At 69.5% G+C, this 53,776-nt stretch carries 58 protein-coding genes and 1 pseudogene (1 of these 59 only partly in view); 25 read left to right on the top strand and 34 right to left on the bottom strand.

Going from position 1 to position 53,776, the window contains the following annotated elements; all coding sequences use genetic code 11:
- The 3 genes from Q0599_RS08995 to Q0599_RS09005 all read right to left on the bottom strand — a co-directional run.
- On the bottom strand, nucleotides 1–1,597 hold the 5' portion of the coding sequence (locus tag Q0599_RS08995) for a molybdopterin cofactor-binding domain-containing protein (RefSeq protein ID WP_298828550.1). It extends 590 nt beyond the left edge of the window; 1,597 of the gene's 2,187 nt are visible here — the first part of the coding sequence; it begins with the start codon at nucleotides 1,595–1,597; its stop codon lies beyond the left edge, outside the window.
- A 16-nt stretch (nucleotides 1,598–1,613) separates the two neighbouring features.
- A complete protein-coding gene (locus Q0599_RS09000) occupies nucleotides 1,614–2,063 on the bottom strand; it encodes a (2Fe-2S)-binding protein (protein ID WP_298828552.1) in 450 nt (149 codons plus the stop codon).
- Between the two features lie 137 nt (nucleotides 2,064–2,200).
- Nucleotides 2,201–3,826, bottom strand: coding sequence for an alpha-amylase family glycosyl hydrolase (locus Q0599_RS09005; RefSeq protein ID WP_298828554.1), 1,626 nt, complete (start codon nucleotides 3,824–3,826; stop codon nucleotides 2,201–2,203).
- A gap of 137 nt (nucleotides 3,827–3,963) precedes the next feature.
- Here Q0599_RS09005 and Q0599_RS09010 point away from each other — a divergent pair, with 137 nt between their 5' ends.
- The 5 genes and pseudogenes from Q0599_RS09010 (at nucleotide 3,964) to htpG (ending at nucleotide 7,286) form a co-directional block, all read left to right on the top strand.
- Nucleotides 3,964–4,578 carry a hypothetical protein gene (locus Q0599_RS09010; RefSeq protein WP_298828555.1) on the top strand — a complete coding sequence of 205 codons (615 nt, stop codon included), beginning with the start codon at nucleotides 3,964–3,966 and terminating at the stop codon, nucleotides 4,576–4,578.
- Between the two features lie 60 nt (nucleotides 4,579–4,638).
- Nucleotides 4,639–4,872, top strand: coding sequence for a hypothetical protein (locus tag Q0599_RS09015; protein WP_298828557.1), 234 nt, complete (start codon nucleotides 4,639–4,641; stop codon nucleotides 4,870–4,872).
- A gap of 49 nt (nucleotides 4,873–4,921) precedes the next feature.
- Nucleotides 4,922–5,182, top strand: a pseudogene (locus Q0599_RS09020) (hypothetical protein); the annotation flags it as partial.
- Nucleotides 5,183–5,305, top strand: a complete 123-nt coding sequence (locus Q0599_RS09025; protein WP_298828559.1) for a hypothetical protein — start codon at nucleotides 5,183–5,185, stop codon at nucleotides 5,303–5,305.
- Nucleotides 5,306–5,405: 100 nt separating this feature from the next.
- Nucleotides 5,406–7,286 carry a molecular chaperone HtpG gene (gene htpG / locus Q0599_RS09030; RefSeq protein WP_298828562.1) on the top strand — a complete coding sequence of 627 codons (1,881 nt, stop codon included), beginning with the start codon at nucleotides 5,406–5,408 and terminating at the stop codon, nucleotides 7,284–7,286.
- 13 nt (nucleotides 7,287–7,299) lie between these two features.
- Here the strand turns inward: htpG and Q0599_RS09035 are convergent, their stop codons facing one another.
- From Q0599_RS09035 to Q0599_RS09045, 3 genes are all read right to left on the bottom strand, one after another.
- On the bottom strand, nucleotides 7,300–8,349 hold the full coding sequence (locus Q0599_RS09035) for a serine/threonine protein kinase (RefSeq protein WP_298828563.1): 1,050 nt from the start codon (nucleotides 8,347–8,349) through the stop codon (nucleotides 7,300–7,302).
- A 33-nt stretch (nucleotides 8,350–8,382) separates the two neighbouring features.
- Nucleotides 8,383–9,186, bottom strand: a complete 804-nt coding sequence (locus Q0599_RS09040; protein WP_298828564.1) for a DUF2726 domain-containing protein — start codon at nucleotides 9,184–9,186, stop codon at nucleotides 8,383–8,385.
- Between the two features lie 139 nt (nucleotides 9,187–9,325).
- A complete protein-coding gene (locus Q0599_RS09045; protein ID WP_298828565.1) occupies nucleotides 9,326–10,033 on the bottom strand; it encodes a GNAT family N-acetyltransferase in 708 nt (235 codons plus the stop codon).
- 290 nt (nucleotides 10,034–10,323) lie between these two features.
- Between Q0599_RS09045 and rplM the strand changes: the two genes are divergently transcribed.
- From rplM to erpA, 5 genes are all read left to right on the top strand, one after another.
- The gene (gene rplM / locus Q0599_RS09050; RefSeq protein ID WP_298828567.1) at nucleotides 10,324–10,752 is read left to right on the top strand and encodes a 50S ribosomal protein L13; all 429 of its coding nucleotides are present in this window, start codon (nucleotides 10,324–10,326) and stop codon (nucleotides 10,750–10,752) included.
- Between the two features lie 9 nt (nucleotides 10,753–10,761).
- Nucleotides 10,762–11,154: a 30S ribosomal protein S9 gene (rpsI, locus tag Q0599_RS09055; RefSeq protein WP_298828568.1), complete on the top strand. Its 393-nt coding sequence runs from the start codon at nucleotides 10,762–10,764 to the stop codon at nucleotides 11,152–11,154.
- Nucleotides 11,155–11,295: 141 nt separating this feature from the next.
- Nucleotides 11,296–11,961, top strand: coding sequence for a DUF6776 family protein (locus Q0599_RS09060; RefSeq protein WP_367180919.1), 666 nt, complete (start codon nucleotides 11,296–11,298; stop codon nucleotides 11,959–11,961).
- Between the two features lie 41 nt (nucleotides 11,962–12,002).
- Entirely contained in the window at nucleotides 12,003–12,395 is a 393-nt protein-coding gene (locus Q0599_RS09065) for a polymer-forming cytoskeletal protein (RefSeq protein WP_298828570.1), read from the top strand.
- A 37-nt stretch (nucleotides 12,396–12,432) separates the two neighbouring features.
- Nucleotides 12,433–12,813, top strand: a complete 381-nt coding sequence (erpA, locus tag Q0599_RS09070; RefSeq protein ID WP_298828572.1) for an iron-sulfur cluster insertion protein ErpA — start codon at nucleotides 12,433–12,435, stop codon at nucleotides 12,811–12,813.
- A gap of 48 nt (nucleotides 12,814–12,861) precedes the next feature.
- On the opposite strand, the gene Q0599_RS09075 is transcribed toward erpA, so the two are convergent.
- The gene (locus tag Q0599_RS09075; protein ID WP_298828575.1) at nucleotides 12,862–13,980 is read right to left on the bottom strand and encodes an anhydro-N-acetylmuramic acid kinase; all 1,119 of its coding nucleotides are present in this window, start codon (nucleotides 13,978–13,980) and stop codon (nucleotides 12,862–12,864) included.
- A 33-nt stretch (nucleotides 13,981–14,013) separates the two neighbouring features.
- Nucleotides 14,014–15,333 carry a M23 family metallopeptidase gene (locus tag Q0599_RS09080; protein ID WP_298828577.1) on the bottom strand — a complete coding sequence of 440 codons (1,320 nt, stop codon included), beginning with the start codon at nucleotides 15,331–15,333 and terminating at the stop codon, nucleotides 14,014–14,016.
- Nucleotides 15,334–15,573: 240 nt separating this feature from the next.
- Between Q0599_RS09080 and tyrS the strand changes: the two genes are divergently transcribed.
- Genes tyrS through dtd form a run of 3 tightly spaced genes read left to right on the top strand, consistent with a single transcriptional unit; the run spans nucleotide 15,574 to nucleotide 18,154 of the window.
- Nucleotides 15,574–16,809, top strand: a complete 1,236-nt coding sequence (tyrS, locus tag Q0599_RS09085) for a tyrosine--tRNA ligase (protein ID WP_298828579.1) — start codon at nucleotides 15,574–15,576, stop codon at nucleotides 16,807–16,809.
- Between the two features lie 14 nt (nucleotides 16,810–16,823).
- Nucleotides 16,824–17,714 (top strand): cation diffusion facilitator family transporter, encoded by an 891-nt coding sequence (locus tag Q0599_RS09090; protein WP_298828582.1) that lies wholly within the window; start codon nucleotides 16,824–16,826, stop codon nucleotides 17,712–17,714.
- Complete coding sequence (gene dtd, locus Q0599_RS09095; RefSeq protein WP_298828583.1) at nucleotides 17,711–18,154, top strand: D-aminoacyl-tRNA deacylase; 444 nt, start codon at nucleotides 17,711–17,713, stop codon at nucleotides 18,152–18,154. Before Q0599_RS09090 ends, dtd begins: the two co-directional genes overlap by 4 nt.
- 59 nt (nucleotides 18,155–18,213) lie before the next feature.
- Here dtd and Q0599_RS09100 read toward each other — a convergent pair whose 3' ends face one another.
- From Q0599_RS09100 to Q0599_RS09110, 3 genes are all read right to left on the bottom strand, one after another.
- Nucleotides 18,214–19,182 carry a tripartite tricarboxylate transporter substrate-binding protein gene (locus Q0599_RS09100; RefSeq protein WP_298828585.1) on the bottom strand — a complete coding sequence of 323 codons (969 nt, stop codon included), beginning with the start codon at nucleotides 19,180–19,182 and terminating at the stop codon, nucleotides 18,214–18,216.
- Nucleotides 19,183–19,300: 118 nt separating this feature from the next.
- Nucleotides 19,301–22,294, bottom strand: a complete 2,994-nt coding sequence (locus Q0599_RS09105; protein WP_298828587.1) for an FAD-binding and (Fe-S)-binding domain-containing protein — start codon at nucleotides 22,292–22,294, stop codon at nucleotides 19,301–19,303.
- The gene (locus Q0599_RS09110; protein ID WP_298828590.1) at nucleotides 22,291–22,983 is read right to left on the bottom strand and encodes a GntR family transcriptional regulator; all 693 of its coding nucleotides are present in this window, start codon (nucleotides 22,981–22,983) and stop codon (nucleotides 22,291–22,293) included. Before Q0599_RS09110 ends, Q0599_RS09105 begins: the two co-directional genes overlap by 4 nt.
- Before the next feature lie 104 nt (nucleotides 22,984–23,087).
- Here Q0599_RS09110 and Q0599_RS09115 point away from each other — a divergent pair, with 104 nt between their 5' ends.
- From Q0599_RS09115 to Q0599_RS09140, 6 genes are read left to right on the top strand one after another with little or no spacing between them, the layout of a single operon-like run.
- Nucleotides 23,088–24,329 (top strand): aminotransferase class V-fold PLP-dependent enzyme, encoded by a 1,242-nt coding sequence (locus tag Q0599_RS09115; RefSeq protein ID WP_298828592.1) that lies wholly within the window; start codon nucleotides 23,088–23,090, stop codon nucleotides 24,327–24,329.
- Nucleotides 24,330–24,378: 49 nt separating this feature from the next.
- Nucleotides 24,379–25,359 (top strand): TRAP transporter substrate-binding protein, encoded by a 981-nt coding sequence (locus Q0599_RS09120; protein ID WP_298828594.1) that lies wholly within the window; start codon nucleotides 24,379–24,381, stop codon nucleotides 25,357–25,359.
- Nucleotides 25,360–25,361: 2 nt separating this feature from the next.
- The gene (locus Q0599_RS09125) at nucleotides 25,362–25,889 is read left to right on the top strand and encodes a TRAP transporter small permease (protein ID WP_298828597.1); all 528 of its coding nucleotides are present in this window, start codon (nucleotides 25,362–25,364) and stop codon (nucleotides 25,887–25,889) included.
- Nucleotides 25,886–27,169: a TRAP transporter large permease gene (locus Q0599_RS09130; RefSeq protein ID WP_298828599.1), complete on the top strand. Its 1,284-nt coding sequence runs from the start codon at nucleotides 25,886–25,888 to the stop codon at nucleotides 27,167–27,169. Before Q0599_RS09125 ends, Q0599_RS09130 begins: the two co-directional genes overlap by 4 nt.
- Complete coding sequence (locus Q0599_RS09135; protein ID WP_298828601.1) at nucleotides 27,162–27,965, top strand: enoyl-CoA hydratase-related protein; 804 nt, start codon at nucleotides 27,162–27,164, stop codon at nucleotides 27,963–27,965. Before Q0599_RS09130 ends, Q0599_RS09135 begins: the two co-directional genes overlap by 8 nt.
- Nucleotides 27,962–29,173, top strand: coding sequence for a CoA transferase (locus Q0599_RS09140; protein WP_298828604.1), 1,212 nt, complete (start codon nucleotides 27,962–27,964; stop codon nucleotides 29,171–29,173). Before Q0599_RS09135 ends, Q0599_RS09140 begins: the two co-directional genes overlap by 4 nt.
- A gap of 9 nt (nucleotides 29,174–29,182) precedes the next feature.
- Here Q0599_RS09140 and Q0599_RS09145 read toward each other — a convergent pair whose 3' ends face one another.
- The 22 genes from Q0599_RS09145 to Q0599_RS09250 form a co-directional block, all read right to left on the bottom strand.
- On the bottom strand, nucleotides 29,183–30,553 hold the full coding sequence (locus tag Q0599_RS09145) for an ATP-binding protein (RefSeq protein ID WP_298828608.1): 1,371 nt from the start codon (nucleotides 30,551–30,553) through the stop codon (nucleotides 29,183–29,185).
- A gap of 11 nt (nucleotides 30,554–30,564) precedes the next feature.
- Nucleotides 30,565–32,019, bottom strand: coding sequence for a nickel-dependent hydrogenase large subunit (locus Q0599_RS09150; protein WP_298828611.1), 1,455 nt, complete (start codon nucleotides 32,017–32,019; stop codon nucleotides 30,565–30,567).
- Nucleotides 32,016–33,011, bottom strand: coding sequence for a HupU protein (locus Q0599_RS09155; protein WP_298828614.1), 996 nt, complete (start codon nucleotides 33,009–33,011; stop codon nucleotides 32,016–32,018). The genes Q0599_RS09150 and Q0599_RS09155 overlap by 4 nt, the downstream gene beginning before the upstream one ends.
- Complete coding sequence (locus tag Q0599_RS09160; protein ID WP_298828616.1) at nucleotides 33,008–34,450, bottom strand: sigma-54 dependent transcriptional regulator; 1,443 nt, start codon at nucleotides 34,448–34,450, stop codon at nucleotides 33,008–33,010. The genes Q0599_RS09155 and Q0599_RS09160 overlap by 4 nt, the downstream gene beginning before the upstream one ends.
- The gene (locus Q0599_RS09165; RefSeq protein ID WP_298828618.1) at nucleotides 34,447–36,207 is read right to left on the bottom strand and encodes an enoyl-CoA hydratase-related protein; all 1,761 of its coding nucleotides are present in this window, start codon (nucleotides 36,205–36,207) and stop codon (nucleotides 34,447–34,449) included. The genes Q0599_RS09160 and Q0599_RS09165 overlap by 4 nt, the downstream gene beginning before the upstream one ends.
- A gap of 151 nt (nucleotides 36,208–36,358) precedes the next feature.
- Nucleotides 36,359–37,408 (bottom strand): hydrogenase expression/formation protein HypE, encoded by a 1,050-nt coding sequence (hypE, locus tag Q0599_RS09170; protein ID WP_298828620.1) that lies wholly within the window; start codon nucleotides 37,406–37,408, stop codon nucleotides 36,359–36,361.
- Nucleotides 37,409–37,412: 4 nt separating this feature from the next.
- Complete coding sequence (hypD, locus tag Q0599_RS09175) at nucleotides 37,413–38,552, bottom strand: hydrogenase formation protein HypD (protein ID WP_298828622.1); 1,140 nt, start codon at nucleotides 38,550–38,552, stop codon at nucleotides 37,413–37,415.
- Entirely contained in the window at nucleotides 38,549–38,779 is a 231-nt protein-coding gene (locus tag Q0599_RS09180) for a HypC/HybG/HupF family hydrogenase formation chaperone (RefSeq protein ID WP_298828624.1), read from the bottom strand. Before Q0599_RS09180 ends, hypD begins: the two co-directional genes overlap by 4 nt.
- Nucleotides 38,780–38,781: 2 nt before the next feature.
- Nucleotides 38,782–39,945 (bottom strand): carbamoyltransferase HypF, encoded by a 1,164-nt coding sequence (locus tag Q0599_RS09185; protein WP_298828627.1) that lies wholly within the window; start codon nucleotides 39,943–39,945, stop codon nucleotides 38,782–38,784.
- The gene (gene hypB, locus Q0599_RS09190) at nucleotides 39,945–40,787 is read right to left on the bottom strand and encodes a hydrogenase nickel incorporation protein HypB (protein WP_298828629.1); all 843 of its coding nucleotides are present in this window, start codon (nucleotides 40,785–40,787) and stop codon (nucleotides 39,945–39,947) included. Before hypB ends, Q0599_RS09185 begins: the two co-directional genes overlap by 1 nt.
- A gap of 13 nt (nucleotides 40,788–40,800) precedes the next feature.
- Nucleotides 40,801–41,148, bottom strand: a complete 348-nt coding sequence (gene hypA, locus Q0599_RS09195; RefSeq protein ID WP_298828631.1) for a hydrogenase maturation nickel metallochaperone HypA — start codon at nucleotides 41,146–41,148, stop codon at nucleotides 40,801–40,803.
- Nucleotides 41,141–42,232, bottom strand: a complete 1,092-nt coding sequence (locus tag Q0599_RS09200) for a hypothetical protein (RefSeq protein WP_298828633.1) — start codon at nucleotides 42,230–42,232, stop codon at nucleotides 41,141–41,143. The genes hypA and Q0599_RS09200 overlap by 8 nt, the downstream gene beginning before the upstream one ends.
- Nucleotides 42,229–42,693, bottom strand: coding sequence for a [NiFe]-hydrogenase assembly chaperone HybE (hybE, locus tag Q0599_RS09205; RefSeq protein ID WP_298828635.1), 465 nt, complete (start codon nucleotides 42,691–42,693; stop codon nucleotides 42,229–42,231). Before hybE ends, Q0599_RS09200 begins: the two co-directional genes overlap by 4 nt.
- Entirely contained in the window at nucleotides 42,690–42,920 is a 231-nt protein-coding gene (locus Q0599_RS09210; protein WP_298828637.1) for a rubredoxin, read from the bottom strand. Before Q0599_RS09210 ends, hybE begins: the two co-directional genes overlap by 4 nt.
- Entirely contained in the window at nucleotides 42,917–43,813 is an 897-nt protein-coding gene (locus Q0599_RS09215; RefSeq protein WP_298828640.1) for a hydrogenase expression/formation protein, read from the bottom strand. Before Q0599_RS09215 ends, Q0599_RS09210 begins: the two co-directional genes overlap by 4 nt.
- A gap of 13 nt (nucleotides 43,814–43,826) precedes the next feature.
- Nucleotides 43,827–44,270: a hydrogenase gene (locus Q0599_RS09220; protein ID WP_298828642.1), complete on the bottom strand. Its 444-nt coding sequence runs from the start codon at nucleotides 44,268–44,270 to the stop codon at nucleotides 43,827–43,829.
- 9 nt (nucleotides 44,271–44,279) lie between these two features.
- Nucleotides 44,280–44,591 carry a HypC/HybG/HupF family hydrogenase formation chaperone gene (locus tag Q0599_RS09225; protein WP_298828644.1) on the bottom strand — a complete coding sequence of 104 codons (312 nt, stop codon included), beginning with the start codon at nucleotides 44,589–44,591 and terminating at the stop codon, nucleotides 44,280–44,282.
- 16 nt (nucleotides 44,592–44,607) lie between these two features.
- Nucleotides 44,608–45,225, bottom strand: coding sequence for a HyaD/HybD family hydrogenase maturation endopeptidase (locus Q0599_RS09230; protein WP_298828646.1), 618 nt, complete (start codon nucleotides 45,223–45,225; stop codon nucleotides 44,608–44,610).
- Between the two features lie 2 nt (nucleotides 45,226–45,227).
- Nucleotides 45,228–45,962 (bottom strand): Ni/Fe-hydrogenase, b-type cytochrome subunit, encoded by a 735-nt coding sequence (gene cybH, locus Q0599_RS09235; RefSeq protein ID WP_298828651.1) that lies wholly within the window; start codon nucleotides 45,960–45,962, stop codon nucleotides 45,228–45,230.
- A gap of 16 nt (nucleotides 45,963–45,978) precedes the next feature.
- Nucleotides 45,979–46,224: a hypothetical protein gene (locus tag Q0599_RS09240; protein WP_298828653.1), complete on the bottom strand. Its 246-nt coding sequence runs from the start codon at nucleotides 46,222–46,224 to the stop codon at nucleotides 45,979–45,981.
- A gap of 23 nt (nucleotides 46,225–46,247) precedes the next feature.
- Nucleotides 46,248–48,104, bottom strand: coding sequence for a nickel-dependent hydrogenase large subunit (locus tag Q0599_RS09245; RefSeq protein WP_298828655.1), 1,857 nt, complete (start codon nucleotides 48,102–48,104; stop codon nucleotides 46,248–46,250).
- 14 nt (nucleotides 48,105–48,118) lie between these two features.
- Complete coding sequence (locus tag Q0599_RS09250; RefSeq protein ID WP_298828658.1) at nucleotides 48,119–49,189, bottom strand: hydrogenase small subunit; 1,071 nt, start codon at nucleotides 49,187–49,189, stop codon at nucleotides 48,119–48,121.
- 385 nt (nucleotides 49,190–49,574) lie between these two features.
- Between Q0599_RS09250 and Q0599_RS09255 the strand changes: the two genes are divergently transcribed.
- Nucleotides 49,575–49,886, top strand: a complete 312-nt coding sequence (locus Q0599_RS09255) for a hypothetical protein (RefSeq protein WP_298828660.1) — start codon at nucleotides 49,575–49,577, stop codon at nucleotides 49,884–49,886.
- A 54-nt stretch (nucleotides 49,887–49,940) separates the two neighbouring features.
- Here the strand turns inward: Q0599_RS09255 and Q0599_RS09260 are convergent, their stop codons facing one another.
- Nucleotides 49,941–51,170, bottom strand: a complete 1,230-nt coding sequence (locus tag Q0599_RS09260) for a serine hydrolase (protein ID WP_298828663.1) — start codon at nucleotides 51,168–51,170, stop codon at nucleotides 49,941–49,943.
- 20 nt (nucleotides 51,171–51,190) lie between these two features.
- Here Q0599_RS09260 and Q0599_RS09265 point away from each other — a divergent pair, with 20 nt between their 5' ends.
- The 5 genes from Q0599_RS09265 to Q0599_RS09285 all read left to right on the top strand — a co-directional run bounded on the left by Q0599_RS09265 (nucleotide 51,191) and on the right by Q0599_RS09285 (nucleotide 53,756).
- Entirely contained in the window at nucleotides 51,191–51,658 is a 468-nt protein-coding gene (locus Q0599_RS09265; RefSeq protein ID WP_298828667.1) for a TerB family tellurite resistance protein, read from the top strand.
- 123 nt (nucleotides 51,659–51,781) lie between these two features.
- A complete protein-coding gene (locus Q0599_RS09270; RefSeq protein WP_298828670.1) occupies nucleotides 51,782–52,630 on the top strand; it encodes a hypothetical protein in 849 nt (282 codons plus the stop codon).
- A 331-nt stretch (nucleotides 52,631–52,961) separates the two neighbouring features.
- Nucleotides 52,962–53,168: a hypothetical protein gene (locus Q0599_RS09275; protein WP_367180920.1), complete on the top strand. Its 207-nt coding sequence runs from the start codon at nucleotides 52,962–52,964 to the stop codon at nucleotides 53,166–53,168.
- A 4-nt stretch (nucleotides 53,169–53,172) separates the two neighbouring features.
- Entirely contained in the window at nucleotides 53,173–53,436 is a 264-nt protein-coding gene (infA, locus tag Q0599_RS09280) for a translation initiation factor IF-1 (RefSeq protein ID WP_298828672.1), read from the top strand.
- 110 nt (nucleotides 53,437–53,546) lie between these two features.
- Entirely contained in the window at nucleotides 53,547–53,756 is a 210-nt protein-coding gene (locus Q0599_RS09285) for a cold-shock protein (protein WP_298828675.1), read from the top strand.
- The last annotated feature ends 20 nt before the right edge of the window (nucleotides 53,757–53,776 follow it).

Below are 53,776 nucleotides of genomic sequence, written 5' to 3' on the forward strand. Positions count from 1 at the left end.
GGTAGATCGTGTTCTGGTTCAGGTTCACGCCGCGCCAGAAGCCCGGCGGCACGTGCGGGTTGCGCATCGCGTGGTCGATCAGCAGGTTGGGGAAGGTGTAGCCGATCGAGGCTTCAGGGCCCGGCGGGTTCAGGCCCTGGAAGACCACCGGATCCTTGCCGTCCTTGATGTTCTGCGGAAAGATGCCCGCGACGATCGACTGACCCGAGATGCGCATGTGCAACGCGGTGAGGTCGCCCTGCGCGTCCAGTCCGGCCGTCAGCTTGCACATCGTCACCGGGTGGTAACGGCCGTGCTGCATGTCCTCCTCGCGCGACCAGATCAGCTTGACCGGCGTGCCGGGCAGTTCCCTGGCGATGGCCACCGCCTGGCGCACCCAGTCGTGCACCGCGCCACGCCGGCCGAAACCGCCACCGAGGTGCAGCTTGTAAACCTCGCACTGCGCCGGCTTGAGCCCGGCGGCCTCGGCCGCGGCGGCGAGCGCCGCCTCGCCGTTCTGCGTCGGTGTCCAGACTTCGCAGCGCTCCGGCGTCCAGCGCGCGGTGGCGTTCATCGTCTCCATCGTGGCGTGGTTCTGGTGCGGGTAGGAATACACCGCCTCGACGCGGCGCGCTGCCGCGGCGAGCGCCGTCTTCGCGTCGCCGACGCTGTGGCCCACCACCGCGTCGTTCGCCTCCAGCCCGGCCTTCAGCACGATGGCGAAGTCGGCGCTGCTCGCCCCGGCATGCGCGCCGTCGTCCCATTCGATCGGGAGCGCGTCGAGCGCGGTCTTGGCGCGCCACCAGGTGTCGGCGACCACGGCGACGGCACTCTCGCCCACGCGCACCACCTTCTTCACGCCGGGGCGCTGCGCGACCGCCGCGGTGTCGAAACGCTTCACCTTGCCGCCGAACACCGGACAGTCCTTGATCGCGGCGTTGAGCATGCCGGGCAGCTTGAGGTCCATGCCATAAACCTGCGCGCCGGTGAGCTTCTCAACGGTGTCCAGGCGCTTCAACGGCTTGCCGGCGATCCTCCAGTCCTTCGGATCCTTCAGCTTCACGTCGGCGGGCGGCGACAGCCTCGCAGCGGCCGCGGCCACCTTGCCGTAGCTGGTCTTGCGGCCCGAGGGGCCGTGGGTGATCACGCCGGCCGCGGCCGTGCATTCCGAGGCGGGCACCCTCCATTCGTTGGCCGCGGCCTGCACGAGCATGGTTCGGGCGACTGCGCCACCCTTGCGCACGTACTCGTGCGAATCGCGGATGCCGCGGCTGCCGCCGGTGGAGAAGTTGCCCCAGACGCGCTTGCGCGCCAGGTTCTGGCCGGGGGTCGGGTATTCGGTGGTGACCTTGGCCCAGTCGCACTCGAGTTCCTCCGCCACCAGCTGCGCCAGGCCGGTGAGCGTGCCCTGGCCCATCTCCGAGCGTGCGATGCGGATCACCACGGAGTCGTCCGGCTTGACCACGACCCAGGCATTGACCTCCGGCGATGCAACGAGCGGTCCCTGCGACAGGGCCTGCCCGGGAATCAAGGGCACGTGGAAGCCGACCACCAATGCGCCCGTGGCCGCGGCGGAGCCGCCCAGGAAGCCGCGGCGGGTGACTTGCGTCGTCGTCATGTGCGTCTCCCCTTGATCAACCCTGTGCGGCGATCTTGATCGCGGCGCGAACGCGGTTGTAGGTGCCGCAGCGGCAGATGTTGGTCATCGCCGCGTCGATGTCGGCATCGGTGGGCCTGGGCTTGCTCTTCAGCAGCGCGGCGGCGGCCATCACCATGCCGCATTGGCAGAAGCCGCACTGCGGCACGTCGAGCTGCGCCCAGGCTTTCTGCACCGGATGCGACCCGTCGGCGGAGAGGCCCTCGATGGTGACGATCTTCTCGTGGCGACTGAGCGAGGACAGGGGTCGCACGCAGGATCGCGTCGCGACGCCGTCGATGTGCACCGTGCAGGCGCCGCACTGCGCGATGCCGCAGCCATACTTGGTGCCGGTCAGCCCGAGCTGCTCGCGCAGCACCCACAACAGCGGGGTGTCGGGCTCAGCGTCGACCTCGCGCAGCGCGCCGTTGACGTTCAGCGTGGTCATCGGTGTCCTCCTGAGGTGTGCGGGGCGGACGCTAGCACTGGCGGCGCGCGGCGTCGAAGGTCGGTCCGAATCCGCAGCGCCGAGTCGGGATCTCGCGCCGGTGCTTGACAAGCCGCTCGCGCCGGCGCGCGTGCGCTTCAGGCGCCGCCGATGAGGACGCGCAACGACTGCGCCGGCACCGTGACCCTCAGGGTGCCGTTGGCGTCGCTGGTCGCGTCCGTGCCGCTGGGCGGAAAGGCGTTGCTGAATGTCGCGTTCGCCGGCAGGTTGGCTGCCGAGACGGCCGCGTTGCTCGTGCTGTAGTTGATCAGCACCACCGCGCGCTGGTTGCCGTCCACGCGCTGGAAGCTCAGCGTGCTGCCGCTGGCCGAGGCGCCGGCATGCGTGCCGCGGGTCAGCGCGGGGTGTGTGCGGCGCAGCGCGATGATGGCCTTGTACCAGTGCAGCAGCGAATTGCCGTCGGCCGCCTGGGCCGCGACGTTGTTCGATGCGACATTGGCTGACAGCGCGCGGAACGGCGTGCCGGTGGTGAAGCCGGCGCGCGCATCGCCGGCCCAACTCATCGGTGTGCGCAGCCTGGGATCGCCGCCGAGGCTGGCGGCGCCGGCCATACCGATCTCTTCCCCGTAGTAGATGAAGGGCGTGCCCGGCTGCAGCAGATAGGTGGCGGCGGCCAGTCGGTACTGCGCCTGGTTGCCGTTCAGCTGGTCCCACAGGCGCTGGCCGGCGAAGCTGTCGTGGTTGGACAGCATCGTCGACATGCCCGCCGGCGCACTGTCGAAATAGCTCGCCACGGCGGCAATGGCGCTGGCGTTGCCCCTGGCCGCGTTCACCAGGTTGAGCTGGTGCCCGAAGGCGAAGGCGCTGCCGCAAGCCGGCGCGAACTGCAGAGCTGCCGACGGGCCTTCGCAGACGAGGAAGCGGTTGACGTACGAGCCGTTGACCATCTGGCGGATGCCGGCCATCAGCGACAGGCTCTCGGGCTGGTTCTCCCAGGCACTCGGGCCGTTCTCGACCAGGTTGCCCACCGCGTCGAAGCGGAAGCCATCGACGCCGCGGTTCAGCCAGAAGCGCAGGTTGTCCTGGTGCCAGCCCACCACGGTGGCGTTCTTCAGATTGAAGTCGGGCATCTGGTCCCAGAAGGGCGCGAAGTAGAAGCCATCGCGGCCGGCACGCCACGGGTCACCACCGTAGACGCTCCAGCCGGAGGGCTTGGCGGCGCTGAAGACGTACCAGTCGCGGTAGGCATTGCCATCGTCGCTGTTCGCGTTCGCGAAGGCCGGGTGCCGTGCCGCGCTGTGGTTCATCACATAGTCGACGACCACGCCGATGCCACGAGCATGTGCCTCGCGCAGCAGTTCATCGAGGTCCGCGAGCGTGCCGTAGGCGGGGTCGACGTTGCGGTAGTCGGCCACCGCATAGCCGTGGTCGCCATCCTGGCTGGGCGTGATCGGCATCAGCCAGAGGCCGCTGACGCCGAGGTCGCGCAGGTAGTCGAGTCGCCCCGTCAGCCCCTTCAGGTCGCCGACGCCGTCACCGTCGCTGTCCTGGTAGCCCCTCACGAAGATCTCCGCGAAGGGGCCCTTGCGCCAGTCGGCGTCCAGGGCGGAGCCGGGATCGGCTGCGGCGACCGACGTGGTATCGACGGTGGGAAGCGGGCCGCTGGTGCCGCCGCCACCGCCGCCGCCGCAGGCGGCGAGAAACAGCGCGAGGGCAAGGGCGGCCCGCCGCCGGCGGGCTGTGTAGGGCGTTGACGTCGTCATGGGCGTTGACTGTAGCGGCAGGGTGAGAAGACGTGCAATGGAAGTACCTTGACTACATCGAACTACATCAGTACCTGACTGATATGTGGAACCAATGCCGGGCTGGTCCGAATATGGGTGTGTAGTTTGACTTCAATATGAACGGCGTTCCGTCGTTGGGCGGGCCCGAGGAGGGGAACGTCACGCGAGCCATCCATCGCCTTCTCGGCACCGTGTCGACTGCAGCGACGGTGCTGCTGGCGGTGTGCGGTGGCGGCGGCGGCGAGGCGCCGATGGGCGCCGCCGCGGCAGACGCCGACGATCGAGCCGAAGCGCTGGGCGCGTCGCATCCCGCACCGACACGGGATGTCTGGAGCGCGGAGAACGCCAGCACCACCCTCGTCGCCGTGCCGAGCGCCGAGCCGCCGGCGCCCACCGGCCCGGTGAAGGCGCGTTACCAACGCGCCCATGGCATCTACTGGCTGGTCGACCGGCAGTGTTCCGCGCCGACGCGTCGGTCGGGATTCGTCTTCATTGTGAACAAGCCCGGCGCTGACGGCGGACGGGCGGGACTGGACCGCCTCCGGAAGTTCGCCGAAGGCGGTGAACTGTGGTTGAAATCGGGCGAGGCGACGGTCTATCGTGCCAACCCCGACGCCCTGGCCGCGCTCGATCTGATCGCGCTGCGCATCCACCAACAGCGCCCTGACGGCCACTTCACGCCCTGGAGCCTGCACCTCTCGGACACCAGCCGCATCGACCTGTCGCGCTAGACCGGCCTGACGCTCAACGCAGGGGACAGCTCGGTCCCGTTCGCGGCGAAGCCGAACGACGTGGGGGCGGCCAACGAGGTGGTGTTCGACTTGCCGGTGCTCAATCCGAAGGACGACGTCTCGCGCAGTTCAGTGGCATTCATCATCCACGGCACGCCGGACAATCCCAGCGGCAGCAGCGGCGACAACAAAGGCTGGCGCGACAACATCCGCGTCGAGTACGCCAACTTCACAGCGGTCAACAACGGCGTGGCCGAGGTCTGGCCGGTGCAAGACACGCCGACGGTGCGATAGACCTTGGGGCCCTCTCCGTCGCCGTGCACGAGGCAGCGCGGCCACGCGCTTCAAGTTCGTCGCGCCGGGCGCGGTCCTGAGCGAGTCGGGGTGTGATGCCGAGCGGCTGCCACGCTGGTTGGTCGCCACGCAGCGGGTACTCGTGCAGGAGAACGACGAGGGCCGGGTGCAGAGCGCCACCACGGCGCAGCTGCCGGGCGCGATCGACACGATGTACGCCGACGCGAACTTCAACGGGCTGCTGTACTTCGTCAGCGTCGCCAGGGTGGCTCGGATGCTCACGCTGGCGGACGACAAGGGCAAGGCCTGAGTGCTGCTCCCGATGCACGCGGCCGGCGCGGATCGCCGACCGGCCAACGCCGCGAGCTACGAGACGGCGACCGGCCGCTTCGCGGTGCCGCCGCGCAGCGCGGTGGTCTACCTGCTGCACTGAGATTCACCGCCCCCACCCGGGCGGGTCTTGAAAGAGGGTGCGACGCCCCCACAATCCACCCGCCGGCGGGTGGACCGGCGGGCTTCGCATTTCCAGGACCATGAGCAAACAGACGCTTTCTTTCCAGGCCGAGGTCAAGCAGATCCTGCACCTCGTCACCCATTCGCTGTACTCCAACAAGGAGATCTTCCTGCGCGAACTGGTCTCCAATGCGTCGGACGCCTGCGACAAGCTTCGCTTCGAGGCGCTCGACCGCCCCGAACTGTTCGAGGATGCGCCCAACCTCGAGGTGCGCGTCGCCTTCGATGCCGAGGCGAAGACGATCACCATCACCGACAACGGCATCGGCCTGTCCGAGCCCGAGGCGGTGGCCAACCTGGGGACCATCGCCAAGAGCGGCACGCGCGAGTTCATGGCGGCGCTGGAAGGCGACAAGAAGAAGGACGCCCAGCTCATCGGCCAGTTCGGCGTGGGCTTCTACAGCGGCTTCATCGTGGCCGACCGCATCACCGTCGAATCGCGGCGCGCCGGGCTCAGGTCGGAAGAGGGCGTGCGCTGGAGCAGCGACGGCACCGGCGACTTCGAGGTCGAGACCATCACCCGGCCCGAGCGCGGCACCAGCGTCATCCTGCACCTGCGCGACGGCGAAGAGGAGTTCCTCTCAGGCTGGAAGCTGCGCTCCATCATCAGCCGCTACTCCGACCACATCTCGCTGCCCATCCTGATGCGCAAGGAGGAGTGGGACAGCGAGACCGGCAAGCAGAAGCTCACCGACGAATGGGCGCCAGTGAACAAGGCCGCGGCGCTGTGGACGCGCAACAAGAGCGAGATCACGGCCGAGCAGTACGCCGAGTTCTACAAGCAGATCAGCTACGACACCGAAGCGCCGCTGGCCTACACGCACAACCGCGTGGAGGGGCGCAGCGAGTACACGCAGCTGCTGTACATCCCGGCCAAGGCGCCGTTCGACCTGTGGAACCGCGACAAGCGCGGCGGCGTGAAGCTCTACGTCAAACGTGTCTTCATCATGGACGACGCCGAGGCGCTGATGCCCGTCTACCTGCGCTTCGTCAAAGGCGTGATCGACTCGGCCGACCTGCCGCTGAACGTCAGCCGCGAACTGCTGCAGGAAAGCCGCGACGTGAAGGCGATCCGCGAGGGCTCGACCAAGCGTGTGCTGTCGATGCTGGAGTCGCTGGCCGACAGCGAGGACGCCGCCGAGCGCGAGAAGTACGCGAAGTTCTGGAAGGACTTCGGCCAGGTGCTGAAGGAAGGTGTCGGCGAGGACCACGCCAACCAGGAGCGGCTCGCCAAGCTGCTGCGCTTCGCCTCCACGCAGGCCGACGAGGGTGTGTCCCTGAAGGACTACGTCGGCCGCATGAAGGAGGGCCAGGAGGCGATCTACTACATCACCGCCGATTCGCTCGCCGCGGCCAAGAGCAGCCCGCAGCTGGAGATCTTCCGCAAGAAGGGCATCGAGGTGCTGCTGCTAATCGACCGTGTCGACGAGTGGATGCTTGCCCACCTGTTCGAGTTCGACGGCAAGCCGCTGCAGAGCGTCGCCAAGGGTGCGGTGGATCTGGGCAAGCTGCAGGACGAGGACGAGAAGAAGCGTTCCGAAGAGGCCGCCGAGGCCTTCAAGCCCGTGCTCGAGCGATTGAAGGAGACGTTGAAGGACCGGGCCAAGGACGTGCGCGTGACGACGCGGCTCGTCGACTCTCCCGCCTGCCTGGTGGTCGAGGAGGGCGACATCAGCGGCCACCTCGCCCGCCTGCTCAAGCAGGCCGGGCAGGAGGCGCCGAAGGCCAAGCCCATCTTGGAGGTGAATGCCGAACATTCGCTGGTGAAGAGGCTCGACTCGAGCAAGAGCTTCGACGATCTGGCTCACATCCTCTTCGACCAGGCACTGCTCGCCGAAGGCGGGACGCTGGAGGATCCGGGTGCCTATGTGCGGCGAGTCAACGCCCTCTTGACCGGCTGACCTGCGCGATTCTTCAGGCGGCGAGGGGCGATTCGTCCATCGCCTCGAGCTGCTCACGCAGCCGAGTGGTCTGCTCCATCCAGTAGGACGGGCTCTCGAACCAGGGAAAGGCGATCGGAAAGGCCGGGTCCTTCCAGCGCCGCGCGATCCAGGCACTGTGATGGATCATGCGCAGCGTGCGCAGCGGTTCGATCAGCGCCAGCTCGCGGCGATCGAAGTCCATGAACTGTTCGTAGCCGTCGAGCACCGCGCCGAGCTGACTGCTGCGGTCGGTCCGGCTGCCGGACAGCAGCATCCAGAGGTCCTGCACGGCCGGGCCGGTGAGCGCGTCGTCGAGGTCGACGAAGTGCGGCCCGGCGGATGTCCAGAGAATGTTGCCCAGGTGGCAGTCGCCGTGCAGGCGCAGCGTCTTCAGTGGCGACGCGGCGGCGAAGGCGGTGCCGACGCGGGTCAGCGCCGCTTCGACCATCGCGCTCCAGGCCTGACGCGCATCGGGCGGCACCACGTCGTGCGCGAGCAGCCAGTCCCGTGGCTCGGTGCCGAAGCTCGAAGGGCTCAGCGCGAGCCGATGCGCAAAGTGCCCGACGGCGCCGATGGCGTGGATGCGGCCGATGAATCGCCCGATCCATTCGAGCACGGTCGGGTCTTCGACCTCCGGCGCGCGCCCGGCCATGCGTTCGGTCACCGCGAACCGGTACGGGCCGGCGGTGGAAGCGAACGAAGCCAGCGTCGAACCGAGGCTCGTCAGCCGGGGGGCATGCAGCGAACGCGGATCGACCGCAAGCGACCAAGGCGCCGCGAGAGGAATCTCGCGCGCTTCGAGTTCGGCGGCGAAGGCGTGCTCCTCGAGGATCTGTCCGTCGCTCCAGCGGCCGGGCCGGTAGAACTTGGCCACCACCACGCGGCCATTCTCCAGGAACACCTGGAAGACGCGGTTCTCGTAGGAGTTGAGCTGGATGAGCCGGCCGTCGCCACGCAGGCCGACGGCATCGAGGGCATCGAGCACGACCTCCGGATCGAGTCCGGCGTAGGGCGTGTCGGTGTCGGCAGGGCGCGGTGACATCCGCGCATCGTACGCGGCCGAACCGCGTCGGCGTCAGCGTGTCGAGTTGGCCGAGTAGCGCTGACCGTCGACGACCACGCCCCCGATGTCGTCGCGGTGGCTGCTGTCCAGCGCCGCGGGCCGGCTGCGTGGACCGCTCGACGTGCCGCCGAGGCTGCCGAACTCGCTCTGTCCCGAGCCATCCGAGCGTGTGTCCGGCGCAAAAAAGGAGTCCTGGAACAGCGATGAGTCTTGCCAGAGCGCCGTGCGCTCGGCACGGCGATGGGCGACGGTGCTGGCGAGCGTGTCGCGAGCCTGGTGCATCGAATGCGTGGGCGGAGCCGCTGCGGCTTGCGGGCCGCGGGCGTTGGCGCCGGCCTGCGGCACGAGCAGCTGCAGCTCCGCCACCGATGGCAGGTTCTCGACCGGGCAGCGCAGATAGCGGACGCGGCAGGCGCCCAGCACCGCCTGCTTGATCTGCAGCACTCGACGTGAATTGCCGCGATCGGTGTCGAGATCGATGGCGGCAAGCACGCGGCCATTGGCGCTGCACACCGCGAAGGTCACGTGGATCGAGGCGAGCAGGTCGTACCAGTAGCGCACCCGGGACGGATCGACCGGCTGGCTGAAGCGCACCAGCGGCAGCTTCGACAGCACGATGTGATGCGGCAGCGCCTCGCGCAGCAGGCGATACACGCGGCGCTCGTCGGTCGAGAAGACAGGCCGCGCCGTGAGCGCCCATTCCGTGGGCAGCGGCGCGGGCTTGGCGGGGCGGCGCACCCACCACAGCCACACCACGGACGCGGCCGCGATACCCGCAAGGGCAGACAGCACGGCAATCAGAAGCGGGGTCGGCATGTCAGGTCCGGTTCATCGATGCACGGACCTGAGGGGGCAGGTCGTTCGCGAATTCTCAATGTACCGGATGTTACGGTTGCCGTTGGTCCCGATCATCCCCGACCTCAGGGCTCCCGCCGTGAGCGCGGGGTCAGCCTGTTCACTCGCTCGCGATGTGGTGCGACTTCGAGATGTGAGCCTTGACTTCTGAGATCGTCTCCAGAATCAGCTGCACATGGGTGGCGTGGCGCTTGATCTGATAGTCGAACTCGGCCGCGTGCTCACCCATCATTTCCTCGACATGCGAGACGAAGGTGTCCGGCGGCAAGCGCAACCAGGCGTCCGATTCGGAACCGTCGCGTTCCACCACTGCGCCGGCATTGCGCGCGATCTTCAGCATCGCCGTGTTCTCGCTCAGCGCATGGATGAACAGGGTTTGCACCCCACGGTTGCGGGCGTGCAACACCGCATGTTCGAACAGGCGGGCTCCGAAGCCGCGCCCTCGTGCTTTGCGCAGCACCGACACACCGAACTCCGCCATCGTCCCGCGTGCCGGGTCCGCCTGCGCCGACGGATGGGCGAGGTGGGCCATGGCGATCAGCTCGAGCCGGCGGTTGAAGATGCCGAACACCTCGTCCTGGTCGAAGTCGAGCATGTCGACGTATTTCGAGATCTGCGCGTCGGTGGCCGGATAGCCGAAGCGCAGGTAGCGGTCGGATTCGTCCAGGTTGATCAGGTGGGCGGCAATGCGGTCCCGGTGGCGCGGTCCGAGCGAACGGATGGGAACCCAGGTCCATTGCGTGACCGCTCCCTGCGGCCCTGCAGCAGTGGGGTTCGCGGAAGATTGAACGTTATCGGACGAGCCCATGGAGGACCTCCTGGGAGTCTAGGGTTAACCCTAGTCTATAGGAATTGCCTAGAGAATCCAGTCCAAGCCGGGTGAGGGCCCATCCAGCCCCTGCAGGTGCCCTTCACGTAGTAGACGGGAAATCTGATAGACTGCAAGGCTTTTCCGCCTTTCGTCCCGCGGAGAACGGCTGCCAGCGGCTGTTGCCATTGGCTGTCGGTGCCTGTCGAGAGTCCGCCCATCGAAGAAGCGGAGCCTCGCGAGGTGCGGCCTTCGTGGCCTGGGACATTGACCTGAAACCTCCACTGATCATGAAAACCTTCAGCGCCAAGCCGGCCGAGGTGACGCATGAGTGGTTTGTGATTGACGCGACCGACAAGGTCCTCGGACGGGTGGCCAGTGAAGTCGCCCTCCGCCTGCGCGGCAAGCACAAGGCCATCTACACGCCTCACGTCGATACCGGCGACTTCATCGTCGTCGTCAACGCCGACAAGATCCGGGTGACCGGCAACAAGGCCAACGACAAGGTGTACTACCGCCATTCGGGTTTCCCGGGCGGGATCTACGGCACCAAGTTCAAGGACATGCAGGCCAAGCATCCCGGGCGCGCTCTCGAGAAGGCGGTCAAGGGCATGCTCCCGAAGGGCCCCCTCGGCTATGCGATGGTGAAGAAGCTGAAGGTGTACGCCGGTGCCACGCATCCGCACACCGCCCAGCAGCCCAAGGCGCTGGAAATCTAAGGAGCGGTGATGATCGGTAATTGGAACTACGGCACCGGCCGCCGCAAGTCGTCGGTCGCGCGTGTCTTCATGAAGAAGGGTACCGGCCAGATCACGGTCAACGGTCGTCCGGTCGAGCAATACTTCGGCCGCCAGACCTCGATCATGGTCGTCAAGCAGCCGCTGGTGCTGACCGCCAACGACGCCGCGTTCGACGTCAAAGTGAACGTGCATGGCGGCGGCGAGTCCGGCCAAGCCGGCGCGGTGCGCCATGGCATCACGCGCGCGCTGATCGACTACGATGCAGCCCTCAAGCCTGAATTGAGCCGCGCCGGATTCGTGACGCGTGACGCGCGCGAAGTCGAGCGAAAGAAGGTCGGTCTGCACGGCGCCCGCCGCCGGAAGCAGTTCAGCAAGCGCTGAGGACGCTTCCCGCGCCGCACCTCGATCGAGGCCGCCATCGTGCGGCCTCTTTCGTTTCCGACACCGTCTTACCAATCGATACGACCAGACGTCATGCGTTGGAAACTGTTCCGTCGCCGCCTGTCGGTCAGTGCGCCACGCATGATCGTGCGCAGCCACCTGCCGTGGCCGCTGCGCTGGGCGGTGGCCGCGCTTGCGCTCGGCTTCTCGGCGGCGCTGGCCATGTGGGCTTTCGAAACGGGCAAGGGCCTTGCCGGCCTGGATCGCCACGCGCAGGAAGAACTGGCGCGGCTGCGAACCGAAGTCTCTCAGTTGCGCGAAGAGCGGGAGAAAGCGCTGTCGATCGCCAATACCGCCGACAGCCTGCTCAAGGCCGAGCGCACGGCGCAGGAACGGTTGGCCCAGCAGCTCAAGCAGACCGAAGCCGAGAACCTCGAGTTGAAGAACGACCTCGGCTTCTTCGAGCGCCTGCTGCCGGCGGCCGCCGGGGACTCGGTGCTGAGCATCCGTGGCTTGCAGGCCGAGGCAGTGACGCCCGGGCAACTGCGCTACCAATTGCTGCTGATGCAGCCGGGCAAGTCACGTCCCGAGTTCTCCGGTCGCTACGAACTGACGCTGATCGGCACATTGGACGGCAAGCCGTGGTCGTTGCCACAGGCTGGTGGTGCCCATCCGTTGCAGGTGCGGCAATATCGCCGCGTCGAGGGGCTGATCGACCATCCGCCGACGGCGGTGATCAGGACGGTGACAGTAAAGGTCACAGACGGCCGCGGCGCGGTTCTTGCGTCGCACTCGGTGCAGATGTGAGCGGTTGTGGCGCATGACATCGCAAGCCTGGAGGGTTACACATGTTCGGAAAGCAGAAGCAGCCGCCGATTCGCACGCTGATCGGTGAGGGGACCGTGATCACCGGTGAACTGCGCTTCGCAGACGGCCTGCGCATCGACGGTGAGGTGATTGGCGACGTGGTGGGGGCCGGCGAGGGATACAGCATCCTCGTCATCAGCGAGAAAGCCCGAGTCACGGGCAAGGTGATCGCGGGTCACGTGATCGTCAACGGCACGGTGGTCGGGCCCATCCATTCGAACAGCCTGCTCGAACTGCAGCCCAAGGCCCAGATCACCGGGGACGTACGCTACGAGGTGCTCGAGATGCACCAGGGCGCCACCATCGACGGCGAACTCCGGCCGCTGAAAGCCGAGGAAAAACCATCCTTGAAGCTGGCTGCCGCGAATCTGTAAGAATGGGTCCGACGGCGGAGTGCCGAAGGAGCGATCGATGAGTGCAGTGGCCGAGAACATCCAGTCCCAGAGCGTCGCGGACGAACCGCCGGCGCCGATCATCTTCACCGACAGCGCTGCGGGGAAGGTGAAGGAACTGGTCGACGAGGAAGGCAATCCCGACCTGAAGCTGCGCGTGTTCGTGCAAGGTGGCGGTTGTTCCGGCTTCCAGTACGGTTTCACCTTCGACGAGGTCGTCAATGACGACGACACCCAGATGTCGAAGAACGGCGTCACGCTGCTGATCGATGCGATGAGCCTGCAGTACCTCGTGGGCGCCGAGATCGACTACAAGGACGACCTGCAAGGGGCGCAGTTTGTGATCAAAAATCCGAACGCGCAGACCACCTGCGGTTGCGGTTCGAGCTTCTCCGTCTGAACCGTTCCGCTCCGATGACGAGGCCGCCTGCGGGCGGCCTCCTGCTTTTCAGGCGGGGTAGAGACAGCCCAGCACCCTTGTGCCGCGCGCACCGGTGACCGCAGGCAGGCTGGCTGGCTCGCGGCGCATGAATGCGCGTGCCAGCCAGGCAAATGCACAGGCCTCGACCTGGTCGGGCGGCAGGCCGCGCTGGGCGGTCGAGCCGACATGCATGCCCGGCAATCCCGCCGCCAAACGTGCCATCAGGTGGTCATTGAACGCGCCGCCGCCACAGACGAGCAGTTCGCGCGCCTGCGGCAAGAGGCGCTGCAGGTCGCGCGTGCAAGCCCAGGCGGTCAATTCGGCGAGCGTCGCCTGCACGTCGGCCGGATCGGCCGCACCCACCAAAGCGAGCCGTTGCGCCAGCCAGTCGGCGTGGAACAGGTCGCGTCCGGTGCTTTTGGGCGGGGGATGGTCGAAGTAGGGCTCGCGCTGCAGTGCCGACAGCAGGCTTTCAATGACCCGGCCGCTGGCCGCCCATCGGCCGGCGTCGTCGAAGGCCTGCCCACGATGCAGGCGCACCCAATGGTCGAGCAGGGCATTGCCAGGGCCGCAGTCGAACCCGAGCACCGAGCCGTCCGCACTCAACAGCGTGAGGTTGGCGATTCCGCCGAGATTGAGCACGGCGAGGCTCGCGTCGCAGTTTCCAAACATGGCCCGGTGGAACGCCGGCACCAGCGGTGCGCCTTGGCCGCCTGCGGCGAGGTCGCGACTGCGCAGGTCAGCGATCACGGCGATGCCGGTCAGTTCGGCGAGCAGGGACGGATTGTTCAACTGCAGCGTGTAGCCACTGCCGTCGAACTGCTGCGGCCGGTGACGCACGGTCTGGCCATGTGCACCGATCGCCGCCACGGCGGAAGCCGGTCGCGAGGCCCGCGCCAGGAGTTGCTGCACGACCTCGGCGTAACGTCGTGCCACGGCGTTGCCCGCCAGGGCTGCGCGGTGCAGTTCGTCCTCGCCGCGCTGATTCAACGCCAGCAGTTCGCTCGCCAGCAGCTCGTCGAAGGGCAGATGGCAATGACCATGCACCTGCAAGGTGGGTGGCGCAAGGTCAGACCACTCGATGAGTACGCCGTCGACGCCGTCGAGCGAGGTGCCCGACATCAGTCCGATGTAGATCTCTGCCATGCCGGCCCGCCGCGCGTGGAGGCGGCGCGGCCGCTACTCGGCGACCGTGGCGCCGACCGTCAGCGCCGCGTCGAGCTGTCCCCGCATCGACTGGGCCACAGCCGCGAAGCGCTGCCTGCCCATCGCGCTGAGCTGGATGGCCTCGGAGGACTTCGCCATGTTCTGCGGGTTGCGCTGCGCGCCGTTGAGCTTGAACTCGAAGTGAAGGTGCGGTCCAGTGGCCCAGCCCGTTGCGCCGACGGCGCCGACGCGGTCGCCCTGATCGATGCGCTGGCCTCGGCGCACGTCAATGCGGCTGAGGTGTGCATACAGCGTCGACTTGCCGTTGCCGTGATCGATCTCGACCACGTTGCCGTAGCCGTTCTGGCGTCCAGCAAAGTGCACCACACCCCTGGCCACCGAACGCACCGGCGTACCGGTGGGCGCGCCGTAGTCGACGCCCTTGTGGGCGCGCCACTGGTTGAGGATGGGATGCATACGCATCGAAAATCCCGAGGTGACGCGCGAGAACTCCATCGGGCTGGCCAGGAAGGCGCGGCGCTTGCTCGTGCCGTTCAGGTCGTAATACCCGCCACGACCGTCCTCGTCCTTGAACCACACGGCGGAGTGCGGCTCGCCCTTGTTGACGAACTCGGCGGCGATCATCCTGCCGGCCGCATTGTTCCAGGTGATCGGCTCGCCGTCGGCGGTGAGCGTCTCGTACACGACGGAGAATGTGTCGCCCTTGCGCAACTCGCGGTGGAAGTCGAGGTCCACGGAGAAGGCTTCGGCCATCTGGATCGCGATCGCATCCGGGATGCCCGACTCATCGGTGGCGGCGAACAGCGAACTGCGAATCGTGCCGCTGCCCAGGCGCACCGTGGCAGCCAGCGGCACGGTCTCGACGCTGGCCGAGAAGTTCCCCTCGCGACGCTCGATCCGCAGGCGCTCGAAGTGCGTGGCGATCAACGAGCTGTCGGACGGCGCATAGCGCACCGTCAACTCCTCCAGCGTGCCGCTGGGTGTGGCCGCCGCGCGCACGATCTTGCCGGCCCGGCCCTCGAAGATCTTGCGCGCCAGCGCATCGCGGCGCAGGAACTCGATGGCCTCGAGGTCGCTGACGCCCAGACGGGCCAGCAGCGACTCGACGCCGTCGCCGGAGCGCGTGAGGTCACTGCGGTAGAGCTGCAGAGCGTGACCGGCAAGTGCCTCGAGTTGTGGTGCGACATCCTCGGGGTTGACACTTTCCGTCACCAGGCGGCGCGGCAGGTCGGCCGCGTCGGGCCCGTTGCTGGCAATGCCGTAGGCGGCGGCGCCGAAGCCGGCCAGCGCGAGGGCGACGGCCGAGGCCAGGGCGCGCGGATGCGACGACACGAACCGGGCGCCTCGCGCCAATGCTGCCTCGGTGGCGCGTTCCAGAGATCCCAACGATTTCAATTCAGTCTGTGCCGAACGCGAGCGCTCGAGTCAATGCAGGTTGCGTACAAGGGCGTCCACTAGAATCCGTGGCGCCTGCCGGAGCTCATCCGGCCGTTCGGGGCGTGAAAAAACGCACAGCGCAGTATACCGAGCGCATCCCGGACTTCCGTTCGTAATACCCCCATCCCGCGCCCCATGTCCCAGCCCCCTGCACCGCCTTCCGCCCCGGTGACCGACCGCGTGCTGCACGCACTCGATGTGTCCCGGCGAGGTTGCGACGAGTTGTTACCTGAAGCCGACTGGCTTGCCAAGCTCGCCCGGTCCGAAGCAACCGGCGTGCCATTGCGCATCAAGCTGGGGCTGGACCCGACCGCCCCCGACATCCACGTCGGTCACACGGTGGTGCTCAACAAGATGCGCCAGTTGCAGGACCTCGGCCACCAGGTGATCTTCCTGATCGGCGACTTCACCTCGATGATCGGCGACCCCTCCGGCCGCAACACCACGCGACCGCCGCTGACGCGCGAACAGATCGAGGCCAATGCGCAGACCTACTACAAGCAGGCGAGCTTGGTGCTGGACCCCGACAAGACCGAGATTCGATACAACTCCGAATGGAGCGACCCGCTGGGCGCGCGAGGCATGATCCAGCTGGCTGCCCGCTACACCGTGGCGCGCATGATGGAGCGCAACGACTTCGCCGAGCGCTTCAAGGCCGGAACGCCGATCTCCGTGCATGAGTTTCTCTACCCGCTGATGCAGGGATACGACTCGGTGGCGCTGAAGAGCGACCTCGAGCTCGGCGGCACCGACCAGAAGTTCAACCTGCTCGTCGGCCGCGCGCTGCAGTCCGAGTACGGCCAGGAGCCGCAGTGCGTCCTGACCATGCCACTGCTCGAGGGCCTGGACGGCGTCGAGAAGATGTCCAAGAGCAAGGGCAACTACATCGGCATCACTGAGCCGGCGAACGACATGTTCGCGAAGCTGCTGTCGATCAGCGACACGCTGATGTGGCGCTACTTCACGCTGCTGAGCTTTCGCAGCGAGGCGGAGATCGCGAAGTTGAAGGCCGAGGTCGAGGCGGGGCGCAATCCGAAGGACGCCAAGGTGATGCTCGCCAAGGAGATCACCACGCGCTTCCACAGCGCGGCGGCTGCCGAGGCGGCAGATGCCGACTTCGCCAACCGTGCCCGTGGCGGCATTCCCGACCAGATTCCGGCGCTGACACTGACCGGCACGCCGCTGGGCATCGGCGCGTTGCTCAAGCAGGCCAACCTCGCGCCCTCGAGCAGTGAGGCGATGCGCCTGATCGACGGCGGCGGCGTGCGCATCGACGGCACGGTGGTCAGCGACAAGGGGCTGAAGGTCGGACCGGGCACCTACGTCGTGCAGGTCGGCAAGCGCAAGTTCGCGCGCGTCACGCTGGCCTGAGTCCGGCACACGCGATGCAGGCCAAGACCCTGCTCAAGATCTCGGTGGCGGCCGCCGTGGCCACCATCGCGATGAAGACCGCGGCGTGGTGGATCACCGACTCGGTGGGTCTGCTGTCCGACGCGATGGAGTCCTTCGTCAACCTCGCCTCGGCACTGTTCGCCGTGCTGATGGTGACGATCGCCGAACGTCCGGCCGACGAGGACCATCCCTTCGGCCACACCAAGGCGGAGTACTTCTCCAGCGGCTTCGAAGGGCTGCTCATCGTTGGCGCGGCGGTGGGCATCATCTGGGCGGCGGCCGGGCGGTTCGTCGATCCGCGGCCGCTGGAGTCGCTCGGCTGGGGGCTGGCGCTGGCCGTAGCGAGTTCGGCACTCAACGGGCTTCTCGCCTGGCGCATGCTGGTTGCGTCGCGCGAGCAGCGCTCGATCGCGCTGGAGGCCGACGCGCGGCACCTCTTCACCGACGTCTGGACCTCGGCGGGCGTGGTCGTCGGACTGTTGTTCGTGCCGCTGACCGGCTGGCTGTGGCTCGATCCGCTGCTGGCCATCGGCGTCGCGTTGAACATTCTGCGCGAGGGCGCGCATCTCGCCTGGCGCTCTGTCGACGGGTTGATGGACATGGCGGTCGAGCCGGAGGTGCGCGCACAGATCGACGCCACACTCGCGCAGTTCGCGCACCACACCATCCGCTTCGACCACATCGTCACGCGGCGCGCCGGCCAGCGGCGCTTCGTCGATGTCCACATGCACATGCCGGCGGGCTGGACGCTCGGCCGCGCCGCGGCGCTGCGCACCAGTGTCGAGCAGGCGCTGATGAGCGCGGTGCCGGGGCTGCGCGCCTCGATCCAGTTGCTGCCCACCGATGTCGAGGCGCACTTCGACGACCCGAAGGACCTGCTGTGATCGCGCTGCTGCAGCGTGTCTCGTCCGCACGCGTCGAGGTGGCGGGGCGCGTCGCCGGTGCCATCGGCCCGGGGCTGCTGATGTTCGTGTGCGCCGAGCCGACCGACACCGAGGCACTGGCCGACAAGCTGGTGGCCAAGGTGCTCAAGTTGCGCATCTTCCCGGATGATGCCGGCAGGATGAACGTCAGCGTCGTCGACGCCGGCGGCGCCCTGCTGATCGTCAGCCAGTTCACGCTCGCCGCCGACACGGCCGGCGGCAACCGGCCGGGCTTCAGCGGCGCGGCCGACCCCGAACTCGGCCGACGGCTCTACGACCGTGTGCTGGCCACGGCGCGGGCCATGCACCCGCAGGTCGAGGCCGGTGAGTTTGGCGCCGACATGCAGGTGCACCTGGTCAACGACGGCCCCGTCACCATTCCGATCACAATGCGGGCATGAAGGAAAGGGCCGCCCGAAGGCGGCCCTTTGCAGGTACCGGCAGAACCGTTCGGTCGCCCTCAGTCGGCGTACTGGCCGGCTGCCTTGATCGCCGGGGCCCACTTGGCGATCTCGGCGGCGACGAACTTCTTGTGCTCGGCCGGGGCCAGGCGTGCGTCGGTCACGACCACCGCGCCCAGCGCTTCCTGCTTCTTGATGAAGTCGGCGTCCTTGAGGGCCGCGCGCAGCGCCGCGTTGAGCTTTTCGGTCACGGCGGCCGGCGTGCCCTTGGGTGCGTACATGCCGTGCCAGATGCTCACGTTGAAGCCCTTCAGGCCCTGGCTGTCCAGCGTCGGCAGCTTGGACAGTGCCGGCGTCTTCAGCGGGGTCATCGTCGTCACCGCATATGCCTTCACCTTGCCGCTCTCGATCTGGCTGGTGGTGTTGGTGGTCTGGTCGCACATGATGTCGACCTGACCGCCGAGCAGGTCGGTCATCGCCGGGCCGGTGCCCTTGTAGGGCACGGTGGTCATGTCGATCTGGATGCTCTGCTGGAAGAGCAGGCCGCACAGGTGCGAAGCCGCACCCAGGCCGGCATTGGCCAGATTGATCTTGCCCTTGTTTTCCTGCAGCCACTTGACCAACTCGGGGTAGCTGTTCGCCGGCAGGGTCGGGCGACCGATCAGCGTCATCGGCACGTCGTTGACCATGCCGAGATACTCGAAGTCGGTCTCGACGTTGTACGGCAGCTTGCGGTACAGCGCCGGCGCGGTGGACATGCCGATGTGCGCGAGCAGCAGCGTGTAGCCGTCCGGCGACGCCTTGGCGACCTTGGCCGCGCCCAACGTACCGCCGGCGCCGCCGACGTTCTCGATGATCACCGTCTGCTTCAGCGCCGCACCGATCGCGACCCCGAGGTCGCGGGCGACCTTGTCAGTCGGACCGCCGGCCGCGAAGGGAACGACGATGGTGATCGGCTTGTCCGGATATTCGGCGAGGGCGGCGGAGGTGGCGAGGCCGGCCAGCATGGCCGTCATCAGGCGCTTCATGGGATCGTCCTTTCGGGGCGGCAGGTGTGAGATGGCGCGATTGTGGGCAGCGTCTCCCGCCGGCACATGCCGGAAACTACGTAATCCCCGGCGCCGACAGGCCGGGGTTTGCCCCCCGTCAGCGCGCCAGGTGGGCCGCGAGCACGCGGGCAACGTGCAGTGCCTCGCGCTGCGCGCCGTCGGCGACCTGATGCCGGCAACTCGCGCCGTCGGCCACGATCCAGGCTTCTCCGGCAGCGCGCACCGCAGGCAGCAGCGAGAGCTCGGCCATCTGCAGCGATACCGCATGGTGCTCGGACTCGTAGCCGAAACTGCCGGCCATGCCGCAGCACGAGGTCTCGATCAGCTCGGGACCGGCACCGGGGATCAGCCGAAGCACCTCCAGCACTGGCTGCACCGCGCCGAAGGCCTTCTGATGGCAGTGGCCATGCACCTTCATCGGCTTCGTCGCCGGCGAGAACGCCGGCGCGAAGCGTCCGGCGCGGGACTCGCGGGCGAGGAACTCCTCGAAGGTCAGGGCCTGCGCCGACACGGCCTGCGCCGCCGTGCCCAGTCCCATCACCAACGCTTCGTCGCGCAGCGTGAACAGGCACGACGGCTCCAGCCCGACGATGGCGATGCCACGCTCGGCGAAGGGCTGCAGGGCGGCGACCAGCGCGCCGGCCTGGGCCTTTGCACGATCGACCATGCCGGTGGCGAGGTAGGTTCGGCCGCAGCACAGCGGCTCGCCCGAGAGGCCGGGCACGTGCACCGCGTAGCCGGCGGCCTGGAACACGCGCACGGCGTCGCGTGCGTTCTCGGTCTCGAAATGGCCGTTGAAGGTGTCGACCCAGAGCACGACGGCCTTGGCCGCAGCCATCGCCTGCGCGGCGCTTGCCAGGCCGTAGCTCGGCGCCTCGCGCCGCACCGTGTCGCGCCGCCAGCGCGGCAGACTGCGCGCCGCTGCGAGTCCGGTGGCACGCTCCGACCAGCGCGCCAGCGCGGGAATCCGGTTGCGCAGGTTGAACAGCCAGGGCAGTGCGCTCGCCCATCCCGCGTAGCGCGGCAGGTGGGCGATCAGCCTGTCGCGCAGCGTGTGGCCGTGGCGCGCCTTGTAGGCTGCGGTGGCCTCGATCTTCATGCGCGCCATGTCCACGCCGGTGGGGCAGTCGCGCCTGCAGCCCTTGCAGCCGACGCACAGCTCCAGGGCGGACTTCACCGCCTCTCCGTCGAGCGCTTCGCTGCCGAGCTGGCCCGACAACGCCAGCCGCAGCGTGTTGGCGCGGCCGCGCGTGACATGCTGCTCGTCGCGCGTGACGCGGTAACTCGGGCACATCGTGCCGGCGTCGAACTTGCGGCAGTGGCCGTTGTTGTTGCACATCTCCACGGCCTTGGCCAGGCCGCCGCTGGGGTCGCCACCCGTGCCCGGCGCGGTGGTCGTCTCGGTGGCCGGGTCGTTCTGCACGTCCCACGCCGACCAGTCGAGCACGGGCCTGAGCGGGATCGTCCGGTACGAAGGCGGGAAGCGGAACAGTCGCACATCGTCCATCTTCGGCGGGTCGACGATCCTGCCGGGGTTGAACAGGTTGTCCGGGTCGAGCTCGCGCTTGATGGCGCGGAAGGCATCGTCGATCTTCGAGCCGAACTGCCAGCGGATCCACTCGCCGCGGCACAGCCCGTCGCCATGCTCGCCGCTGTAGGCGCCACGGTACCTGCGCACGAGCGCCGCCGCCTCTTCGGCGATGGCGCGCATGCGCTGCGCGCCGTCGCGCCGCATGTCGAGAATGGGCCGCACGTGCAGCGTGCCCACCGAGGCGTGCGCATACCAGGTGCCGCGGGTGCCGTGCCTGCGGAACACTTCGGTCAGCGCGTCGGTGTACTCGGCGAGGTGCTCGAGCGGCACCGCGCAGTCCTCGATGAAGCTGACCGGCTTGCCGTCGCCCTTCAGGCTCATCATGATGTTCAGGCCGGCCTTGCGTACTTCCCACAGCGCCTTCTGCGGGTGGTCGTCGGGCATCTCGACGACGCTGCCGGGCATGCCGAGGTCGGCCATCAGCTCGACCAGCGCCTTCAGCTGCTTCAGCAGCATCGAACGGTCATCGCCGCTGAATTCGACGAGCAGGATGGCGTCCGGACTGCCGATCAGGGCCGTTTCGATCACCGGCCGGAACGCCGGGTTGGCGCGCGACAGCTCGATCATCGTGCGGTCGACCAGTTCGACCGCGCTGGGGCCCAGCTTGACGATGTGCTGCGCCGAGTCCATCGCCGCGTGGAAGCTCGCGAAGTTCACCACGCCCAGCACCTTCGCCCGCGGCAGCGCGCTGAGCTGCAGCGTGAGGCTGCGGGTCATCGCCAGCGTGCCCTCGGCGCCGACCAGCAGGTGCGCGAGGTTGACGCTGCCGTCGGCGGTGTAGGGCCGCTCGCTGCGCGGACGGAAGATGTCGAGGTTGTAGCCTGCGACGCGGCGCATCACCGTCGGCCAGTTCGCGTCGATCTCAGGCGCGAGCGCGTCGGCCAGGCTGCGCACCAGTGCGGCGACGTGGCGTTCCTTCGCGCCCAGCGTCGCCAGCGGCCCGAAGGCCACTTCGCTGCCGTCGGCCAGCCAGGCGTCGATGCGCTCGACGTTGTGCACCATGTTGCCGTAGGCGATGCTGCGGCTGCCGCACGAGTTGTTGCCGGCCATACCGCCGAGCGTGGCCTGCGCGCTGGTCGAGACATCGACCGGGTACCACAGGCCATGCGCCTTGAGCTGGGCGTTCAGGTGGTCGAGCACCATGCCCGGCTCGACCTGCACGCGCCGCGTCTCCACGTCGAGCGCGAGCAGCTTGCGCAGGTGCTTGCTGAAGTCGATCGCCAGCGCCGCTCCGGTGGTCTGGCCGCACTGAGAGGTGCCGCCGCCGCGAGGCAGCACCGGCGCGCCGAGCTCGCGGGCGATCTGCAGGGCGATCGACACGTCGCGCGGCGTTCTCGGCACGAACACGCCGATCGGCATGACCTGGTAGATCGATGCGTCGGTCGCATAGCGACCTCGCGAGGCGAGGTCGAACAGCACCTCGCCTTCGGTCTCGCGCTGCAGGCGCCGCGAGAGCTCCGCGCTGTCGGCGAGCACACCGGAGGGCAGCGGGGCGTTCATGCGCTGGCCTTGCTGCCTGCGTGGAGCTGGCCGCTCTTCATCAGCTCGAGCACCGCGTCGCGCTTGTGCATCAGGTGCTCGACGAGCAGGGAGCGCAGGCCGGCCGCGTCTCGGTCGGCGAGCATCTCCACCATGCGCTCGTGTTCCTTCACCGCGCGCTTCCACTTCGCCTCGTCGAAGTTGGAGCGAAAGCGCAGCGCCTGCAGCCGCGCGTTGACGTTGCGCCATGTCTGCGTCAGCACCGGATTGCGCGCCGCCGCGTTGATCAGCGTGTGGATCTGCGCGTTGAGCCGGTAGTAGCTGGGCAGGTCGCGGCGCGTGAAGGCGGCCATCATCTCGTAGTGCAGGGCGCGGATCTCGGCCAGTTCGGCCGGTCCGATGCGTTGCGCGGCAAGTTCGCCCGACTGTCCCTCCAGCGCGGCGATTACCTCGAAGGTGTCGGCCACGTCCTGCTCCGACATCTGCGCCACCACCGCGCCGCGATTGGGCAGCAGTTCGACCAGGCCCTCGGCTGCGAGCATCTTGATCGCCTCGCGCAGCGGCGTGCGCGAGACCTGCAGCAGTTCGCTCAACTCGCGCTCGTTGAGCTTGGCGCCGGGGACCAGCTGCCCCTCGACGATGCGCTGGCGAAGCCGCACCGCGACCTCCTGGTGCAGCACTTGGCGGGGGATGGAGATGACTTCAGCCATGTTCTGGTATGCAATCCATGACGGCGGCACTCCGGTGATTCTAGGGCAAGCTCGCTTGACAGATGCATTTTGTATGCAAAACTGCCGACCTCTTGGAGCGATTCATGATTCCCCTTGACCAGCATCCCAGCGGCCGGCATCTGTTGCAGATCCCCGGGCCCAGCCCGGTCCCCGACCGCATCCTGCGCGCCATCAGCCTGCCGACCATCGACCACCGCGGTCCCGAGTTCGGCCAGCTCGGCCTGAAGGTGCTGGCCGGCATGCAGCAGATCTTCCGCACCCGCCACCCGGTGGCCATCTACCCGGCCTCGGGCACCGGTGCGTGGGAGGCGGCACTGGTCAACACGCTGAGCCCCGGCGATGCGCTGCTGATGTTCGAGACCGGCCACTTCGCCACGCTGTGGAAGAAGCTCGCCGAGCGGCTCGGCCTGAAGCCCGAGTTCCTGGCCGTGCCGGGCACCGACGCGGCCACCGGGCTGCCGTGGAGCTGGCGTCGCGGCGTGCAGGCCGACATGATCGAGCAGCGCCTGCGCACCGACACCGGCCACGCCATCAAGGCGGTGTGCGTGGTGCACAACGAAACCTCCACCGGCGTCACCAGCGACATCGCCGCGGTGCGTCGCGCCATCGATGCGGCCGGCCATCCGGCCTTGCTGCTGGTCGACTCGATCTCCGGCCTGGCCTGCGCCGACTACCGGCACGACGAGTGGGGTGTCGACGTCACCGTCAGCGGCTCGCAGAAGGGCCTGATGCTGCCGCCCGGCATCAGCTTCAACGCGCTGTCGCCGAGGGCGCTCGAGGCGAGCAAGACGGCCAGGCTGCCGCGCAGCTTCTGGGCCTGGGACGAGATCGTCGAGATGAACCGGTCGGGCTACTGGCCGTACACGCCGAACACCAACCTGCTCTACGGCTTGTCGGAAGCGCTGGACATGCTCCTCGGGCAGGGACTGGAGGCGGTGTTCGCGCGCCACCAACGCTGGGCCGAAGGCGTGCGCGGCGCAGTGCGCGCCTGGGGCCTGCCCATCCAGTGTGCCGACGCGGCGGTGTACTCGCCGGTGCTCACCGGCGTGATCACGCCGCAGGGCGTGGATGCTGATGCGCTGCGCAAGATGATCCACGAGCGCTTCGACCTGTCGCTGGGCACCGGCCTGGGCAAGGTGAAGGGCCGCATGTTCCGCATCGGCCATCTCGGAGACTGCAACGACCTCACGCTGATGGCGGCGCTGGCCGGCGTGGAGATGGGCTTCAGGCTCGCCGGCGTGGCGCTGTCCGGCAGCGGCGTGCAAGCCGCAATGGAGTACTTCGCCGCCCATCCCGCGCCCCGACTGCTGGAGACGGCGGCCTGAGCGCGGCCGCCCACGTAGACAACCCCAACACCATTAAGGAGACAATGCCATGACCACCCGCCGCACCCTGCTCGCCGCCGCCCTGGCCGCCGGATTCGCGCTGCCCGCCGTGGCGCAGGTCGAGCTCAAGCTCGGCCACGTCGGCGGCCCCGGCTCGCTGTTCGAGTTGTCGGCCAACGAGTTCGCGCGTCGCGCCAACGAGAAGCTGGGCGACAAGGCCAAGGTCGTCGTGTTCGGATCGAGCCAGCTGGGGGGCGACCGCGAGCTGATGCAGAAGCTGCGTCTGGGGACGGTGGAATTCGCCATCCCGTCGACGGTGATGTCCTCCGATGTCGAGGCCTTCGGCATGTTCGAGATGCCGTACCTGGTCAAGAACCGCGAGCACATGAAGAAGATCGAGGCCGAGGTGGTCTGGCCGTCGCTCGCGCCGATGGCCGAGGCCAAGGGCTACAAGTTGCTGGCGGTGTGGGAGAACGGCTTCCGCCACATCACCACCAACACCAAGCCGATCGTCAAGCCGGCCGACCTGGGCGGCATGAAGCTGCGCGTGCCGCAGGGCAAGTGGCGCGTGAAGATGTTCCAGGCCTACGGCGCCAACCCCAGCCCGATGGCCTTGTCGGAGGTGTTCGTCGCGCTGCAGACCGGCGTGATGGACGGCCAGGAGAACCCGCTGACGCAGATCTACTCGTCGAAGTTCCAGGAGGTGCAGAAGCACCTGTCGATGACCGGCCACGTCTACACGCCGGCCTACCTCGCCACCGGAGCGCGCAAGTTCGCGTCGCTGCCGGCCGACGTGCAGGCCGCGTTGTCCGCCGCCGCGAAGGAGACCCAGGCCTATGTCTACGAGCAGGCCGCCCGGCTCGACAACGACCTGCTCGACAAGATCAAGGCCGCCGGTGTGAAGGTCAACGAGGCCGACAAGGATGCCTTCATCGCCGCCAGCAAGGGCGTGTACGAGGAATTCGCCAAGGAAGTGCCGGACGGCGGCAAGCTGGTCGACAAGGCGATCGCGCTCGGCAAGGGGATGTGATCTTGTCGGCCACGCTGCGCATCGCCTTCGACCGCACGCTGACCGCCTTCGTGATCTTCCTGCTGGCGACGCTGGCGGTGATGATCCTGGTCGGCGTGGCCTGCCGCAAGCTCGGCATCGCCCTCGTCTGGTACGACGAGGGCGCGTCCATCATGCTCGCCTGGCTGACCTACTACGGCGCGGCCCTGGCGGCGCTGAAGCGGGCGCACATCGGCTTTCCCGGCCTCGTCAACGCCCTGCCGCCCGCGGTCCGCGTGCCGGCGGTGCTGTTCGGCGAGGCGTGCGTGATCGGCTTCTTCGCGCTGCTGACCTGGTTCGGCGTGCAGGTGCTGCAGATCCTCGACGGCGACACGATGGTCAGCCTGCCCTGGGTGCCGACGCAGTTCACGCAGTCGGTGATCCCGGTCGGCGGCGCGCTGTTCATCGTCGCCCAGCTGCTCAGCCTGCCCGAGGTGCTGCGCCAGGCGCGCGGCGCGGGCATCGTCGACCACGAGCAGGCCCCGGTTCAGGACGTTCTGCAGTCGTCATGATCGTCGCCATCATGTTCCTGGGCCTGGTGGGCCTGATCCTGCTCAATGTGCCGATCGCCGTGGCGCTGGGCATCGTCGCGATGGGCGCGATGGTGCATGCGGGCGGCCTGGACGCGCTGCTGAACTCCGCGATCGTCATGTTCAACGGCGCGACCAGCTTCCCGCTGCTGGCGATCCCGCTGTTCATCCTGGCCGGCGCGATCATGAACTCGTCGAGCCTGTCGCGCCGGCTGATCACGTTCGCCTCGGCGCTGTTCGGCTTCGTCAAGGGCGGCCTGGCGATGATCAACATCGGCACCTCGATGTTCTTCGCCGAGATCTCCGGCTCGGCGGTGGCCGATGTCGCCGCGATGGGCTCCATCCTGATCCCGGCGATGAAGAAGAAGGGCTACCCGAAGGAGTTCGCCGCTGCCATCACCTCGTCGTCGGCGACGCTGGCGGTGATCATCCCGCCGTCGATCCCGATGATCCTCTACGCGGTGATGGCCGATGCCTCGGTGGTGCAGCTGTTCGTCGCCGGCATCGTGCCGGGCATCCTCGGCGGCGTCGGCATGATGGCGCTGGCCTACTGGTACGCACGCCGCTACAACTATCCGGTCGAGGAGGTGTTCGAGTGGGCCAAGGTGCGCAGGACCTTCAAGGACGCGGCCTGGGCCTTCCTGCTGCCCCTCATCATCCTCGGCGGCATCTTCGGCGGTGTGGTCACGGCGACGGAGGGTGCCGCGCTGGCAGTGCTGGCGGCGCTGTTCATCGGCGGCGTGATCTACCGCGAGCTGGACTGGAAGCACCTCTACAACGCGATGATGGAAGGGGCCGTCCAGACCGCGACCGTGATGCTGCTCGTCGCGTCCTCCGCGCTGCTGGGCGTCTACCTCACCGAGCAGCAGATGCCGCAGCAGCTCGCGCAGTGGCTGTCCGGCATCACCAGCGACCGCCTTCTGGTGCTGGGGCTGCTGAACCTGTTCTTCCTCGTCATCGGCCTGTTCCTGCATTCGGCCGCAGCGATCATCCTGGTGGTGCCGATCGTGCTGCCGCTGGTCAAGGCGGTGGGCATCGATCCGGTGCACTTCGGCCTCATCGTCACGCTGAACCTCGGCATCGGGCAGCAGACGCCGCCGGTGGCCAGCGTGCTGATGGCGTCGTGCTCGATCGCCAAGGCCGACATGTGGAAGGTCACGCGGGTGAACCTGCCCTTCATCGGTGTGCTGCTCGCCGTGCTGCTGCTGGTCACCTACGTGCCTGCGGTGCCGCTGTTCCTCGTCCAGGCGTTCTATGGCTGAGGCCGGAACGACCCGTGACGAAGACGTCGTGCTGCTGCGGCACGACGGCGCCATCGCGACGGTGACGCTCAACCGTCCCGACAAGCTCAACGCGCTGACCAAGCCGATGTGGCGGCGACTTGCCCAGCTGATGCGCGAGCTCTCGGCCGACGACGGCGTGCGCTGCGTGGTGCTGCGCGGCGCCGGTGGCAAGGCCTTCGCGCCGGGCAACGACATCGCCGAATTCCCGACCGAGCGTGCCGACTTCGCGCAGGGCAAGGCCTATGGCGCGATCCTGCACGACGCGCTGGGAGCCATCGCCGACTGCCGGCACCCGACGCTGGCGCTGATCGAGGGCATCTGCGTCGGCGGTGGCCTGGAGATCGCCGCGTTGTGCGACCTGCGCCTGTGCAACGAGTCGGCGCGCTTCGGCGCGCCGATCAACAAGCTCGGGCTGGTGATGGCCCATGCCGAGCTCGCTGCGCTGGTGCAGCTGGCCGGGCGGTCGGTGGCGCTCGAGATGCTGCTCGAGGGGCGCGTGTTCGGCGCCCGCGAGGCGCTCGACAAGCGGCTGGTGAACCGCGTGCTGCCCGATGCCGACCTCGAGCGCGAGGCCTATGCCTGCGCCGCCCGCATTGCCGCCGGAGCGCCGCTGGCGGCGCGCTGGCACAAGCAGTTCCTGCGCGAGCTCGGCGCCGGCCAGCCGCTCACCGAGGCGCAGCGCGACGAGGGCTTCCGCTGCTACGACAGCGAGGACTTCCGCATCGGCGTGCGCGCCTTCCTCGACAAGGCGGTGCCGGAGTTCGTCGGCCGATGAGCGCCGTGCCCGCCACCGGCCCGCTGGCCGGACTCAGGGTGATCGAGCTGGCGCAGATCATGGCCGGGCCGAGCTGCGGCGCGCTGCTGGCCGACCTCGGCGCCGACGTCGTCAAGGTCGAGAAGATTCCCGGCGGCGACGACACGCGGCGCTACGCCGAACCGCAGGTCCAGGGCGAGTCGGCGGCGTTCATGATGATGAACCGCAACAAGCGCTCGATCGCGGTCGACCTGAAGACCGAAGGCGGGCGCCGCGTGCTGCGCCGGCTCGCGCAGCGCGCCGACGTGCTGACCGAGAACTACCGGCGCGGCGCGCTCGACCGCCTGGGGCTCGGCTTCGACGCGCTGCACGCGCTCAACCCGGCGCTGATCTACTGCGCCATCTCGGGCTACGGCCGCACCGGGCCGGCGGCCGACAAGGGGGGCTTCGACCTGATCGCGCAGGGCGTGTCGGGGCTGATGAGCATCACCGGCGAGCCCGGCGGTGCGCCGGTGAAGGTCGGCAGCCCCGTCACCGACATGAACGCGGGCCTGCTGGCGGCGCTGGGCATCGTGTCGGCCTACGTGCACCGGCTCAAGACGGGACAGGGGCAGTTCGTCGACACCTCGCTGCTCGAGGCCGGCATCCACCAGACCGCCTGGCAGGCGGCGATCTTCTTCGCCACCGGTGTGTCGCCCGGCCCGGGCGGCTCGGCGCATGTGCTGGCCGCGCCCTACCAGGCTTTCCCGACGCTGGACGGCTGGATCAACATCGGCGGCGCCAACCAGTCGAACTGGGAGCGCATCGCAAGGTTGGTCGGCGCGCCCGAGCTGATCGACGATCCGCGCTTCAAGGACAACAGCGCACGCATGGCCCACCGCGAGGCGCTCGCCGCACTGCTCGGCGCGCACCTGCGCGAGCGCCGCACCGAAGACTGGCTGCGCGAACTCGACGCCGCGGGCATCCCGGCCGGACCGATACGCAGCATCGGCGAAATGGCCAGCGACCCGCAGACGCTGGCACGCGAGATGGTGGTCGAGCTCGAGCATCCGGTGGCCGGCCGCACGCGCGCGCTCGGCGTGCCGGTGAAGTTCAGTGCCACACCCGGCAGCGTGCGCCGGCCGGCGCCGACCTTCGGCCAGCACACGCGCGAAGTACTGCGGGAGCACGGCTTCGAGGCCGGCGAGATCGACGCGCTGCTCGCCGAAGGCGCCATCGGCGAGGCCTGAGCCCGCAAGTCAGCCCGCCGCCGCCGGCGTTGCGCAGGGCAGATCGAGCACGAACTCGGCGCCGCCCTGCGCATGGTTGCCGGCCGTCAGACGGCCGCCGTGCTGCTCGACGATGCCGTAGCTGATCGACAGGCCCAGCCCGGTGCCCTTGCCCACTGGCTTGGTGGTGAAGAAGGGGTCGAACAGGCGCGACAGGTGCTCGACGGCGATGCCCGGCCCGTTGTCCCGAAAGCGCAGGCGGGCCATGCCGCCGTCGCGTTCCAGCGTGATCCACAGCGCCGGCGCAGGGTTGTCGCGCGTGGCCGCGGCGTCGTAGGCGTTCTGCACCAGGTTCATCACCACCTGCAGCAGCTGGCCGGCATTGCCGCTCACGGTGCAGGGCACGGCAGGCGTCCAATGCACCGCGAAGGCCGGCGCCGTGCCCTTGCGCACCCAGTGGATGGCGCGCTCGATCACGCCGTTGAGATCGACCTCGCTGCGCTCGCCGCGGTCCATCGCCGAGAAGCGCTTGAGGCCCTGCACGATGTCGGCGGTGCGCTGCGCGCCCTCCAGCGTGCCCTCCATCAGCGAGGGCAGGTCGGCGAGCAGGTGGTCGATGCGCAGCCGGGCGCGCAGCTTCACCTGCTCGTCGGCGGCGGCGTCGGCATGGATCGCCGCCAAGTACTCGCGCAGGCGCTCGGTGTAGCGCTGCAGCGCGTGCACGTTGCCGAGCACGAAGCTGATCGGGTTGTTCAGCTCGTGGGCCACGCCGGCCACCAGTCGGCCGAGCGAAGCCATCTTCTCCGAGTGCAGCAGCTGCTGCTGGGTGCGCTTGAGCGCCTCGTGCGCCTCGCGAAGCTGGTGGTAGGCGCGCTTCAGCTCACCCAGCGGCCGGCCGACGAACACATGGCCGACGCGCTGCCCCGCCGCGTTGAAGCGCGGTGTGATGTTCAGGTCCACCGGCACCGCCTGGCCCTGCGCGTCGCGCAGGTCGATCTCGATCGCGCTGCCGCGCCGCGGCGTGCCGGCGAGCGCGCCGCGGAAGCGCTCCACGCCCGAGGCGTCAGCGAGCAGCGCCAGCAGCGGCGTGCCGCGCAGCTCCGCCTCGCTCTTGCCGACCAGCTCGCGCAGCGCGGCGTTGGTTTCCTCGATGCGGCCGGCCTCGTCGCAGGCCAGCAGCACGTCGCTCATCGACGACAGCAGGCTGAAGATGAACTGCTGCGACTGTTCGAGCTGCGCGTTCTTCTCCTCCAGCGCGATCTCGTCCTGCACCAGTTGCGAGTAGACCTCGTCCATCTTCGCGATCACGTCCAGCCAGGCCGAATCGTCCACGCCATCGATCTGGCCGAGCGCCTGCAGCGTCTCGTGCTTCGCGGGGGCGGGGCGGTCGTGACGCGGCATGACCGGGTTCCTCAATGCACGGTGCAGACCATGCACGGGTCGAAGGAGCGCACGATGTGCTGCACGGCCACCGGCGTGTCCTCGCCGGGTCGCACCGGGGCGCCTTCCAGCGCGGCCTCCAGCGCGCCGGGCGTGCCCGCGGCGTCGCGCGGGGAGAAGTTCCAGCTCGTCGGCGCGACGATCTGATAGCGCGCAATGCGGCCATGGCGCACGCTGACCCAGTGACCGAGCGCGCCGCGCGCGGCCTCGGTGAGGCCGACGCCGTCGGCGTCGCCGGCGAGCCGGTCGGGGTGGAAGAAGGGTTCGCGTGGCACGAGTGCGGCCAGCCACTGCTCGGTCATCGGCAGCACGCGGGCGAGTTCGAGCAGACGCGCCAGCACGCGGGTGGCGACGTTGGCGCCGCTGCGTGCCACGGCGTCGCGCACCAGCGGCTGTCCGCTGGCGAGCTGGCGCGCGATCGCGCCGGTCTCCACCACCGCGCCGGCCAGCCGAGGCGCCTTGTTCCAGCTGTAGCCGCCGGGCTTGTCGGCCAGCGGCTCGGTGAGGCCCTCGCGCGGGTGCAGCGGCGTGTCGCCGGCCAGCCAGGCGTGACTGGCGTCCTCGCGGATGGCGTCGAGGTCGACCTGCTGCAGCGCCTGCGCTGCCTCGTTCCACACGCCGGCGGCGAACGCGTGCGAGCCGTCGGGCTGACGGTAGGCGCCGTAGCTGAGCGTGCGCCCGGGCCCGCGCCCGAGCGCCTCGAGCCCGAGGTCGGCGGCGACGGTGAGGAAGAAGCGCAGGTCGCCGCGCAGCGGATCGCCGGCGTGCCAGCGCTGCAGTGCGTGCTCGCTGTCGAGCTCCGCCACTTCCTCCAGCGGCGCGCCGAAGGTGGTGTGCTCGAGGAAGGCGCGGAACTCGCGCACCTTGACGAGCAGCCGCATGCGCTCGGCCGCTTCCACCGCCCTTGCGCTGCCGCCGCCGTGGATGCTCAGCGTGTGCGGCCACTTGCCGCCCAACGTGCCCATGATCTCGAACCAGCGCTGGCGCGCCGCCAGCGCGGCGCGCGCGTGCGTGCCGGCCATCGCGGCGAAGCGGCGCACACCTTCCGCGAACCACGGTCGCTCGGCATAGAGCGGCCGCGTGAAGTCGGGCATGAAGAACAGGTAGAAGTGCGACAGGTGGTCGGCGAGGTTCTCGCAGGCCAGCATCAGGTTGATCACGTGCACGCCGTTGGGCGGTACCTCGACGCCTGCCGCATCGGCAAGCGCGCGCGCCGCCGCCACCGTCTGCGACACCGAACAGATGCCGCAGATGCGCGGCACGATCACCAGTGCGTCGTGCGGCTCGCGGCCGACGAGCATCTGCTCGAAGCCGCGGAACATCGGGGCGTTGACGCGCGCCGAGGCCACGCGGCCGTCGGCGATGTCGAGCTGTACCTCGAGGTCGCCTTCGACGCGGTTGAAGGGGCCGACGACCAGCCTGCTCATTTGAGCCGCGTCTTTCGCACGGCCGGGGCAACGACCACGTGGTCCGCCGTGGCGTTGCTCTTCACGCGCTTGGGCGTCGCGCTCTTGGACAACGAGGCCAGCGCGACGAACCAGGCCTTCGGCATGTCGGTCGGCAACCCGATCGGGATGCCGGCCAGCTTGGGCGTCTGGTGGTAGGGGTGACCGGGATCCTGGAAGCCCGGCTCGGTGCAGCTGATGCAGGCGTAGCCGCCGCGCGTGCAGGAGCCCTCGCCGTTCCACAGCCGCGTGTTGCAGTCGGCATGCGCCTGCGTGCCCTTGCAGCCCATGTGCTCCATCATGCAGCCCAGGTCCGACGGCTTCTCGGCGCTGGCCTTGAACTCGTAGTACTCGTTGCGCGTGCAGCCGTGGTGCACCAGCTGGTCGGCGTACGAGCGCGGGCGACGAAGCGGGTCGAGGTCCTCGGCGCTGAACAGGTTCGCCGCCAGCGCCATCAGCGTGTCGACGACCCAGCCGGGGTGGGTGGGGCAGCCGGCCACGTTGATCACCGGCAGGCCGCCGCGGGCCGTGAACTCGGCGCCGAGCAGGCCGCCAGGGCGGTCGCCGTCGTACTGCAGCCCGCAGGCCTCGGTGACGTTGGGCCCGGTGGCGGTGATGCCGCCCCAGGCCGCGCAGGAACCGACCGCCACCACGTGCGTGGCCACCGCGGCGAGGTCGCGCACCCACTGGATCATCGGCACGCCGGTGCCGGCCAGCAGGTGGTAGCGGCCGCTGCCGTGCGGCCCGCGCAGCAGCGATCCTTCGACGCACAGCACGTCGACCTGCCGCCGGCCGTCGCGGCAGTCCTCCAGCAGCGTGATCAGCTCACGGCCGCTGGCCAGCGAGAGCGACGGGTGCCACAGCAACTCGACGCCGCCGGCCTCGAGCATGGCGGGGAAGTCGGCCGTGTCGGCGCACAGCAGCGACATGCTGCAGCCGCCGCAGCCGCCGGACTGCAACCACAGCACCTTCATGACTTGTCCTCCAACCCGAAGCGCTGCAGCTTGGCACGCAGGCCCACGCGCGACAGACCCAGTTCCTGCGCGGCGCGCGTCTTGTTCCAGCGGTGGCGCAGCAGCGTCTCGCGCAGCACCATGGCCTCGATCGAGTCGAGCCGCTCGGCCAGCGTGCCGGTGGCAGGCAGCGCCTGGCCGTTGAGCCTTTCGGCATGGGCGCCGGCCTGGCCGTGCAGCAGCTTGCGCGAGAAGGCGCGCGCATGCACCTTGTCGCCTTCGCTCAGGGCGAGCGCGCGGGCGATCTCGTTGCGCAGCTCGCGAATGTTGCCCGGCCAGGGGTAGCTCATCAGCACCGCCCGCGCATCGTCGTCGAAGCTCGAGACGGGCAGGGCCAGTTCGCCCGCCACGTCGGCGAGCAGCCGTTCGGCGATCGGCACGATGTCGCCGGGGCGCTCGCGCAGCGGCGGCATCGCCAGGGTCACACCGGCGATGCGGTAGTAGAGGTCCTCGCGGAAGCGGCCGGAGCGCACGTCGGCCTCCAGGTCGCGATGCGTGGCGGCGATCACGCGCACATCGACCGGAATCGAGCGTGTCGAACCCACCGGCCGCAACTCGCCCTCCTGCAGCACGCGCAGCAACTTCACCTGGAAGGCCGGCGAGGTCTCACCGATCTCGTCGAGGAAGACCGTGCCGCCGTGGGCGCGCTGGAACAGCCCGACATGGTCATCCACCGCCCCGGTGAAGGCGCCGCGCTTGTGGCCGAAGAGTTCGCTCTCCAGCAGGGTGTCGGGGATGGCCGCGCAGTTCTCCACCACGAACGCGCCGGCGCCGCGCGGGCTGGCGTAGTGGATGGCGCGCGCCATCAGTTCCTTGCCGGTGCCCGATTCGCCGAGAAGCAGCACCGACAGGTCGTGGCGCGCCAGGCGCCGCGCCATCTCGCACACGGCATCGAGCGGGCTGCCCGCGGCGCGCACGATGCGGTCGAAGTCGAAGGCGCTGCGGGCCTGCGCCAGCTTCGCCTGGCCCTTGGCGCGCAGCGGGCCGTGGCCGCTGCGCAGCTCGAGCTCGAGCCGCGCCAGGCCATGCTGCAGCGTGCGTGCCTCGGCGGCACTGCGCACGGTCTGCAGCAGGTGGTCGGGCACCCAGGGCTTGAGGATGTACTGCCAGATGCCGGCCTCGTTGATGCCGGCGATGATGTCCTCGCTGTCGGTGTAGCCCGAGATGACGATGCGCACCGCATCGGGCCAGCGCTCGCGCGCCTCGCGCAGGAACTCCACGCCGGTCAGGCCGGGCATGCGCTGGTCGCACAGGATCACGTCCACCGCATGCTGCGACATGCGTTCGCGCGCCTCGTCGGCCCCGGTGGCGGTGAGCACCTCGAAGTCTTCCTCCAGCGTGCGCCGCATCGCGTCGAGCGAGCGCACCTCGTCGTCCACCAGAAGGACGGTCGCGCTCATGGTCGATGGGTGGCCAGGTGCCGCGGCGTCCAGGCGTGCGGCTTGCGGGTCACGAAGTGGTGGCGTGCCACGTGGTAGCTCGGGTCGAAGCCGTAGAAGTTGCGGTGCATCTGCTGCAGTTCCTGCTCGCGGGCCCCCGCCAGCGGGTGGCGCGCCTCGTCGGCGTCGCGCTGCCGCTGCTTGGCCGCGAGGTGTTCGCCATGATCGCACGCCGCGGCCAGCGACTCGGCCTCGGCGGCGGCGCGCCGGCGCAGCGCCTCGCCACCCGCGGGGAATACGGCGTCGACGAGGCCGAGCGAGGCGCACTGAGCCGCCGACATCGGCAGCCGGCCCTGCATCACGCGCTGCGCCACCTCGGCAGCACGGGCCTCGCCGACGCGACGCGGCAGCGTGGCCGTCCAGTACTCCGAGCCGTACAGGTTGCCCATGTTCTTGTAGTGCGGGTTGAGCACCACGCCCTCGTGCGCCCACACCCGGTCGGCGGCGAAGGCCAGCCAGCAGCCGCCGGCGCCGGCGTTGCCGCGCAGCAGCGCGACCGTGAGCCGGTCGGTCATCGTCAGCATCTCCAGTACCACGTCGTCGATGGCATTGATGTTGCGCCAGGAGGCGTCCGCCGCACCGTCGCCCGGCGTCTGCGCGGCCGCCTCGATATCGTGCAGGTGGATGCCGTTGCTGAAGAAGTCGGCGCCGCCCTCGAGCACCAGCACGCGGGTGGCGCGCGTGCGCACGAAGCGCAGGGCGTCGCGCAGGCGCTCGCACTGGCGCGTCGACATCGCGCCGTTGTGGAAGTCGAAGGCGAGCCAGCCGACGCGCTGGCCCGGTGCGCCGGTCTCCTCGTAGCGCAGCTCGTCCCATTCGTCGACGTCGTGCGGCAACGGCACCTCGAGCGCCGGCAGCGCAGCGCACGCGGCGGCGAAGACGCGCGTGGCGGCGAGCTTGAGCGCCGGCTCACCCGGCGCGGCCTCGGCGCGCACATGGCCGATCCACACGCCGCCGTCGACCGTGCGGCGCAGCAGCGCCGGGCCGCGCGTGGCCACCACGGCGCCCGGTGCGCCCTGTGGCGCGCGCTGCAAGGTCGCAGCCGTCGCCGCGTGCGCATCGTGCAGCCGGCAGGCGCGCCCGAACAACGTGTCGGCCACGCCCGGGTGGCCGTCGGCGCTGCGGATCTTGCGCAGCACGGTGGTGGTGTCGTCGCGCGTCCAGTCGATGCAGCGATGTGCCCTCGGCACCGGCCCCTGCCAGCCGCCGCCCCAGGCCGGTGGCGCCGGCAGCGCCGGCATGCTCCCGGGGCCGGCCGCGCCCGGCTGCCAGCGCGACAGCGCCTCCAGCACCGCTTCCGCCGCGCCCTGCGTCACCTCGTGGCGGTACAGGCTCGCCTTGCTCGCGCCGGGGCGCAGGGGGAAGGTGCGGAAGGCCCACACCGGCCCGGCGTCGAACTCGGCGGTGGCCTGCAGCACCGTGACGCCGCCTTCCGCATCACCGCGCAGCACGGCCCAGTCCAGCGCCGCCGGTCCGCGGTCGCCGGGCGGTCCGGGGTGCACCACCAGGCAGGGGCGCACCGACCACACCGACTCGGGAATGCGCCGCTTGAGGAAAGGTGCGATGACGAGGTCCGGGTCAGCCAGCGCGACGGCCTCCTCGGTCACCGCGTCGGCGATGTCGAGTTCCACCGCCACCGTGTGCCCTGCCTCGCGCAGCGCACAGTGCAGCCGCTGCGTGAGGCCGTTGAAGGCATGGCAGAGCAGCAGCAGCTTCATGCCATGGGCCCTGCGCGATGCGCCGCGCCAGCCGGTCGGCCGGCTGGCGGCCGAGGAACACCGACAGCTTGTCGCGCACCGCTGCGGATCTCGGCGTGGCCGGCGTCGGTCCTGCGGAACTCGTGGCGCTGCATGCGCTGAGGGGCTCCGGTCAGCAGATGCGCGGCAGCGGTTCGCCGGACAGCCAGTCCACCACGCGCCGGCCGCCGAAGGCCGTGGCCATCTGCACGAAATGCTGCGGGTCGTCGGTGACGGTGCCGATGTGCGCCGCCTCGCGGCCCAGCGGGTGCGAGCGCAGCGCCTCCAGTGCGCCGTCGGCCACGGCCGCATCGCACACCACGATGCACTTGCCCTCGTTGGCGATGTACAGCGGGTCCAGCCCGAGCAGCTCGCAGGCTGCGTTGACCTGCGGTTTCACCGGGATGGCCGCCTCCTGCAGCAGCATGCCCACGCCGGACTGGCGCGCGATCTCGTTGAGGGAGGTGGCCAGGCCGCCGCGTGTCGGGTCTCGCAGCGTGCGCACGCTGCCTTCGGGCACGGCGGCCAGCAGCCGCGCCACCAGCGTGTGCAGCGCCGCGGTGTCGGACGCGATGGTGGTCTCGAACTCCAGCGACTCGCGCTTCGAGAGTACCGCCACGCCATGGTCGCCGATGGTGCCGGAGACCAGCACGGCGTCGCCCGGCCGCGCGCGGCGCCCGCTGATGCTGCGGCCATCCGGCAGCATGCCGACGCCGGTGGTGGCGATGAACACGCCGTCGCCCTTGCCCTGCTCGACCACCTTGGTGTCGCCGGTGACGATGGGAACCCCGGCCTCGCGCGCCGCGGCGGCCATCGACTCGACGATGCGCTTCAGGTCCGCGAGCGCGAAGCCTTCCTCGAGGATGAAGCTCGCGCTCAGGTACAGCGGCGTGGCGCCGAGCATCGCCACGTCGTTGACCGTGCCGTGCACCGCCAGGCAGCCGATGTCGCCGCCCGGGAAGAACAGCGGCGAGATGACGTGGCCGTCGGTGGCCATCACCAGGCGGTGCCCTTGCAGCGCCGGCAGCAACGCGGCATCGTCGCCCTGGCGCAGGTAGTCGTTGTCGAAGGCACGCGCGAACAGCTCCTCCACCAGCTGCGCCGAGACGCGACCGCCTGCGCCGTGGTTCATGTCGACGCGGCCGTGCTTGAAGTCGATCGGGCGAACGTAGTCCTTCTTCATGCACTCATGCGGCCACGACGGGGATGTCGCGGAACCGTCCGTAGGTGTAGTGCGCCGCGCAGGCGCCTTCGGAGGACACCATGCACGAGCCCATCGGGCTCTCCGGCGTGCACACGGTGCCGAACAGTTTGCAGTCGGTCGGCCGCTTCACGCCGCGCAGGATGGCGCCACACTCGCACTGCTTGTGGTCGGGCACGCTCTTGTAGGCGAGGCCGAAGCGGCGCTCGGCGTCGAAGCGCTCGAAGGCGGGGCGGATCTTCAGTGCCGAGTAGGGGACCTCGCCGAGGCCGCGCCACTCGAAGCTGGAGCGCAGCTCGAACACCTGCTGTACCACCGCCTGCGCGGCGAGGTTGCCCTCGCGGGTCACCGCGCGGCTGAACTCGTTCTCGACCTCGGCACGGCCTTGGTTGACCTGGCGCACCAGCATCAGCACCGCCTGCATCACGTCCAGCGGCTCGAACCCGGCGATCACCACCGGCTTGCGGTACTCCTGCGCGAAATGTTCGTAGGGCCGCGATCCGATCACGATGCTGACGTGCGCCGGCCCGACGAAGCCGTCGATCGGCACGGTGCCGTATTGCCGCACCTCGGGCGATTCGAGGATGTGCGTGATCGCGCTGGGCGTGAGCACGTGGTTGCACAGCACGCTGAAGTTCCCGATGCCCTCGGCCTGGGCCTGGCGGATCACCAGCGCGGTGGGCGGCGTGGTGGTCTCGAAGCCGATGGCGAGGAAGACCACCTCGCGGTCGGGATGCTCACGGGCGAGTTTCAGCGCGTCGGCGGCCGAGTACACCATGCGGATGTCGGCGCCACGGGCCTTGGCGCGCATCAGCGAGAGCGACTCGCTCGCCGGCACGCGCATCACGTCGCCATAGGTGGCGAGCATCACGCCGCGCTCGAGCGCCAGCGCGATGGCCTGGTCGATGCGGCCGATCGGCAGCACGCACACCGGGCAGCCGGGTCCGTGGATCATGCGCAGGTTGGCGGGCAGCAGCTCCGTGATGCCGTAGCGCGAGATCGCATGGGTGTGTCCGCCGCAGAACTCCATGAAGTGATAGCGGCGCGAGACATCGGCCTCGGCGGCGATGCGCTGGGCGAACGCGCGCGCCACCTCGCCGTCGCGGAACTCCTCGACGTACTTCATGCGGCGCGCTCCGAGGCAGCCAGCTCGGCGAACAGCGCCAGGGTGCGCTCGGCCTCCTCCGCATCGAGCAGGCCGATCGCGTGGCCGACGTGGACGATGACGTAGTCGCCGACGCGCGCCTCCGGCGTCAGCGCCACCGACACCGTCTTGCGCACGCCGCCGAGCTCGACGACGGCCTGCTCGGCGTCTTGAAGTTCCACCACGCGGGCGGGCAGGGCAAGGCACATGGTCAGCGTTCCAGTTCGAGGGCTTGCGGCGCGCTGCGCGCGGTGGCGGCAGCGGCGACCGAGCAGGCCGCCACCCACGCCTGGCCGAGCGCGAGGCCGGCGTCGCCGCAGGGCGTGGCGCCGGGGGCGTGCACCTCGAGGCCGTGCGACTGCAGGCGCTGCGCGAGGCGTTCGCTGAGCACGCGGTTGAGGAAGCAGCCGCCGCCGAACACCACCGTCTCGACGCTGCGCTGCCGTGCGGCCTGCAACGCCGCGGCGGCGAGGCCGTCGGCCATCGCCCCGTGGAAGTGCAGGGCGGCGCGGGCGCGGGCGGCATCGTCGTCCCGCGGCACGTCGAACAGCTCGGCGACCACGCCGCGCAGGTCCAGCGACGAGGCGAAGGACATGGCCTTCCGTCCGTCGTCCAGCGCCCGGCTGGCGAGTCTCTCCAGCGCGATTGCCGCCTCGGCCTCGTGGGCCTGCCGCACGCTCAGGCCGAGCGCGCCGGCGGCGGCGTCGAACCAGCGGCCGGCGCCGCTGCTCGGCGGACAGTTCAGGCCGCGATCGAGCATCGTCTTCAGGCCGCGCGCCGTGGCCGCACCGACCACGCTGCCGAAGCGCGCCTCGATCTCCGCGCCGCGGCCGAGCGCATGCAGCACCGCCGCCGCCAGCCGCCAGGGCTCGCGGGCCGCGACGTCGCCGCCGGGCAGGGCGATCGGCTGCAGGTGGGCGACACGCGCCCAGCGGTGCGCGGCGACGCCGCCATCGACCCACAGCAGCTCCCCGCCCCAGGCACCGCCGTCGCTGCCCAGGCCCACGCCGTCCAGCGCGATGCCGATCACCGGCTGCGTCAGGCCGCGTTCGGCGATCACCGCGGCGATGTGCGCATGGTGGTGCTGCACGCCGACCGCCGGCACGCCGAGCCGATGGCCGAGCGCGACGCCGAGCCTCGTGCTGTGGAAGTCCGGGTGCAGGTCGTGCGCCAGCACGTCGACCGCGCCATCGGCGACCAGCGCCTCGACCGAGGCGTCGAGGGCGCGGCAGGCGTCGGCCTCGCCGAGGTCGCCGTGCTGGGCCGACCAGTCGAAGCGCGTGCCGTCCAGCCGCCCGGCGCGGTTCTTCAGGAAGGCGCCACAGCCCAGCGCGCGCGCGGGGGCACGGGTCGGCAGCAGGGCGAGACGGTCCATCAGGCGCCCGGATGCAGCAGCCACTCGACCCAGGCGTCCAGCCCGGCGCCGGTCTTCGCCGACACCAGCAGCACCTCGATGCCCGGGTTGACGCGCTGCGCGTACGCGATGCATTTCGGCACGTCGAAGTCCAGGTGCGGCAGCAGGTCGGTCTTGTTCAGCACCATCAGCGTCGCGGCGGCGAACATGTCCGGGTACTTCAGCGGCTTGTCCTCGCCTTCGGTGACGGAAAGGATGGCGACCTTCGCCGCCTCGCCGAGGTCCCACATCGCCGGGCACACCAGATTGCCGACGTTCTCGATGAAGAGCAGCGAGCCGGCGTGTGCGTGATCGTGTGGGGGATGGTCCTCCGCGTGGTCGTGATGGTGGCCGTGCAGGGCCAGCCGCGCGAAGGCGTCGGCGACCATCTGCGCATCGAGGTGGCAGCCCTTGCCGGTGTTGACCTGGATCGCGCTCGCGCCGGTGGCGCGGATGCGGTCGGCATCGTGGCTGGTCTGCTGGTCGCCCTCGATGACTGCCAGCGGCAGCGCGGGGGCCATCCGCTTCAGGTGTTCGATGGTCGCGCACAGCAGCGTCGTCTTGCCTGAGCCGGGGCTGGAGACGAGGTTGTACGCGGTCACGTCGTGTGCCGCGAAATGCGCCCGGTTCGCGGCGGCGATGCGGTTGTTCTCGCCGAGCACGTCGGCTTCGAGCCTGATCGCGCGCGCCTGGCTCATGCCGGGCACCGACACGCGCGCCGCGCCGGCACCGTAATGCAGGTCGCCCGTCTTCGCATCGACGGCCACGTGGGCATGCTCGGGATGGGTGGCGCCCGGGTTGGCGCAGCCGCAGACGACGCACATGGCGGGTACTCCTTCAGTCGTCGTGCACCAGCAGGTCGAGCACGCGCAGCTCGGTCCCGCCGGTCGGTTGGATCTGGTGCCCGCCGCAACGCGGGCAGGCGTCGGTGCGCGCGGCGATCGTGATGCTCGTCGCGCAGCGCAGGCACCAGGCGGTGCCGGGCGGCTCGTCGATGTCGATCTGCGCGCCTTCGAGGCAGGTGCCGGGCGCGACCGCGTCGAGCGCGAAGCGCAGCGCGCGCACTTCGACCCCGGACAGCGCGCCGGCCTCGAGCCGCAGCCTGGAGACGCGCGTGAAGCGGTCGCGCGCCGCCGCGTCCTCGACCAGCTTGACGATGCCGCCAGCCAGGCTCAGCTCATGCATGGGCCGGCTCCATCGTGGACTCCACCTCGAACTCGACGCAGGGGTCGAAGGCCGCTGCGGCGCGTGTCGCCTGCGCAGCACGGTCGTCGCCAGTCAGCGACGCCAGGGTGCGTGCCAACACGCCGCGCGGATGGAAGTTCCACTCGGTGGGCGCAAGCACGCGGCAGTCGGCCACGCGCGCCCCCTGCGGTGCATCCTCCAGCCGCACCCAGTGCACCAGCAGGCCGCGCGCCGTCTCGGTCCAGGCCACCGCCTCGTGGCGGCCGAGCGGCAGCGCACCTTCGGCCAGCCGCTCGCAGCCGGCCGGCACGGCCAGGTGCAGCAGGTCGACGAGGCGCGCGATCAGTCGCATCCATGCATTGTGCGGCGCCGGCGGGGCCGGGTCGACGCTGCGTGTCCAGGGGCCGGTCTCGGCGGGGGCGCCCTGCCAGTCGGGCTCGGCGCAGAAACCGGTCTCCTCGGCCATGCGCCTGGCCAGGCGCGGCAGCGTGAGCAGCGGCTGGTCGAGCAGGCGAAGCGGCCGAAAGGGCATGGCGATCGCCTGCAGGGCCTGCCGCTGCGAACGCAGCAGCCGCGCCGGTGACGTGTCGATGTGCGTGCACCAGCGCTCGGCCCAGGCGGCCGGGTCGGCCGCATGCGCCGCCAGCCAGGCCGCGACCGGTTCGCCCAGCCAGTGCCGCGACAGCCACGCGGGCAGCGCCCGCAACTGTTCGGCCGGTGCCAGCGCGGCGTCCCACAGGGGGCAGCCGCGCAGTGCCGCCGTCGGCGTGGCCGCGGGGGCGCCGGGCAGCAGGCGGTGCCAATCCTGCGCAATGCGCAGCGCGTGCTCGCGCGCGGTGGCGGCCTGCAGGGCGGCGCGCTCGGCGCTGCTCGACAGCGCGGGCTCGCCTGCGGCTGCCGCGACCGCGCGCCGCGCGGTGCCGCGCTGCGCATGGGCGCACATCGAGAACAGCGAGCCCAGCACGGCGGGCAGCTCGCCGGCCGGCCGGCCGCGGGCGATGCGCGCCGCGAGCAGCGGCCGAGTGCTGACGATGGTGGGCAGCGCCATGCCGGGGCGCAGGCGGATGCGGCCGGCCAGGTTCATGCGCTCGCCCCGGGCGAACGACCGAACAGGAAGCCGCGTCGCGCCGGCTGTGCGGGCTGCTGCAGGGTGCGCAATGCCTTCAACGCCTGCTGCGCCGTGGCCAGCGCCGCCGCCTGGTCGGCGAACTCGAACATCGGCGAGAACAGCGAGCAGGCCTCGAAGCCGCCCACGCCTGCTTCGTGCGCGCCGATGAAGTCGAAGCGGCGCGAGCCGATGTCGCGCGTGCCGCGCTCGCCGACCGCCAGCATCGGCATCCCATCGCGCAGCGGCAGCCGCACCAGGTTCATGCACCAGGGCGTGAGCAGCACGCCGAGGGCGGTGTCGCCCTGCGCGTCGGCGCGGAAGTCCACTGTCGCCACCTTCAGCCGCGGGTGGACGAGCGGCAGCCCGGCCATGCGCGTGCACACGATCCCCGCGTAGGCCTGCTGCAGCGCCTCCGCGCGCGCGGCGAGTTCGTTCATGTGCCGGCCTGCAGCACCATGAACTGCTCGGCCGCGCCGTCGCACTGCGGGCAGCGCCAGTGCGCGGGCAGTGCGGTGAAGGCGGTGCCGGGCTCGATCTGCCAGACCGGGTCGCCCTGCGCCGGGTCATAGACCCACCAGCAGATCTTGCACTCCAGCCGCGCTCCCGGCGGCAGCCGCGCGGCGTCGCCGAGGTAGCTGCCTTCGAAGCGAGTGGCGAGGCTCATGGCTGCATCACCCACTGCAGTACCTCGCCCAGGCGCTGCTGCGTGTCGGCAAGGTCCTCGGCCGCGGCGCAGGCCACCTCGGGCACGGCGCTGACCTCGATCGCATTGAGGATCACCTTGTCCTGCGAGTTGTAGTAGACGAGCCGCCAGGTGTTCTCCGCCAGCGTGTTGCTGATGCGGCAGTTGCCGTAGCCGCGCGAGAGGATCAGCACGCGGCCGGTGCCGAGCTGGTGGTCGATATGGGCGATGTCGTCCGCGACCAGCGGCAGCAGCGTGAGGTTGACGACATGCGCGTCGTGCCCCGGCGCCCAGCGCGCGCGCTGCTCGGCCAGCTCGAACAGCAGGCTCGGCACGTTGACCAGGCCGTCCGGCAACGGTTGCGGCGGCACGCGCGGCGCACTCGCGTCCTCGCGGGCGGCGTCGAGCAGCACCGCGGGGATCGCGCCGACCTCGATGCGGTCGCGCAACGCGCCGTCGTCGTCGATGGCGACGACGCGCCACACCCCGGCGAACACCGATTCCTGCACGCGCACCCGTACCGCGTCATCGCCGAACTGGCGCGTCTCCGGGCGTGCCAGCACCTGGGCGCCGACCTCGCCTTCGCCGAGCACCTGGTTGACCAGCGCAAGCTCCTCGGGCGGCAGGCCGTCGAGGCGGATCGGCGCAGGTCGGCCGCCCTGGCAGGCGGTGGTCACCGCCTCCAGCACGGCGGCGAGCACTTCGCGCGCCAGCGCATGGCCGGCCAGCGCCTCGGGCTCGGGCAGCAGAGGCGGGCGGTAGGTCTCCATGCCGGAGGGCATGCTCATGTAGTCGAGCTGCTCGTCCTCCTCCTGGCTGCCGGGGCCGAGCGCGGCCACCACGGGGATGCGGAAGGGACGTTGGGTGGCGTTCATGGCGGCCTCGGCGTCAGTGGCAGGACGGTGCGGGGCTGGCGCCGACCACCGGGATGCCGATGGTCGGCGCGCGCGAGACCGGCGCGGCGAGCGCCGCCTCGACGAGCCGCAGGTACTCGGTCCAGTCGTGCATGCCGGCCAGCGTGGTCACGTACCGGCCGTCGCGCAGGAACACCAGCGCCGGCCAGCGCTGCGAGCCGAAGCGGCGCGCCACCGCCTCCTGGCCGGCCGGCGCCACCACGCCGATGGCGAAGTCGGCGCCGAGCCGCGTGCGCAGCTCGGGCAGCACCACGGCCACGTCCAGTCCTTCCGGAAACTGCACGGGGTCGCCGGCGAGCAGCAGCACCTGGTCGCCCGGCGCGGCGAGGAAGTCGGCGATGGTGTCGGGTTCGACCAGCGTCGCGCCGAACTGGTCGACGAGGCGCTGCATCACGGGGGGCAGGAGGGTGGCGGTCATGTTCGGGTCTCAGTCGGAGCGGCCGGCGAGCGCGGCCAGGGCGCGGGGGTCCATGCGCGAAGGCAGTTCGAAGGCGGTGTCGGGAGCGTTGTCCGGCGCGCCGGCGAGCGCGCCCTCCAGGAGGTCGAGCACCGCATTGACCTCGGCGGCGCGCTGCGCGTCGATGCGCTCGCGCGCGGCATCGAGGAAGATCAGCAGCCAGTCCTGCTGCACGCAGTCGCCGACCAGCGCGGTGTCGACGCGCTTGACCTCGCCGCGGCCGGCCACCCAGGCGTGGCCGGGTTCGACGCGGAGGACCTGCATGGGGATGCCGATGCACATCGCGATGGCCTTGCGTTCAGCGTGGCAGGAAACGCTCGTCGCCGACGCGGCAGGCCTGCTCCGCGGCCGGCCGGCCCGCCTCGTAGGCGCCGAGCGCGAGCGTGGGCACGGTGACGGATTCGTCGGCCGAGGGCAACGCGTCGCGTGGCAGCGGCTTTGCGCCCCAGGCGCGCAGACGGTCGAGACCGAGCGCCAGCGCGTCCTCGAGCGCCGTCTTCACCGCCGGCCGCAGGCTGCCGCCATAGTCTTCCAGTTCCTCGGGCTGGCAGCCCACCAGCAGCACCTGCTCGGGATACTGCTCGGTGAGCAGCGCGAGCATCAGCACTTCCTGGAAGCCGGTCTGGTGCAGGCTCATCTTCTTCGCGCCCATGAAGCGCGGCACCTCGTCGTTCTCGATCAGCTTCAGCGTGCCGGGCGGCAGGCCGTAGTCGATGGCGTCGAAGATCAGCAGCTTCGACGCGCCCTGCACATGCTGGATCAGGTACAGGCCCTGCGTGCCGCCGTCGACCAGCTGCACCGGCTCGCCCTGCGCCTCGTCGAAGGCCCAGCGCTGCTGCAGCGCCTCGACGCAGCGCACGCCGAAACCTTCGTCGGCCCACAGCACGTTGCCGATGCCCAGCACGGTGATGCCCATGGTCAGTCCTTGAACGTGCGGTGGCCGGAGATCATCGTGCTGACGATGCTCTGCCGCCCCATGATGTCCTCGCGGATCGCGGCGTACACGTGCAGCGTCACGAAGATCACCATGCCCCACAGGCCCAGGTGGTGCCAGGTGTGCACGTCCTGCGACTGGCCGAACAGCGGGATCACCCAGTCGCTGAACAGCGTGTGCGCCCACGAGCCGGCCTGCGTGCCTTCGCCGTAGAGCGCGAAGCCGGTGACGATCATGAACAGCGTCAGGAAGAAGAAGCCGAAGAACATCGCCGCACGCGCCAGCGGGTTGTGGCCGACATAGCGGCTCGGCCGCGGGATCAGGAAGGCGTACCACTTCAGCATCGTCAGCACCTCGCGCCAGTAGGCGCCGCTGAACACCGGCAGCGTGAACAGCTCGCGCGCATGGTGGTTGCCGACGATCGCCCAGTAGATGCGGCCGAGCAGACCGACCGCGAACACGTAGCCGGCGGCGAAGTGGGCGAAGCGGATGTAGCCCATCAGGTAGTTCGCGCTGGCCTCGCCAGGCATGGTCGGCAGCGGCGAGCCGATGAAGTAGCCGGTGACGCCGAGCACGACGATGGACAGCGCGTTGATCCAGTGCCACAGGCGCACTGGGGCTTCGTAGACGTAGACCGACTTGATCGCCGCGGCGCGCGCAACGGCGGACTCGTCGGTGCCGGTGGCATCGTTGAAGGACTGCGACGGGGTGAGCGACATGGTGCGCCTCCGGCCGTCAGTCGTTCTTCCGGCCGGCGTCGCGGTCGGCGCGATCCGAGCGTCGGCCGCGAAGGGCACGCAGCAGCACGGCGCCGTAGCCGACCGCCATTGCCGCGAGCAGCCCCACCACATGCTCGGCCTCGAGCACATGCATCAGCTGGTCCGGGGCGCTGAGGCCGTGGCCGGGGTGGGCCTGCGCCGTCGCAGCGGTGAGCAGGGCGGACAGGCCGGCGGCGGCACGGGTAACTCGTTGAAGTCTCATCGTGGTGTCTCCATCGTTCTCGTTCAGCGCACCTTGACGCGGGTGAGTTCCGCGCCGTCCTCGCTCATCACGTGCGTGGAGCAGGCCAGGCAGGGGTCGAAGGAATGCAGCGTGCGCAGGATCTCGACCGGCTGCTCCGGATTGACCATCGGGGTGTTCATCAGGCTGGCCTCGAAGGCGCCGATCTGGCCCTTCGCATCGCGCGGGCTGCCGTTCCAGGTGGTCGGCACCACGCACTGGTAGTTCTCGATGCGGCCGTCCTTGATCTTCACCCAGTGGCCCAGCATGCCGCGTGGCGCGGCCACCGTGCCCACGCCCTTGGCCTCCTTCGGCCAGGTGCTCGGGTCCCACTTCTCGACGTTGGCGGTGGCGGTGTCGCCGGCCTTGATGTTGGCAACCAGTTCGTTCCAGTCGTCCAGCATCATCTCGCCGCAGTACTGGCCCTCGAGCGCGCGCGCCAGCGTGCGGCCGATGGTGGTGGGCAGCAATTGCTTGGCGGTGTACTGCGTCTCCGGCAGGCCCAGGGCCTTCGGGATGCCGGAATTGATCATCATCGCCGAGCTCTCGATCTGCTCCTTCGGGCGCTGCGCGTACTTGTTGCCCTTCATCGCGTGGGCGTAGGCGAGGATGTAGCGCGACAGCGGGCCGACCTCCATCGCGTGGCCGCGCCAGCGCGGCGCCTTGATCCACGAGTACTTGGCCGCCTCGTCGATCTGCTCGATGGCCGTCTTCGTGCCCTTGGTGTTGGCGCCCAGCGCGTAGTTCGGCTCGGTGACGCCGTCCCAGGGGTGCAGCCCCTTGGTCTCGTCCGCGTACTTGTACCAGCTGTGCGTGACGAACTCCTGCACCTGCTCGGGGTCGCGCGGGTCGATCGGGTGGATCTCGTCCCAGTTGCCGTTGAGGATCACGCCGCCGGGCAGTTGGTCGGTGCTCTTGTCGTAGTTGACCTTCGGGTACTCGCCGTAGTCGCTGACGTTGGTGGCCGACAGGCCGCCGCCGTGCAGCCAGCCGGCGTGCTTGTAGAGCGTGCCGATCGCCAGCACGTCGGGGATGTAGACGTTCTTGTTGAACTCGATGATCTCGTCGATGCGCGCCTTGACGAAGTTCAGCCGCTCCATGTTGATCGGCGCGCCGGCCGATCCGTCCTTGTCGATGTTGATCGCGCAGGGCACGCCGCCGACCAGGTAGTTCGGGTGCGGGTTCTTGCCGCCGAAGATGGTGTGGATCTTCACCCACTCCTTCTGCAGGTCCAGCGCCTCCAGGTAGTGCGTCACCGCCATCAGGTTGGCCTCGGGAGGCAGCACGTAGGCCTTGTTGCCCCAGTAGCCGTTCATGAAGGGACCGAGCTGGCCGCTCTCGACGAACTTCTTCAGCCGGTTCTGGATGTCGCGGAAGTAGCCCGGCGAGGACATCGGGTGCGACGGCGACACCAGGTGCTGCAGGTCCGAGGTCTTCTTCGGGTCGGCCTTCAGTGCCGACACCACGTCGACCCAGTCCAGCGCATGCAGGTGGTAGAAGTGCACCGCATGGTCGTGCACCTGCAGCGTCTTGGCCATCATCTCGCGGATCAGGTGCGCGTTCTTCGGGATCTTGATGCCGAGCGCATCCTCCACCGCGCGCACCGAGGTCAGCGCGTGGCAGCCGGTGCAGACACCGCAGATGCGCTCGACGAAGGCCCAGGCGTCGCGCGGGTCGCGGCCCTTGAGGATCACTTCGAGGCCGCGCCACATCGTGCCGGTCGACACCGCGTTGCGGATGACGTTGTTCTTGTCGAGGTTGACCTCGCAGCGCATGTGGCCCTCGATGCGGGTCACCGGGTCGACGACGACGCGTCGTCCGCTGTCGTCGAGCTTGAAGCCTTGCGTTTCGTACGCGCCCATGGGTTCTCCTCGTTCTATTTCTGCGGGGTGTTGGAACTGCTCACGCGCTTGATGGCGGAGACCGCCGCGTGCGCCGCCACGGCCGCGCCGACCACGCCGGCGGCCGTGCCGCCGACCTTGTCGGCGTTGGCCTCGATGCCGAACTGGTGGATGTCGGTCAGGCGGCTGTAGAACGAGCCCTTGTCCCAGAAGCCGTCCTCCGAGCAGCCGATGCACCCGTGGCCGGCCTTGATCGGGAAGCTCGTGCCCTCGTTCCACTGCACCGTGGAGCAGGCGTTGTAGGTGGTCGGGCCCTTGCAGCCGACCTTGTAGAGGCAGTAGCCGCGGCGCGCCGATTCGTCGTCGAAGGCCTCGACGAACTGGCCGGCGTCGAAGTGCGGCCGGCGGTAGCACTTGTCGTGGATGCGCTGGCTGTAGAACATCTTCGGCCGGCCCTGGCGGTCGAGCTCGGGAATGCGGTCGAAGGTCAGCATGTAGGTGATGACGCCGGTCATCACCTCGGCGATCGGCGGGCAGCCGGGCACCTTGATGATCGGCTTGTCGGTGATCACCTTGTGGATCGGCGTGGCCTGCGTCGGGTTCGGCTTGGCGGCCTGCACGCAGCCCCAGCTGGCGCAGGAGCCCCAGGCGATCACCGCCTTGCTGTCCTTGGCCACGCGCTTGAGCTTCTCGACGAAGGGCTTGCCCGACTGGATGCAGAACATGCCGCCTTCGTTCAGCGGCGGGTTGCCCTCCACGGCCAGGATGTAGTTGCCCTTGTACTTGGCCATGATCTCCTCGAGGATGGCCTCGGCCTGGTGGCCGGCGGCGGCCATCAGCGTGTCGTCGTAGTCGAGGCTGATCATCGACAGCACGACGTCCTTGGCCAGCGGGTGCGCCGAGCGGATAAAGCTCTCCGAGCAGCAGGTGCATTCGAGCCCGTGCAGCCACAGCACCGGCGTGCGCGGCTTGGTCTCCATCGCGTGGGCGATCTGCGGCACGAACGAGGGCGCGAGGCCCAGCGAAGTGGCCGTGAGCGAGCAGTACTTGAGGAAGCTGCGGCGCGAGATGCCCTGCCGCCGCATCACCTCGTAGAAGGTCTCCATCGTCCCCGTCTCCTGTGTGGCTGTGCCGCATACCGTCACAAGAGCCGTGCCGCTTTCGGCCAGACCTCGGGAAAGTACGGGAGGTCTGGCGTAAGTGCTTGATGCCGGGGGAGTTTTCGAGACGGTGCGGCGTGATCCGCGACGCCGCCGAAGCAGGCATGGAAAGCGGGCTGCCACCGGCGCTGCCGAACCGGAAAGTGCGCAGGCATTGACCACGACCGCGCCCGACTGACGCGGTCTTCATGCGCTTCGTCGTGGTGTCGGGACGCGTGCCGAGAGTGGCGCCTCACCCGCCCTGTCCTCCGGGCTGAAGGCCACGAAGATCACCTCGATCCGAACCCCGCCCGGAGAGGGCGGGTGGCAGCTCGACGTCGGCACGCCCGGCGTGCGCGGCATCACCACCCCACTGACCGTGACCGGCGGTCTTCAGGTGGAGCGTGGCGTCTTTCGCGGTGTGGCCGCCATCGAGCCGACCGACCCCTTCGTCGACCCCACCTCGCGGTTGCGGCGCCACCGCACCGTCGCACGGCCGCGCGGGGAGATCGCGCTGGTCCTCTCGCTGAGAGCCGCGCCGACGCCGTGGCGGGACATGGTGGGGGGCAGCAGGCTGGACGAGGTGGAGAAGGAGGCCGATGGGGCAGCCGACATCACCCGACAGCGCCCGTGCGTCACCGCCTGCGTGATCGGCTGCCGATGACGAGGACTCTTGTGCGACGGCGCGCTTCGGCATCGCCCGCCCATGGCACGATGCTCAACGCGACGCCGCGCTCGCTCCCAGATGTTCCGCCACGGACTCCAGCAGCGCCACCCACTCGCCCGGCCGCACCCCATACTGCGTCCCGAACCGCGCGATCACCACCCCGTTGCGCGGCGAGACGACGATGAACTGGCCGTGGTTGCCGCGGGCGCTGAAGTCATGGTTGCCGCCGTTGCGCCGTTGGCCCCACCAGAAGAGCTGGTAATAGGCGCCGGGCCGCAGGTGCTCCAGCGACACGGCGCCCTCGGTGCCGGTGGCCTCGCGCACCAGCGCTTCGGACAGTACGCGCGTACCGTCCTCGGCCACTCCGCCGTTCAGCATCAGCTGCCCGAAGCGGACGAAGTCGATGGCGCGCGCGTTCACGCCGCTTTCCAGCTTCTCGAAGCCGGTGGCCTCGCCATCCAGGCTCCAGCTCGCGCCGGGGCCGAGGCCCGCGGGCTGCCACAGGCAACGCGAGGTCCAGGCCGCCACCGGCATCTTGGTCGCGCGCTCGAGCACCAGGCCGAGCAGCAGCGGGTGGTAGTTGTTGTAGAGGAAGTCGCCGCCGGGAGGCGCCTCGATGCGTGTCTCGCGCAGGGCGAGCGCGCGCAGGTCGGGCCAGTAGTAGGTCTTGGCGTCGTCACCGTTGAGGAAGCGCGTCTCGCGGTAGCGGATGCCCGAGTGCATGCGCAGCAGGTGACGCAGCGTGATGCGCGTGAAGCGCGAATCGCGGGCGCCCAGTTCGGGGAGCCAGCGCGTCACGGGATCGTCAAGGCTGGCGATGAGTCCCTGGTCCAAGGCGCACAGCACGCCGGTGGCGAGAATCGACTTGGCCACCGAGAAGCTCGTCACCGGCATCTCGCGCGCCTGCCCGTTGAAGTAGGCCTCGTGGAGCATCTTGCCGTGCTGCATGACGACGAAGGCGAGCGTGCCCTGCTCGGCAAGCCAGTCGTCCATCACCGCGCCCGGCAGCGCCGCAGCGAAGGCGGCGCGCACGCGCTGCGCATCGGGCGCCGCGGGCGGTTCGCGCGGCGGGGCGGCCGGCGCGATCTCGCGCTTCGAGAAGCGGAACTGGTCGTCCACGTCGGAATTGCCCCACAGCAGCGCGCGGCGCACGTATTCCACGGGATAGACGGCGAACGCGGTGGCCAGGGCCAGCCCGACCGCAGCCATCGCGGCCAGCGCCAGCCGTGCAGGCCAGCGGCGTGGGCGTTGGTTTGCGGCAGGCTCGGGCGCGGCGCTCATCGTCGTGACATCATGATCGCATGTTGCGAACCCTGAAGGATCTGTTCGACCGCCTCACGCCGCCACCCGCGCAGGCCGACGCGCGCGAGGCCGAACACCTGCTGCAGCTGGCCACCGCGGTGATGCTGGTGGAGGTGATGCGCGCCGACGCGAGCTTCCATGATGGCGAGCGCGAGGCGGTGCTTGCGGCGCTTGCCGACAAGTTCGCGCTGGCTGACGACGAGGCCGCACGGCTGGTCGAGCTGGCCGAGGCGGCGGCCCGGCAGGCCACCGACCTGTTCAGCTTCACCTCGCGCATCAACGAGCGTTTCGAGATGCCGCAGAAGCTGCGCATGATCGAGCACATGTGGCGCGTCGCGTACGCCGACGGTCACCTCAGCGATCACGAGCGCCACGTCTTGTGGCGCATCGCCGACCTGCTGCACGTGCCGCAGGGCGCCTACGTGCACGCGCGCCTGCGCGCGCAGCAGGAAGCCGGCGCGGCCTGAGGCGTCGAGAGACCGGCGTCGAAACGGTCGGGACCGGCACGGGCTCCCATCGAGTAGGGATGGCGGCTGCCGGAGATGCGCGCAGCATGGCGGCACCGCTCGCGCATCCGCCAGGAGCACCGCATGGACCAGCAGCAGTCGCCCGGCCTGATGGACAACCAGCCGCCGCGCGCCGACGCGCAGGCGCTGTGGCAGCACTTCTCCGAGACCTACTTCTCGCTGCGCGTCGGGCTGGCGCTGCTGGCCTTCGCGTTCCCGGCGTGGCTCTACTTCTGGGGGCGATTCGTTCACGACCTGCCGCTGCAGCCCTCGATGAGCGCCTACTTCTTCGCCGCCCGCGCATCGGCCGAGGTCGGCGCGATGCAATGTGCCGAGTTTCCGATGCGCACCTTCTTCGTCGGCGGCCTGTGCGCCATCGCAGCGGGGCTGCACCTCTACAAGGGGCTCACCCGCCGCGAGAACACGCTGCTGAACAGCGCGGCCATCAGCGCGCTGTTCGTGGCCGTCTTTCCGGAGCGCATCACCAAGGAGGACCTCAGCAGCGACGAGCGTGTCATGCAACTGGTCAAGGACTGCCCGGCGGTGCTGGACTGGGCCAGCCGGCAGCCCGGTGTGCCGCTCCACTTCGCGGCGGCGGCCGTACTGTTCGTCCTGCTCGGCATCGTCGCCTGGCAGTGCGCCTGTCACTCGCTGAGCTACCTGCCTGCCGACCAGAAGCACCGGGAACCGATGCTCAGGCTCGCTTATCGCGTGCTGGCCGTGCTGATGTTCCTGTGCCCTGCGACCGGCGTCGTCCTGGCCGCATGGCTGGCCCGCGGCAGCAGTGTCGTGTTCTTCGTGGAGATGGCGGGCATCTGGACCTTTGGCGCCTATTGGGCGATCAAGACCTGGGAGCTGTCGCTGTCCCGGCTTGAGCAGGACCCGTCCGAAGCCGTGCGCAACATGGCGCCTGCGGCGCCCCCTTCGAGCTAGGGCCGGCGCGGCAGATGCTCCAGGTGGTACAATCCCGCATCGACGCGGTTCCGGCATTCGCCTCCAGCAGGTTGCCACCGCCGCGCTGAGATCACGAGTTGATCTCCCTCCTACGCCAGAGCACTGACCGACCGCGGTCGCCATCTCGTTCTGGTCGCCCCTCGCCGGCAGCGAACAGCCCTGCCGGCCAGCTGCGGGAAAGAGTTCATCCGCCGCCCGCGTGCCGAGTGCACGCCTTGTGTCAGACCGCGTCGCTTCCATCCGGAGGCAGCGCCACCGAGAGTTCGTTATCCAGCCATCCTTCCAGGTCGGGAAATACCTTGTTTCTCCCTTGACCCGCTCCACCCACTGCGGCCGCTACGCGGCCTCGGTGTCCATCCGCTCCGGGCGCGGGAGCACCACGCACGACCGCGTGCTGCGCCTGCTGCCCGTCTTCGAATCCCGCGACGCCGCCGAGCGTTATGCGACGGCCCAGGGCCTCGCGTGGATCGGCGCGCCCACACCGCGCGGCACCCCTTTCTCCACAACCTTCGAGTGAACCCATGGCCAAGGAAGAGCTGATCGAGATGCAAGGCGTCGTCAACGAGATCCTGCCGGACTCGCGCTTTCGGGTGACGCTGGACAACGGCCACAAGCTCATCGCCTACACCGGCGGCAAGATGCGCAAGCACCACATCCGCATCCTCGCCGGGGACAACGTCTCGCTGGAGCTGTCGCCCTACGATCTCACCAAGGGCCGCATCACCTTCCGCCACCTCGAGCGCCGCGGCCCCCCGACCTCGGCGAGGCCGCCGCAGCGTCGTTGATGAACGGCATCGCGGCCTTCCCGAACATCAGCCTCCACATCCGGATGCTGCTTGCACGCACCAGCGAGAGCTGGGGCACTTCCACCACGAATCCATCAAGGAACGACAACATGACCATCGAAACCGGAACCGTCAAATGGTTCAACGAAGGCAAGGGCTTCGGCTTCATCGCCCCCGACAGCGGCGGCAAGGACCTCTTCGCCCACTTCAAGGAAATCCAGGGCGAGGGCTTCAAGACGCTCGCCGAGAACCAGCGCGTGCAGTTCGAGGTGACGCAGGGCCAGAAGGGCCCGCAGGCCTCGCGCATCCGCCCGCTCTGAACTCCGGTGCTCGCGCCGCG

Source organism: uncultured Piscinibacter sp. (assembly GCF_937952055.1).
Lineage (GTDB): Bacteria > Pseudomonadota > Gammaproteobacteria > Burkholderiales > Burkholderiaceae_C > Piscinibacter.

What these genes read in the sequence shown, in the direction of transcription:
- Q0599_RS09270 (WP_298828670.1), top strand. Translation starts at nt 51,782, where the DNA reads ATGGACCAGCAGCAGTCGCCCGGCCTGATGGACAACCAGCCGCCGCGC.
- Q0599_RS09250 (WP_298828658.1), bottom strand. Translation starts at nt 49,189, where the DNA reads ATGGAGACCTTCTACGAGGTGATGCGGCGGCAGGGCATCTCGCGCCGC.
- hypB (WP_298828629.1), bottom strand. Translation starts at nt 40,787, where the DNA reads ATGTGCGTCGTCTGCGGCTGCGCCAACCCGGGCGCCACCCATCCCGAG.
- Q0599_RS09265 (WP_298828667.1), top strand. Translation starts at nt 51,191, where the DNA reads ATGTTGCGAACCCTGAAGGATCTGTTCGACCGCCTCACGCCGCCACCC.
- tyrS (WP_298828579.1), top strand. Translation starts at nt 15,574, where the DNA reads ATGTCCCAGCCCCCTGCACCGCCTTCCGCCCCGGTGACCGACCGCGTG.
- infA (WP_298828672.1), top strand. Translation starts at nt 53,173, where the DNA reads ATGGCCAAGGAAGAGCTGATCGAGATGCAAGGCGTCGTCAACGAGATC.
- Q0599_RS09135 (WP_298828601.1), top strand. Translation starts at nt 27,162, where the DNA reads ATGGCTGAGGCCGGAACGACCCGTGACGAAGACGTCGTGCTGCTGCGG.
- Q0599_RS09130 (WP_298828599.1), top strand. Translation starts at nt 25,886, where the DNA reads ATGATCGTCGCCATCATGTTCCTGGGCCTGGTGGGCCTGATCCTGCTC.
- htpG (WP_298828562.1), top strand. Translation starts at nt 5,406, where the DNA reads ATGAGCAAACAGACGCTTTCTTTCCAGGCCGAGGTCAAGCAGATCCTG.
- Q0599_RS09120 (WP_298828594.1), top strand. Translation starts at nt 24,379, where the DNA reads ATGACCACCCGCCGCACCCTGCTCGCCGCCGCCCTGGCCGCCGGATTC.
- Q0599_RS09210 (WP_298828637.1), bottom strand. Translation starts at nt 42,920, where the DNA reads ATGAGCCTCGCCACTCGCTTCGAAGGCAGCTACCTCGGCGACGCCGCG.
- Q0599_RS09150 (WP_298828611.1), bottom strand. Translation starts at nt 32,019, where the DNA reads ATGAGCAGGCTGGTCGTCGGCCCCTTCAACCGCGTCGAAGGCGACCTC.
- Q0599_RS09160 (WP_298828616.1), bottom strand. Translation starts at nt 34,450, where the DNA reads ATGAGCGCGACCGTCCTTCTGGTGGACGACGAGGTGCGCTCGCTCGAC.
- Q0599_RS09240 (WP_298828653.1), bottom strand. Translation starts at nt 46,224, where the DNA reads ATGAGACTTCAACGAGTTACCCGTGCCGCCGCCGGCCTGTCCGCCCTG.
- Q0599_RS09075 (WP_298828575.1), bottom strand. Translation starts at nt 13,980, where the DNA reads ATGGCAGAGATCTACATCGGACTGATGTCGGGCACCTCGCTCGACGGC.
- Q0599_RS09065 (WP_298828570.1), top strand. Translation starts at nt 12,003, where the DNA reads ATGTTCGGAAAGCAGAAGCAGCCGCCGATTCGCACGCTGATCGGTGAG.
- cybH (WP_298828651.1), bottom strand. Translation starts at nt 45,962, where the DNA reads ATGTCGCTCACCCCGTCGCAGTCCTTCAACGATGCCACCGGCACCGAC.
- Q0599_RS09185 (WP_298828627.1), bottom strand. Translation starts at nt 39,945, where the DNA reads ATGGACCGTCTCGCCCTGCTGCCGACCCGTGCCCCCGCGCGCGCGCTG.
- hypA (WP_298828631.1), bottom strand. Translation starts at nt 41,148, where the DNA reads ATGCATGAGCTGAGCCTGGCTGGCGGCATCGTCAAGCTGGTCGAGGAC.
- Q0599_RS09100 (WP_298828585.1), bottom strand. Translation starts at nt 19,182, where the DNA reads ATGAAGCGCCTGATGACGGCCATGCTGGCCGGCCTCGCCACCTCCGCC.
- Q0599_RS09000 (WP_298828552.1), bottom strand. Translation starts at nt 2,063, where the DNA reads ATGACCACGCTGAACGTCAACGGCGCGCTGCGCGAGGTCGACGCTGAG.
- Q0599_RS09220 (WP_298828642.1), bottom strand. Translation starts at nt 44,270, where the DNA reads ATGACCGCCACCCTCCTGCCCCCCGTGATGCAGCGCCTCGTCGACCAG.
- Q0599_RS09155 (WP_298828614.1), bottom strand. Translation starts at nt 33,011, where the DNA reads ATGAAGGTGCTGTGGTTGCAGTCCGGCGGCTGCGGCGGCTGCAGCATG.
- Q0599_RS09045 (WP_298828565.1), bottom strand. Translation starts at nt 10,033, where the DNA reads ATGGGCTCGTCCGATAACGTTCAATCTTCCGCGAACCCCACTGCTGCA.
- Q0599_RS09110 (WP_298828590.1), bottom strand. Translation starts at nt 22,983, where the DNA reads ATGGCTGAAGTCATCTCCATCCCCCGCCAAGTGCTGCACCAGGAGGTC.
- Q0599_RS09285 (WP_298828675.1), top strand. Translation starts at nt 53,547, where the DNA reads ATGACCATCGAAACCGGAACCGTCAAATGGTTCAACGAAGGCAAGGGC.
- Q0599_RS09200 (WP_298828633.1), bottom strand. Translation starts at nt 42,232, where the DNA reads ATGAACCTGGCCGGCCGCATCCGCCTGCGCCCCGGCATGGCGCTGCCC.
- Q0599_RS09005 (WP_298828554.1), bottom strand. Translation starts at nt 3,826, where the DNA reads ATGACGACGTCAACGCCCTACACAGCCCGCCGGCGGCGGGCCGCCCTT.
- rpsI (WP_298828568.1), top strand. Translation starts at nt 10,762, where the DNA reads ATGATCGGTAATTGGAACTACGGCACCGGCCGCCGCAAGTCGTCGGTC.
- Q0599_RS09035 (WP_298828563.1), bottom strand. Translation starts at nt 8,349, where the DNA reads ATGTCACCGCGCCCTGCCGACACCGACACGCCCTACGCCGGACTCGAT.
- Q0599_RS09165 (WP_298828618.1), bottom strand. Translation starts at nt 36,207, where the DNA reads ATGAAGCTGCTGCTGCTCTGCCATGCCTTCAACGGCCTCACGCAGCGG.
- erpA (WP_298828572.1), top strand. Translation starts at nt 12,433, where the DNA reads ATGAGTGCAGTGGCCGAGAACATCCAGTCCCAGAGCGTCGCGGACGAA.
- hypD (WP_298828622.1), bottom strand. Translation starts at nt 38,552, where the DNA reads ATGAAGTACGTCGAGGAGTTCCGCGACGGCGAGGTGGCGCGCGCGTTC.
- Q0599_RS09040 (WP_298828564.1), bottom strand. Translation starts at nt 9,186, where the DNA reads ATGCCGACCCCGCTTCTGATTGCCGTGCTGTCTGCCCTTGCGGGTATC.
- Q0599_RS09115 (WP_298828592.1), top strand. Translation starts at nt 23,088, where the DNA reads ATGATTCCCCTTGACCAGCATCCCAGCGGCCGGCATCTGTTGCAGATC.
- Q0599_RS09060 (WP_367180919.1), top strand. Translation starts at nt 11,296, where the DNA reads ATGATCGTGCGCAGCCACCTGCCGTGGCCGCTGCGCTGGGCGGTGGCC.
- Q0599_RS09140 (WP_298828604.1), top strand. Translation starts at nt 27,962, where the DNA reads ATGAGCGCCGTGCCCGCCACCGGCCCGCTGGCCGGACTCAGGGTGATC.
- Q0599_RS09230 (WP_298828646.1), bottom strand. Translation starts at nt 45,225, where the DNA reads ATGGGCATCACCGTGCTGGGCATCGGCAACGTGCTGTGGGCCGACGAA.
- Q0599_RS09010 (WP_298828555.1), top strand. Translation starts at nt 3,964, where the DNA reads ATGAACGGCGTTCCGTCGTTGGGCGGGCCCGAGGAGGGGAACGTCACG.
- Q0599_RS09105 (WP_298828587.1), bottom strand. Translation starts at nt 22,294, where the DNA reads ATGAACGCCCCGCTGCCCTCCGGTGTGCTCGCCGACAGCGCGGAGCTC.
- Q0599_RS09145 (WP_298828608.1), bottom strand. Translation starts at nt 30,553, where the DNA reads ATGCCGCGTCACGACCGCCCCGCCCCCGCGAAGCACGAGACGCTGCAG.
- Q0599_RS09215 (WP_298828640.1), bottom strand. Translation starts at nt 43,813, where the DNA reads ATGAACGCCACCCAACGTCCCTTCCGCATCCCCGTGGTGGCCGCGCTC.
- Q0599_RS09245 (WP_298828655.1), bottom strand. Translation starts at nt 48,104, where the DNA reads ATGGGCGCGTACGAAACGCAAGGCTTCAAGCTCGACGACAGCGGACGA.
- hypE (WP_298828620.1), bottom strand. Translation starts at nt 37,408, where the DNA reads ATGAAGAAGGACTACGTTCGCCCGATCGACTTCAAGCACGGCCGCGTC.
- rplM (WP_298828567.1), top strand. Translation starts at nt 10,324, where the DNA reads ATGAAAACCTTCAGCGCCAAGCCGGCCGAGGTGACGCATGAGTGGTTT.
- Q0599_RS09090 (WP_298828582.1), top strand. Translation starts at nt 16,824, where the DNA reads ATGCAGGCCAAGACCCTGCTCAAGATCTCGGTGGCGGCCGCCGTGGCC.
- Q0599_RS09180 (WP_298828624.1), bottom strand. Translation starts at nt 38,779, where the DNA reads ATGTGCCTTGCCCTGCCCGCCCGCGTGGTGGAACTTCAAGACGCCGAG.
- Q0599_RS09225 (WP_298828644.1), bottom strand. Translation starts at nt 44,591, where the DNA reads ATGTGCATCGGCATCCCCATGCAGGTCCTCCGCGTCGAACCCGGCCAC.
- hybE (WP_298828635.1), bottom strand. Translation starts at nt 42,693, where the DNA reads ATGAACGAACTCGCCGCGCGCGCGGAGGCGCTGCAGCAGGCCTACGCG.
- Q0599_RS09260 (WP_298828663.1), bottom strand. Translation starts at nt 51,170, where the DNA reads ATGAGCGCCGCGCCCGAGCCTGCCGCAAACCAACGCCCACGCCGCTGG.